The sequence below is a fragment of the Acidovorax sp. K2F genome, from assembly GCF_025246485.1.
GTDB lineage: Bacteria > Pseudomonadota > Gammaproteobacteria > Burkholderiales > Burkholderiaceae_C > Acidovorax > Acidovorax delafieldii.
The window spans coordinates 1-55148 of sequence record NZ_JAOBSQ010000045.1 but is presented as its reverse complement, the minus strand read 5'-3'; the positions used below and the strand labels follow the sequence as shown (position 1 = coordinate 55148).

The window sequence follows — 55148 nt, the reverse complement described above, 5'->3', positions numbered from 1 at the left end:
GTGGGCCGAGATCGCACCGTCCTTGCGGTAGCGGTTGGCGCGAGAGCCCAGCAGGATCACCGCCGGCAACGCAATCCAGCCGCCCATGGCGTGCACCACCACCGAGCCCGCAAAGTCGTGGAACTCTTCGCCCGTCAGCGCCTTGATCCAGCCCTGCACGCCAAAATGCTGGTTCCAGGCAATACCCTCAAAAAACGGGTACACAAAGCCCACGATGACTGCTGTTGCCAGCAGTTGCGGCCAAAACTTGGCGCGCTCCGCGATGCCGCCCGACACAATGGCTGGAATGGCTGCCGCAAACGTGAGCAAGAAGAAGAACTTGACCAGCGCATAGCCGCTTTGCTGCGCCAGCGATTCGGCACCGATGAAGAAATGCGTGCCGTAGGCCACTGTGTAGCCGACCACAAAATAGACCACCGTGGACACCGAAAAGTCCACCAGGATCTTGACCAGCGCATTCACCTGATTCTTTTTGCGGACTGTGCCCAGCTCCAGAAACGCAAACCCGGCGTGCATGGCCAACACCATGATCGCCCCGAGCAAGATGAACAAGGCATCTGTGCCCTGTTTGAGTGCTTCCATAACGTCCTCGCGATAGTGATTGATCGACTCTGGTGCGTTTTCATCCGACGCCACAGATTTGCACCAAGTTGAAGCAAGAAGTGCGCCAGGAGTTGGTGCAAGGCTTTGCACCGAATTGGGGCTTTGCCAGAGGGTGGGTTTGTAGGTGGCGGACAAATACTGTATAAATAAACAGTTTTATCGTGCATGCTGCTCCACCACTCGATCGCCATGAGTTCACTTGACCCTCCCGACGACGACCTGCCTGCACGGCCGCAGGACATCCGCATTCCGCTGCAGGCCATCCGCGGGCGCGGTGCCGCCACGGCCATGGCCCACCGCTTTGCCAAAGACCAGCGCGAACGTGCGGATGATGGGTGGAACCATCCGCGCGCCCTTGGCAGGGCCGAGGGCGTGGAGCAGGGTGGCACGGGTACGGCTGAGGGTGGCAGCCCGAACGGCAGGGGGGCTGAAGAGGGTGATGCATGGGGCGGGGGCGACGAGGGAGCCTGCGCCAGCCCCTCACCCGCCACCCGCGTGCATTTCGAGACGGCACGCAGCGCCATCTGCGCCAACGACTCGCCAGACATCTTTTTTGAACTCTCGGTCAACCCCTACCGGGGCTGCGAGCACGGCTGCATCTACTGCTACGCCCGTCCCACACACAGCTACCTCAATTTTTCGCCCGGGCTCGACTTTGAGACGCAGATCGTGGCCAAGCACAACGTGGCGCAGGTGTTGTGTCAAGAGCTTGCACAGCCGCGTTACGTGCCGCGTTTGCTCAACATCGGCTCCGCCACCGACTGCTACCAGCCCGTGGAGCGTGACCTGAAGCTCACGCGCAGCGTGATCGAAGTGATGCGCGAGGCGCGCCACCCGTTTTCGCTGATCACCAAATCCAGCGGCGTGGAGCGCGACCTGGACCTGCTCGCCCCGCTGGCAGCGCAGCGCTTGGCGGCGGTGTACATCACCATCACCACACTCGACGCTGCGCTGGCTCGCCGCATGGAACCCCGCGCCGCCGCGCCCCACCGGCGCCTGCGCACCATCCGTGCGCTGGCCGAGGCGGGTGTGCCGGTGGGCGTGAGCGTGGCGCCCCAGATCCCGTTCATCACCGAAGACATGGAGCAGGTACTGGAGGCCGCACGCGAGGCCGGTGCGCGCACCGCGTTCTACACTGTGCTGCGGCTACCGTGGGAGCTGGATGCATTGTTTCGAGAGTGGCTCGCCGTGCACTACCCGCAGCGTGCAGCGCGCGTCATGGCCCGGGTGCAAGACCTGCACCCCCTGACCGGGGCCCAGCGCGCAGCCGGCAAGACCTATGACAGCGACTTTGCCACCCGCATGAAAGGCAGCGGGCTCTGGGCCGACCTGCTGCGCCAGCGGTTTGCCAACATCTGCCGCCGCCTGGGGCTCAACCGGGAGCGCGAGGGGCTGGACCTGGGGCAGTTCAGGCCAGGGCTGCTGAAAGGGCAGGGGAGCCTCTTCTAGATCCCGTGCCCTTCTCCTTGCACTTTGCACTGCGCGCCGCAGGCCGCAATGCGTTGCCTCGTCAGCCCCCCCACACCCGCTGTACCACCTGCGTGTACAGCGGAATACCCACCAGGATGTTCAGCGGAAACGTCACCCCCAGCGAGAGGCTCACATACAGCGACGGGTCGGCTTCGGGGATGGCATAGCGCACCACGGCAGGCACCGCGATGTAGGACGCGCTGGCGGCCAGCACCATGAGCAGCACGGCATCCCCCGTGGGCACCTGCAGCAGCCAGGCCAGCGCCAGGGCCAGACTGGCGTGCGTCAGCGGCCCCAGCACCGCGTAAGCCAGCAGCCATGGCGACTGCTTGCGCACCGCAGGCAGGTTGCGAGCCGTGGACAGGCCCATGTCCAGCAAGAACAGGCACAGCATGCCCTTGAACAGATCGCCCGAGAACGGCTGCATGGCCGCCTTGCCAGCATCGCCAGTCACCATGCCGATCACCATGGCGCCCAGCAGCAGCAACTGGGTGCCGTCGGTGAATGATTCGTGCAGGATCTTGCCCACCGACAGGTGAGGCCCCGGCTTGCCAGGTGCGCCCCCTGCGCTTGCGCCACCCAGCGCGGGGCCCCCTGCCGACGCCATGGCGACCACCGGTGGCACGCGCAGGAGGGGGCTTGTGGGGGTGATTGCCAACGACTGAGCCACCGACTGCCGCTGCCGCATCGCATTGGCCAGCATCACCGCCAGGATGATGGCGGGCGACTCCATCAGCGCCATGGCTGCCGCCATGTAGCCGCCGTAGGCAATGTGCTGTGACTCCAGGTACTGCGTGGCCGTCACAAAGGTCACGGCGCTGACCGATCCGTAGGTGGCTGCGACCGCCGCCGCGTTGAAGCCCGACAGCACCCGCCGCAGCAGCGCATAGCCCACCAGCGGCACCACCACGGCCAGCAGCACCGCCAGCCCCAGACTGCTGGCCACACTGGGTGTCAGGCCTGAAGCCGCCAAGGCAAACCCGCCCTTGAGGCCCAGCGCCATCAGCAGGTAGATGGACAAGAACTTCGAGATCGCCGCCGGCATCTCCAGGTTGGATCGGACCAGGCCCGCAAACACTCCCAGGGCAAAAAACAAAATCGCGGGGTCCAGCAAGCTTTGCATCATTCAACTCCTTGTTGGGGGTCGATGCTAGGGATGTGTGGCTGCAAAGTAAAATCGATTCGAACGCGTTTATCTATAGATAAAAATCTATGAACATCACCTTTCGCCAGCTGCGGCTGTTCCTGGCGCTGGCCGAGACGGGCAGCGTCAGCGCCGCTGCCAAGGTCATGCATGTCACGCAGCCCACGGCCTCCATGCAGTTGCGTGAGGTGACCCAGGCCGTGGGCCTGCCGCTGTACGAGGTGGTCTCACGCCGTGTACACCTGACCGAGGCGGGACAGGCCCTGGCCCGCACTGCGCGTGCCATTGCGGGCGAGTGGGATGCGTTCGAGCAGCGTGTGTCGGGCGCCAAGGGCCTCACCAGCGGGCGCCTCAAGGTCGCCGTGGTCAGCACCGCCAAGTACTTTGTGCCCCGCCTGCTGGGCAGCTTCTGCAAGCTGCACCCGCAGATCGATATCTCGCTGGAGGTACTCAACCGCGACCACGTCATCACCCGCCTGCGCAGCAATCTGGACGACCTCTACGTCATGTCCATGCCGCCTGCGGATTTGCCGCTGGAGGACCAGATCCTCATGCCGAACCCGCTGGTTGTCATCGCCCCTGCAGGCCACCCCCTGGCCGCCAAAAAGCGCATCAAGCTCGCGCAATTGCAGACGGAGCGTTTCATCCTGCGCGAAAAAGGCTCCGGCACCCGCATGGCCACCGACGCCCACCTGCGCCAACTGGGTTTTGCGCCCAGCGCATTGCTGGAGCTGGGCAGCAACGAAGCCATCAAGGAGTCGGTGGAGGGCCAGCTGGGCGTTTCCATCGTCTCTCACCACGCCCTGGGTCCGCACCACGAGGGGCTTGCCGTGCTCAACGTGCAAGGCTTTCCCATCCAGTCGCAGTGGCACCTGGTCTGGCCCAAGGGCAAGCAGCTGTCACCGATTGCCGAGGTGTTCCGGGCGCATTTGGTGGGAGAGGTGGAGGGCTGGATGGCACTGCGCTAATTGCGCACCCTGCGGGCTCGCCAACGGCGCGTCCCTTGGTGATGACTGGGGGGCGCTTAACGCTGAATGCCGTGCTGCCTGCAAAGGGACGGCCCCGCCACAAGCGGGTGTTCGGTCTCAATGGACATGCCGATGGTGGATGTCCGGGTAGTGCGGATGCGTGTGCTTCAGTGGCAGGTGCGTGTGTCGGTGGCTGTGTTTGCCGCTGCCGCAATGCTCTACGCCATGCGCGTGCTGGTGGTGCTCGTCATGTTCGTGTTCGTGCTCGTGTTCCAGCGCTTCGTGTTGGTGCTCATGGCTGTGGTGTTCCGTGAGGTGCAACCACACCCCCAGGCCCATCAGCGCAGCGGCCATCCAAAACACCCACGAGGTTGGCTCCGAGAACACCAACAAGGACACAACCACCCCCATGAAGGGCGCGGTGGAGAAGTACGCTCCCGTGCGGGCTGTGCCGAGCCCGCGCAATGCCAGCACAAACAGCACAAGGCTCAGTCCGTATCCCAAAAGGCCGACAGCCATCGTTGCAGACAGTGTGGCCCACGAAGGCCAGGCGGCGCCCATGCTGATGGCCAGCGTGGTGTTGACCGACCCCGCGATCAGGCCCTTGATGCTGGCAACGAAGAGCGCGTCGGAGGCAGAAACCTTGCGTGTGAGGTTGTTGTCGATGGCCCAGCACAAGCAGGCCAGGCCCACCAGCCAGGAGCCCGTGCCGCCGGGTTGCCACGGAGAGCCGGTCTGCCAGCCCAGGGCAATGCCTCCCACCACGATGGCAAGCATGCCCCCCACGATGCGCCGGTCGGCGTTTTCTTTGAACACCCACCAGGCAATGACTGCGGTCAGCACCGCTTCCAGATTCAACAACAGCGAAGCCGTGGCGCCGCTCGTGGAGCGCAGTCCAAGCATCAGCGCCACCGGCCCCACCACGCCTCCAAACAGCACGGCGCCCAGGAGCCAGGGCCATTCATTCAAGGGAATGCCAGAGGGCTTGAGCCCGCCATCGCGGACCACACGCACCAGGGCCAGTCCCAGGCCGCTGCCCAGATACAGAAGGCCTGCCAGCAGCACCGGTGGCAGGTCGCCCGTCAGCAGCTTGGCAAATGGGGTGCTGGCGCCAAAGAGCACCGCTGCGCCCAGGGCGTAAATGACGCTTTGATCCATGGCTGAATTTTCTACCTGAAGGCCCCTGGCGTCTTCAGCGGCTGTGGGCTCACAGGACTAGAGTCACTCCACCATCGATGCGCGCGGGTTGCGCCGCCCATCCACGGGCAAGGGCGTTCTTTGCCATGACCCGCAGTGACCAGCAATGGACCGCCTCGGGCGGGCACCACTGTCAGCGGGCCTGTTTACACCAGCACGTCCCGCAAAGACACGTCCTTGTCGAACTGCGCCTTGGCGAACGGGCACAGCGGGACCACCTTGGTGCCTGTGGCCCTGGCCCATTGAACCAGTGCGTCGAGCAGCGCGCGCCCCACACCCTGGCCGCCGAGCGATGGGTCCACCTCGGTGTGGTCCACGATGATCATCGTGGCGTTGGTGCGGCTGTAGGTCATCTCGGCCAGGCGCTGGCCGTTGCGCTCGATGTAGAACGCACCTTTGGCGTCCTGTTCCTGGTGGTGAATGGTGTGTGGCATGTTGGGGCGCAAGGGGTATGGGTCTGCGTCAGAGTATGGTGCATCCTGTGCTGCAGTGGGGGCCCGGCCCGGCGGGGCGGGCTCCATCGGCTTGCGGCGCCTACTGGACTTGGAATGCCTCGGACAGAAACTCTGCGGTGGCGCGCACCCGGGCCGTGCGTTGCAGGTCGGGGTGCATGACTTGCCAGACCTCGTAGTCGGTCGCCCGGCGGCGCTCGGGCCAGATGCGCACCAGGCCTTCGCGCGCCCCCATCCACACCGGCATTTCACCCAGGCCAATGCCCGCCGCCACGCCCTTGCGCACCAACAGGCTGGAGCGCACGGCCAGCGCAATCCGGGCCTGGCGCGCAGGCACGCCCGCCATGGTCAGAAACGGGCTTTGCTCCAGGTAAGGCGCGTAGGCCACCAGGTGGTGGCCGCGCAGTTCGTCCTCTGGCACCGGCATGCCAAAACGCTCGACATAGCCCGCACTGGCGAACAGGCCCACAGGCCACGACACCACGCGGCGCACCACGAGGTCGGGCGTCTCGGGCCGGACGTTGCGGAAAGCGATGTCCACCTGGCGGCGGCTGAGGCTGAGCAACTGGGTGGACACCTCCAGGTCCACGCGAATGTGGGGCCAGTGCTGTTGCAGGCGCTCAATGGCGGGCATGAGCAGGTCGATGGCGATCGAGTCAGTGCTGGTCACGCGCACCAGGCCGCCGGGGCTGGTGTCCTGGCCCTCGATGCGGGTGCGCAGGTCTAGGGCCGCGCTTTCCATGCGGCGGGCGGCGGCAAGCGCTGTCTCGCCTGCAGCGGTGAGCAGGTAGCCGTCCTTGGCACGCAGAAACAGCTTGGCGCCCAGTTCGGCCTCCAGCGCGTTCAGCCTCCGCCCGACGGTGGCCTGGTCCACGCCCAGGCTGCGCGCGGCGGCGCGCAAGGAGGGCGCGCGGGTCAGGGCAAGAAAGATGCGGGTGTCGTCCCAGTTCATGGCCGTATGGAGGTTGCGGATGATGGGTGAGTGTGATGCAAATTTGCATCGCTGTAGAGCGAAATTGCTGCGTTTAAATCACTGCGTGGCGCCCTATCCTTCAAGGCACTGAAACCATTGCTTGAGGAGTAACACCCATGTCCACACCAGCGGCCGAACAACCTGCAAACCCACAACCCACCATGCAAGCCATCGTGTTCGATGACTTCGGCGGCCCGGAAGTGCTGGTGGCGCGCGAGATCCCTGTCCCCGAGGTGCGCCCGCACGACCTGCTGGTGCGCAACGCCGCCATCGGCGTCAACCGGGCCGACCTGCTGCACCGCAAAGGGGCCTATGGCCGCGCCTACTTTGGCGATGCCGACACCATGGGGCTGGAGATTGCGGGCACGGTGGTCGCCATGGGGCCCGAGGTGCAAGGCTTTGCCGGGGGCGACCGCGTGATGGGCATCGTGGGCGGCGGTGCCTACGCCGAGCTGTCGCGCATCGACCACCGCATGGCCATGCCGGTGCCGGATGGCATCGACCTGGTGGCCGCAGGCGCCGTGGCCGAGGTGTTCGTGACCGCGCACGAGGCGCTGTTCCACCTGGCGCGCTTGCACGCGGGCGAGTCGGTGCTGATCCATGCGGCGGCGGGCGGCGTGGGATCAGCCGCCGTGCAGCTGGCCCATGCGGCGGGTGCGCGCGTGTTTGCCACGGCGGGGGGCGACAAGCGCGGCGCCGTGCTGGGTTGCGGGGCCGATGTGTTCATCGACTACCGCAGCGAAGACTTTCAGGCGGTGGTGGACCAGGCCACGCAGGGCCGGGGCGTGGATGTGGTGATCGACTTCATCGGGGCTCCGTACCTGCAGCGCAACGTGCGGTCTCTGGCCGACGGCGGACGCCTGGTGTCGGTGGGGCTGCTGGGCGGTGCGCAGGGTGCGGAGCTGCCCATGGATGTGCTGCTGTACCGACACCTGCAGATTTTTGGCACCGTGATGAAGTCCCGCCCGCCCGAGGTCAAGCAGGCCATGGTGCAGCGGTTTGCCCAGCAGTGGCTGCCAGCCTTGGCCGCTGGAGTGATCCGGCCGGTGATCGACAGCACGTTTGCACTGGCCGATGCTGCACAGGCCCATCGGCGCATGGAGTCTGGCGCCAGCATCGGCAAGATTCTGTTGTTGCCCCAAGGGAGCTGAGCTGGCTGCGCCCTGCGCCACACCTTTGTGGCACAGGGCTGCCGGGGCCGTCCGCCTGGCCCCGCCTCGGTCCGTCTCAGCCCGCCGCGGCGGGCTTGCGGCACGCGGCAAACATGTCCAGCTCGGTGTTGTACGCCTCGGTCTTCACATCCATCAGGCCCAGTACCGAGTGGAAGTAGTGGTCGTGCGTGATGCGTCGCTCGCCCAGGTCTTGCTGCAGGCAGCCCGTGGCGAGGTGGGTGCGCGCCTGCATGGTGGGTGACAGCCAGGTGATCCAGGGCACGTGTTTTTGCACGTCGGGGGCAATGGAGTAGGGCAGACCGTGCAGGTAAATGTTGTTCTCGCCCAGCGACTCGCCATGGTCTGCTACGTAAATCATAGCTGTCTGGGCATATTGTTCCTGCGCTCCCAGCCACTGGAGCACTGAATCGAGGAAATGGTCGGTCTCGACGATGCTGTTGTCGTAGGCGTTGACCACCTGCTCGCGCTGGCATTCCTGCAAGGCAGTGGAGGTGCATTCGGGGCCAAACTTCTTGTTCTCGGGCGCGGAACGCTTGTAGTACGCGGGGCCGTGGCTGCCCATCTGGTGCATCACCACCACGGTGCCACGCTGGCGCTGCTCGGCAGGCAGGGCGGCGATCTGGGCGTCCAGGTCCTTGAGCATCACGCGGTCCAGGCACTCGCCGCCAGCGCACAGGGCGGGGTCTTTCTGGGTGCTGGTAATGGTCTCGCCCACGCGGTCGCACACGCCCTTGCAGCCCGACTGGTTGTCCACCCACAGCACCGCAAGGCCGGCGTGGTGCAGCACGTCGATCAGGCTTTCGTAGTTGGCCGAGCGGCCTTCGTAGCCTGTGCGGCCCAGGTGCGAATACATGCAGGGCACCGACGCGGCGGTGCTGGTGCCGCAGGACCAGGCATTGCGCGCACTCACCAGGTCTTTGCGGGCTGACAGGCGTGGAGTGGTGTCGCGCTCATAGCCGTTCAGGCCAAAGTTGCCGCTGCGGCCCGTCTCGCCCAGCACCAGCACCAGCAGCGGGGGCTTGGCCTGGCTGGCGTAGCTGGCGCCCAGCTGGGCGTCACGGCCCAGGGGCAGGATCTTGCTGGTGTCCATGCGCAGGGGCTTGGTGGCAATGTTGCCCAGCGCGTACACGCTGTTGAGCGGGTTGATCAGGTAGCGCAGCTTGGTGTGGTTGCGCATGGTCGATGCAAAGTCCTGGAACACCAGCAGCAGGCACACCACGATGACGGCGATGGAGCCCGCCAGCAGCAGGCCGTTGTGCGCCACATGGCGCAGCGCGGTCAGGCGCTGCACGGGACGGCGGTACAGCCACAACAGGGGCGGCACGGCCAGGATGAGCACGGTGCCCAGCATGCGCAGGTTGAGCAGGTCGCCTGCTTCCTTCACGTCGGTCTGCATCACGTTGACCAGCATGCTGGCGTCGATGGCGATGCCGTAGGCCAGCATGAAGTACGCGCCAAACGCGGCCATCAGCACCAGCACCAGCACGGCGGGCTTGAGCGTCCAGCGCCAGGCCAGCAGGCTCAGCAGCGCGGCGTTGCCCGCCGCGACGATGAGCGCAAACGCCAGTGCAAAGCCCCAGCCACGCAGGCTGCCCTGGCCGGGCAGCTGGGCCACCTCTTGCCACAGCGGGACGTTGCAGGCCGTGGCCAGCCAGGTGCTGACCAGCACCACCACCCATGCGGGGTGCAGGGGGCGGGGTGCAGGGGAGGCGGAGGGAGGCTCCGAGCGTGAAGCCGAGGCAAAGGGCAGCAGGCGCCGCAGGGACAAAAGCATAGCCCGCTAGTGTGCTGCCAGTTGCTTAAGTGCGCATTAATGTCCGGCGCCAAGACCCCGCGCATGGTGGGCCAAATGGTCGCCCACAAAGCTCTGCACAAAGTAGTAGCCGTGGTCGTAACCCGCATGCCGGCGCAGCGTGAGCGGCTGGCCGATGGCCTGGCACGCGGCCTCGAACAGGTGGGGGTGCAGCTGGTCGGCCAGGAATTTGTCGTCCAGCCCCTGGTCGATGAGGATGCCCGCCGGGTAGGGCGCGATGGGCTGGTGCTGCATCAGCACCGTGGCATCGTGCTCCAGCCAGGTGGTGCGGTCGGGGCCCAGGTAGCCGGTGAAGGCCTTTTCGCCCCAGGGGCACTGGGTGGGCGCGCAGATGGGCGCAAAGGCCGACACCGTCTTGAACCGGCCGGGGTGGCGCAGGGCGAGTGTGAGCGCGCCGTGCCCGCCCATGCTGTGGCCGAAGATGCCCAGGCGCTGCCCGTCGATGGGCAGGTGCTCGCCCACCAGGGGCAGCAGCTCTTGCAGCAGGTAGCTCTCCATGCGCCAGTGCGTGTTCCAGGGGCTCTGCGTGGCGTCGAGGTAGAAGCCCGCGCCCACGCCAAAGTCCCAGCTGGCCGTGGCGCCGGGCAGGGCCAACACGGCCTCGCCGCGCGGGCTGGTGTCGGGCGCGATCAGGGCCAGGCCCAGTTCGGCGGCCACGCGCTGGGCTCCGGCCTTGATGGCAAAGGTCTCCTCGATGCAAGTCAGCCCCGCCAGGTACAACACGGCGGGCACAGGGCCCTGTTGTGCCTGGGGTGGCAGGTACACCGAGAACTTCATCGGCAGGCCGATGGTGGTGGAGGTGTGCTGGTAAAAGCGCTGCTCGCCGCCAAAACAGGCGTGTCTGCTGAGCAGATCCAGTGGAGTGGTCATGGTGATTGCTGCTGAATTGATAGCTGCTCAGGCAATATCTCGTAGCGCTTGAGGCAGTTTTCGCTTGGAGGGACCCTAAAAGACGGCTCCAAGCCGTTTTTCATGGCCCGTCGGGGCCAGCACCCAGAGTGCCCGGTTGTCTCTGGGGCTGTGGGCGCTGGCGAGTAGCCGAGTTACGCGGCGTATTTGACGACCGAGCGGATCGACTTGCCTTCGTGCATCAAGTCAAAGGCTTCGTTGATGTCCTTCAGGCCCATGGTGTGGGTCACAAAGGGCGCGAGCTGGATCTTGCCGGCCATCGCGTCTTCGACCATGCCGGGCAGCTCGCTGCGGCCCTTGACGCCGCCAAACGCCGTGCCCAGCCACTTGCGGCCGGTGACGAGCTGGAAGGGGCGGGTGCTGATCTCTTGCCCCGCGCCTGCCACGCCGATGATGACCGACTGGCCCCAGCCCCGGTGCGCGCACTCCAGCGCAGCACGCATCACGTTGACGTTGCCGATGCACTCAAAGCTGTGGTCCACGCCCCAGGTCGTCATCTCCACGATGACCTGCTGGATCGGCTTGTCGAAGTCCTTGGGGTTCACGCAGTCGGTCGCGCCAAAGGTGCGGGCCAGGTCGAACTTGGAGGGATTGGTATCGATGGCGATGATGCGCCCGGCCTTGGCCAGCTTGGCGCCCTGAATCACGGCCAGGCCAATGCCGCCCAGGCCAAACACGGCCACGGTGTCGCCCTCTTGCACCTTGGCGGTGTTCTTGACGGCGCCCAGGCCCGTGGTCACGCCGCAGCCCAGCAGGCAGACCTGCTCGGGGTTGGCGTTGGGGTTGACCTTGGCGAGCGACACCTCGGCCACCACGGTGTATTCGCTGAAGGTGCTGCAGCCCATGTAGTGGTAAATGGGCTGGCCGTTGTAGCTGAAGCGCGTGGTGCCGTCGGGCATCACGCCCTTGCCCTGTGTGGCGCGCACGCTCACGCACAGGTTGGTCTTGCCGCTCTTGCAGAACAGGCACTCGCCGCATTCGGCGGTGTACAGCGGGATGACGTGGTCGCCGGGCTTCACGCTGGTCACGCCTTCGCCCACTTCAACCACGATGCCCGCGCCTTCATGGCCCAGCACCACGGGGAACAGGCCTTCGGGATCGTCACCGCTCAGGGTAAAGGCGTCGGTGTGGCACACGCCGGTGTCGGTGATCTTGATGAGCACTTCGCCCTTTTTGGGCGGGGCGACGTCGATCTCGACGATCTGCAGGGGTTCTCCAGCTTTGAAGGCGACGGCGGCACGGGATTTCATGGGGTGGTCCTTTCGGTCAATCGGGTAGCGAATGCGGGTGGGTGGTCTATTTGAGGTAGGAGCGAAGCAGCGCCAGCGTTTCGTCAATGGCCTGCTGGGACGGGGCCGGTTTTTCCGCCAGCGTCTCGCGCACGTGGCTGTCGAGCAGGTCGGCCATCAGTCCGTGCACGGCGCCTCGCATGGCCGCCAGCTGCTGCAGGATGGGGGCGCAGTCACTGCCCGCCTCCACCGCGCGCTCCAGCGCCTCGGCCTGGCCCTTGATGCGGCGCAGCCGGGTGATGGCGCGTTGTTTGTCTTCGGCAGTGTGGGGCATGGTCAGGCGGCTGGCTGGTCGTTCACTGGGGTGTACTGGGTGGCAGTATAAAAGACAAGCACATATGCTGATTGCGCTACAGGCATTAAAAGGGCTATTACTCAGGGGGAGTATTCAGGAATTGGCAGTGAACCCCTCTCGATGAGCCATGAAAAAAGCCCGCAGGCACTGCCTGCGGGCTTTGTAGGGTGTGGGAGCGGCGCAGTGCGCCGCTCCGATCAGCGGCTGGCCAGGGGAGGCACGTCGCGGCGCACGGAGCCGGTGAACAGCTGGCGGGGGCGGCCGATCTTGTACTCGGGGTCGCCGATCATTTCGTTCAACTGGGCAATCCAGCCCACGGTGCGGGCCAGGCTGAAGATGCCGGTGAACAGGTTCACTGGGATGCCGATGGCGCGCTGCACGATGCCGGAGTAGAAGTCCACGTTCGGGTAGAGCTTGCGCTGCACGAAGTAGTCGTCTTCCAGGGCGATCTTTTCCAGTTCCTTGGCCAGCTTGAACAGCGGGTCGTTTTCCAGGCCCAGCTCGGCCAGCACTTCATTGCAAGTCTCTTGCATGAGCTTGGCGCGGGGGTCGTAGTTCTTGTACACGCGGTGGCCAAAGCCCATCAGCTTGACGCCGGAGTTCTTGTCCTTGACCTGCTTGATGAAGTCGCCGATCTTTTCCACGCCGCCTTGGGCCTGGATGTCGTACAGCATGTTCAGTGCAGCTTCGTTGGCGCCGCCGTGGGCAGGGCCCCAGAGGCAGGCCACGCCCGCAGCGATGGCGGCGAACGGGTTGGTGCCCGACGAGCCGCACAGGCGCACGGTGGAGGTCGAAGCGTTCTGCTCGTGGTCAGCGTGCAGGATGAAGATGCGGTCCAGCGCTCGTTCGAGTACGGGGTTGACCTTGTACTCTTCGCAGGGCGTACCGAACATCATGCGCAGGAAGTTGCCTGCGTAGCTCAGGTGGTTCTGCGGGTACATGTAGGGCTGGCCCATGCCGTACTTGTAGGCCATGGCGACCAGCGTGGGCATCTTGGCGATCAGTCGAATCGCGGCGATCTCGCGGTGCTGCGGATTGTTGATGTCCGTGCTGTCGTGGTAGAAGGCCGACAGGGCACCCACCAGACCGGTCAGCACAGCCATAGGGTGCGCGTCGCGGCGGAAGCCACGCAGGAAGAACTGCATCTGCTCGTTGACCATGGTGTGGTTGGTCACGCGGCTGGTGAAGTCGGTCTTTTGTGCTGCGTTGGGCAGATCGCCGTACAGCAGCAGGTGGCAGGTTTCCAGGAAGTCGCAGTTCTCAGCCAACTGCTCAATGGGGTAGCCGCGGTACAGCAACTCGCCCTTGTCGCCATCGATGTAGGTGATGGCCGACTGGGTGGCTGCTGTGGACAGGAAGCCCGGGTCGTAGGTGAACATGCCCGTCTGCGCATACAGCTTGCGGATGTCGATGACGTCCGGGCCGATGCTGCCCTGATAGACCGGCAGGTCCACGCTGGGGCTGCCGTTACTGAACGACAGGGTGGCTTTGTTGTCAGCTAGCTTCATTGTTACTTTCCTTGGGTAGGTTGCCGATACGAATCCGGTCTTGGTGCGAGGGCTGGGTGTCAGGCATGCACTGCCGTGGCGCCACCGCTTTGTCTCAGCATGCCGAGCACTTCACGCGCTTCTTGTGTGTCTTGTTCGCCCGAGGGCTCTCGCCGCCGCAGCAGCAGGTCCAGCAGGTCGTTGTCCGCCAGATCCATCAACGCGTTGAGGCCCTGGGCATTGCGCCTCGTCAGCGTCGATTCGAAGCGGTGGAAGAACTTCTCGATGAACAAGTCGTTCTCCAGCAAGCCGCGCCGGCAGCGCCAGTGCAGTTTGCTCAGCTCGCGTTCGTCCAGCAGCGGCGAGGCCGCCTCTGGCGCGATGGATGGGGTGGATAGCGTTTGCATGGACCGGTGTGTAGGACGATGAACGGGCCGCGCTCAGATGGCGCGGCGCACCATCAATTCCTTGATCTTGCCGATGGCCCGGGTGGGGTTCAGACCCTTGGGGCACACGTCCACGCAGTTCATGATGGTGTGGCAGCGGAACAGGCGGTACGGGTCTTCCAGGTTGTCCAGGCGCTCCGTGGTGGCTTCGTCGCGGCTGTCGGCGATGAAGCGGTAAGCCTGCAGCAGGCCAGCGGGGCCCACGAACTTGTCGGGGTTCCACCAGAAGCTGGGGCAGCTGGTGGAGCAGCTGGCGCACAGAATGCACTCGTACAGGCCGTTCAGCTCTTCACGCTCCTCGGGCGACTGCAGGCGCTCGGTTTCGGGCGGCACGTTGTCGTTGACGAGGTAGGGCTTGATGGAGTTGTACTGCTTGAAGAACTGCGTCATGTCCACGATCAGGTCGCGGATGACGGGCAGGCCGGGCAGGGGCTTCAGGACCACGGTGCCGGGCAGCGTGTTCATGTTCGTCAGGCAGGCCAGGCCATTCTTGCCGTTGATGTTCATGGCGTCCGAGCCACAAACACCTTCGCGGCAGGAGCGACGGAACGACAAGGTGGGGTCTTGCGCCTTGAGCTTCATCAGGGCGTCCAGCAGCATGCGTTCGCTGCCGTCGAGTTCGACTTCGACGGTCTGCATGTAGGGCTTGGCGTCCTTGTCAGGATCGTAGCGGTAGATTTGGAAGGTGCGTTTTGCCATGGTGGGTGCTCCTGTATCCGTTTAGAACGTGCGAACCTTGGGCGGAACTGAGTCCACGGTCAGGGGTTTGAGTTTGACGGGCTTGTAGGTCAGGCTGTTGCTCTCGCTGTGCCACAGGGTGTGCTTCATCCAGTTGGCATCGTCGCGGCCCAGTGGTGCCACCGGGTCATCGGCGGGGCGTTCGTAGTCGCTCACGGTGTGGGCACCACGGCATTCCTTGCGTGCAGCGGCAGACACCATCGTGGCTTGCGCAGCTTCGATCAGGTTCTCGACTTCCAGCGCTTCGATGCGCGCGGTGTTGAACACCTTGGAGTGGTCCTTCAGGCCCACGCTATTCACACGGTTGCGCAGCTCGGCGATCTTCTTGACGCCTTCGTCCATGCTCGCTTGCGTGCGGAACACACCGGCGTGCAGTTGCATGCTGGCGCGGATGTCGTTGGCCACGTCCTGGGCATATTCGCCGCTGCTGGCGCCTTGCAGGCGGTTGAGGCGCTCCAAGGTGCGGTCGGCCGCATCCTTGGGCAGGGGCTTGTGGTTCTTGTTCTTGTCGTTGAACTCAACGATGTGGTTGCCGGCTGCGCGGCCGAACACCAGCAGGTCCAGCAGCGAGTTGGTGCCCAAGCGGTTGGCGCCGTGCACCGATACGCAAGAGCATTCGCCCACCGCGTACAGGCCGTTGACCACGAGGTTGTCATTGCCGCCTTGTTGCACCACCACCTGACCATTGATGTTGGTGGGGATGCCGCCCATCTGGTAGTGGATGGTGGGCACCACAGGGATCGGCTCCTTGGTGATGTCCACGTTGGCGAAGTTGACGCCGATTTCGTACACCGAGGGCAGGCGCTTGTGGATGGTTTCTGCGCCCAGGTGGTCCAGCTTGAGCAGCACGTAGTCCTTGTTGGGACCACAGCCACGGCCTTCCTTGATTTCCTGGTCCATCGAGCGGGACACGAAGTCGCGCGGTGCCAGGTCCTTCAGTGTGGGCGCATAGCGCTCCATGAAGCGCTCACCGTTGCTGTTGAGCAGGATGGCGCCTTCACCGCGGCAGCCTTCGGTCAGCAGCACGCCCGCGCCGGCCACGCCGGTGGGGTGGAACTGCCAGAACTCCATGTCTTCCAGCGGAATGCCGGCGCGTGCTGCCATGCCCAGGCCGTCACCGGTGTTGATGAAGGCGTTGGTCGAGGCAGCAAAAATGCGGCCTGCGCCACCGGTGGCCAGCAGCGTGGTCTTGGCTTCAAGAATGTGCAGATCGCCGGTTTCCATCTCCAGCGCGGTCACGCCCACCACGTCGCCGTCGGCGTCGCGGATCAGGTCCAGGGCCATCCACTCCACAAAGAAGTTGGTGCGGGCCTTAACGTTTTGCTGATACAGCGTGTGCAGCATGGCGTGACCGGTGCGGTCGGCTGCAGCGCAAGCGCGTTGCACGGGCTTTTCACCGTAGTTGGCGGTGTGGCCGCCGAAGGGGCGCTGGTAGATCGTGCCGTCGGTGTTGCGGTCAAAGGGCATGCCCATGTGTTCCAGGTCGTACACGACCTTGGGGGCTTCGCGGCACATGAACTCGATCGCATCCTGGTCGCCGAGCCAGTCGGAGCCCTTGATGGTGTCGTAGAAGTGGTAATGCCAGTTGTCTTCGGACATGTTGCCCAGCGAAGCGCCGATGCCGCCTTGGGCAGCGACGGTGTGCGAACGGGTGGGGAATACCTTGGAGAGAACCGCAACGTTCAGGCCCGCGCGGGCCAGTTGCAGGGATGCCCGCATGCCGGAGCCGCCGGCTCCGATGATGATGACGTCGAACTTGCGCTTGGTGATGTTGGCTTGTGTGTAGCTCATTGTGTACCTTCAATCGCGGGAATCAGAGACGCCACAGAACCTGGATGCCCCAGCCGGCGCAGCTGACCAGCCAGACAATGCTGAACACTTGCAGTGCCAGACGCAGGCCCACGGGCTTGATGTAGTCCATCAGGACTTCGCGCAGGCCGACCCACGCATGCCAGGCAATCGCGACAATCACGGAGAAGGTCAGCACCTTCATCCATTGGGCCGAGAAAATGCCCGCCCATTTGTCGTAGCCGATGGGGCCTTTGGAGAAGATGACCTGGGCCAGCAGGGCCAGGGTGAACAGTGCCATCAGGACTGCCGTGACACGCTGGCTGAGCCAGTCGCGCAGGCCATAGTGGGCGCCGACGACGACGCGCTTGGAACCGTAATTGACGGACATGGAAATTTCCTCTCGTTCTTCAGCAGGCGCTGGCTGGCAGCGACCGCCGTTTTTGTGGGTTGATCAGTACAGACCGAAAAGCTTGGCGCCCAGCACCAGGGCCAGCCCAATGCTGATGACCAGAACGGTCAGGGCAGAGCTCTTGCCAAATTGCTTGTTCACGGCGCTGTGGCTCACGTCCATCCACAGGTGGCGCAGGCCGGCAGTGAAGTGGTGCAGATAGGCCCAGATCAGGGCCAGAGCGACCAGCTTGATGAACCAGCCGGGTACAAAACCGATGCCGATGTTGAAGGCCGCCGAGAATTTGGCGAACGAGATTTCGGAAGACACCGAGGTGTCGAACATCCAGATGATGAAAGGCAGCAGCAGGAACATGATCAGTCCGCTGGCGCGGTGCAAGATCGAAACCCACGCGGCAGGCGTCATGCGGTAGGTCGTCAAGTCCTTGAAGGCATTGATGTTGCGGAATTCAGGCCGTTTTTTGGCTAGTTCTGTCATTTCTGGTGCTTTCGTGGATGTAACTGCTTTGTAATTTGAAGATGCAAAGAACGCAAAATTCTATTGCAACGCAACACAAGGGTTTAGCCGGGCTTGAAATTTTCGACGTTAATGCTCGGGTGCCAGCCTGCTGTCAGCTCAATTCATTACGGTAGTGGTGGGTATCGGTGCGATACAGCCCGCGGCGTAACTCCATGGGAACATCGTTGTAGGTGTAGGCAATGCGCTCGACGCTCAGCAGTGGTGTCACGGGTGTGATTTGCAGCAGTTGGGCTTGTTCCTCGTCGGGCAGCACGGCGCGGATTTTTTCTTCGGCCCGCACCATGCGCACGCCAAAGTCGAGTTCGAACATGGCGTAGGTCGGTCCCTGGTAGTTGGCGAGCTGCTCGGCCGTCAGGCCTTTGAAGGCTTGTCCGGGCAGCCAGATGTCTTCTAAAATGGTGGGCACTCCTGCAAACGACAGGATGCGCCGGGCCTGCATGACGGCATCGCCGCTGCGCAGCGCCAGTGCGCGGGCCACATCGGCGTTGGCCCGCACGCGGCGGCAATCGATCACGCGGCGCTGCGCAGGGCCTTCCACGCGGGCGTCTCCGGTGTCGGGCAAAAGCTTCAGAAATCGGTATTGCACATGCTGCTCGGCGTGGGTGGCGACAAAAGTGCCTTTGCCCTGCCGGCGCATCACCAGGTTCTCTGCGGCCAGTTCGTCAATCGCCTTGCGTACGGTGCCCTGGCTGACGCGAAAACGTGCAGCCAGCTCCATTTCGCTCGGAATGGCCTCGCCAGGCTTCCATTCGCCCTGCTGCAGGCTTTGCAGGATCAGCCCCTTGATCTGTTGGTACAGCGGGCTGAACGCTGGCGTGGCGGCTCCCGCTGCGCTCTGCGGGGGCGCGGGGCTGTCTGCTGCGAACGGAAGCGATGACATGGTGTGGGATCTGTAAGTTGTGCGTGTGTTGTGGTGCGGCAGTGCGGTTGCCACATGACAATCGAACGACAAACGGGGTGCAATCATATCTTATATAAGACATAAGACAAATTGACCGGGGTGTCCAATCAGGGGTAAACTCCAATGCTGTTTTGCGGGGCACGGGCTACTGGTGACAGGCGCTGGTGCTTGCGTTGCACTCACACCTGTTTTCCTCACTTCCTGGAGTTTTCACCATGAGCAAGAAGCCCGTTCGCGTTGCTGTCACCGGCGCCGCCGGTCAAATCGGTTACGCACTGCTGTTCCGTATCGCCTCCGGCGAAATGCTGGGCAAGGACCAGCCGGTCATTCTGCAATTGCTCGAAGTCCCTGTCGAAGGCCCTCAAAAGGCGCTCAAGGGCGTGATGATGGAGCTGGACGACTGTGCCTTCCCCCTGCTCGTCGAAATGACCGCCCACAGCGATCCCATGACGGCCTTCAAGGATGCCGACTATGCACTGCTGGTCGGCTCGCGCCCACGTGGCCCTGGCATGGAGCGTGCCGAGCTGCTGGCCGTCAATGGCGCCATCTTCACGGCACAAGGCAAGGCCCTGAATGCCGTGGCTTCGCGTGACGTGAAGGTGCTGGTGGTGGGCAACCCTGCCAACACCAATGCCTACATCGCCATGAAGTCGGCCCCTGACCTGCCACGCAAGAACTTCACGGCCATGCTGCGCCTGGACCACAACCGCGCTGCCAGCCAGATCGCCGCCAAGACCGGCAAGGCTGTGGCCGACATCGAAAAGCTGACCGTGTGGGGCAACCACTCGCCCACGATGTACGCCGACTACCGTTTTGCCACCATCAAGGGCGAAAGCGTGGCCAAGATGATCAACGATCAGGAGTGGAACGCCAACACATTCCTGCCCACCGTTGGCAAGCGCGGCGCCGCCATCATTGAAGCCCGTGGCCTGTCGTCGGCAGCGTCTGCAGCCAATGCCGCCATCGACCACATGCGCGACTGGGCCCTGGGCACCAACGGCAAGTGGGTCACCATGGGTGTTCCATCCAACGGCGAATACGGCATTCCCAAGGACACGATGTTTGGTTTCCCCGTGACCTGCGAAAACGGCGAGTACAAGATTGTTGAAGGTCTGGACATCGACGCGTTCTCGCAAGAGCGTATCAACATCACGCTGGCCGAACTGCAAGGCGAGCAAGACGGCGTCAAGCACCTGCTGTAATCAAGCTGGTAAACGACGCGATGCAGCCGACGCCTTTGGCATCGGGCCTTCGGGCCGTCCAAGCCTCTGTACCGGGGCCGGGCGCTGCGTCCGTCCATCCGCGCGATGTGTTGCTCGGCGTCCAGGCGCAGACTGGTTTTTTGCCAGTCTGCGACCACTACAGCGGCGTGGAAGTGCGCATGCGCAAAAGCCTGCAATTGCAGGCAGAGATGACGCAGGAATTTGGCACCTGCGTCTTTGATGTCACTCTCGATTGTGAAGATGGCGCGCCTGTCGGGCTGGAGTCCAAGCATGCGTCGCTGGTGGCACGCCTGGCAGCCGCTGCGGCCCCAGAGGCTCGGGTAGCGGCTCGTGTTCATGCGGTGGATCACCCAGCTTTTGCCAATGATGTCGCCACCATTGTGGGCGAGGCAGGACACAGGCTGTGTCATCTCATGGTGCCCAAGGTCGAGTCGGTGGACGATGTGCTGTTGGCTGAACGTGCGTTGGAGCGCGCGTCGGCGGCTCATGTGCCTCTGCATGTGTTGATCGAGTCCCCCGCTGCCGTGCAGCGCGCTTTTGAAATCGCTTCCCACCCCCGCGTCCAGAGCCTGAGTTTTGGTCTCATGGATTTTGTGTCCGCCCATGGAGGCGCCATTCCCGCGCAGGCCATGACCTCTGCCGGGCAGTTCACGCACCCGCTGGTGGTGCGTGCCAAGCTCGAAATCGCCTCGGCGTGCCACGCGCATGGCAAGGTGCCTTCCCATTGCGTGGTGACTGAGTTTTCGGACATGGCAGCCCTGCAAGGTGCTGCCGGCCGCGCATCGCGCGAGCTGGGCTACACACGGATGTGGAGCATCCATCCGGCGCAGATCCGCACCATCCTGCAGGCCTTTGCGCCCCTGCAGGACGATATCGACACCGCAGCCCGGATCATTTCGGCGGCAGCCTTGGAGGACTGGGCACCCATCAGTGTGGATGGGGTATTGCATGACCGTGCCAGCTACCGCTTTTATTGGCAGATTCTGGAGCGCGCCCAAAGCACTGGGCGCGCACTACCCTTGGCGGTGCGTCACTGGTTTGACGCATCGACTCTCGTTCCATCGTGAACACCCCTGGACATTTCCACGCAGGACTTCCCATGAAATTCGTCATTGCCTCCGCTCTCATGTTGCTGGCTCCGGCCTTTGCCTTGGCACAAACAACAGCCCAGCCAGCGGCCAAGTCCGACACCAAGGCTGCAGCCAAACCCGCTGCCAAGCCAACCGCCAAGACGGCCGCCAAGCCAGCAGAGGGCAAGACCGCAGCTAAGGCTCCCGCCAAGAGCCATGCCACTGCCAAGGCCGAACCCACCAGCAGCCGTACCCAGCTCAAGAGCGCCACCAACCAGGTGGCGGCCGGCATCATCGCCGCTGAAGCAGCCCTGTCGCCCGCCGAACTGGCGATTGCAGAGCGCGTGCACGTTGGGCGCATGCCCTGTGAGCTCGGTGCTTTTGTCACTGTGACAGCCGATCCCGCCACCCCAGGCCACTTCCATGTGGAAGGCAAGGGTTTCAAGTACTACATGTCGCCGGTCGCGACGACCACGGGCACGGTGCGCCTGGAGGACGCCAAGGGTGGTGCCGTGTGGCTGCAGATCGCCAACAAATCCATGCTGATGAACCAGCGCGCTGGTCAGCGTCTGGCTGACGAGTGCATGAGCCCTGAGCAGGTGGTGGTGGCAGAAGCCATCAAGAAGAACCCGCCTGTGAGCGTGCTGGACCCGCTGCCCGCCACCAAATAAAAAACCGCGCGCACCCATCAACGACTGGTGTGTGCCGAGCCGAACGCTACACGCTACGCCCCACTTTAGAACGCAACTGGAGAAAACAATGTTGAAAGCCTACCGAGACCATGCTGCCGAACGCGCCGCACTGGGTATCCCCCCTCTGCCCCTGGACGCCAAGCAGGTGGCTGAGCTGATCGAATTGATCAAGAACCCACCCGCTGGTGAAGAGGCCTTTTTGCTTGACCTGCTCACCCATCGCGTGCCGCCTGGCGTGGACGACGCTGCCAAGGTCAAGGCCAGCTTCCTGGCTGCCGTGGCGCACGGCGACATCACCGTGGGTCTGATCTCCAAGGCCAAGGCCACGGAACTGCTGGGCACCATGGTGGGTGGCTACAACGTGCACCCGCTGATTGAATTGCTGGACGATGCCGAAGTGGCAGGTGTGGCCGCAGAGGGTCTGAAGAAGACGCTGCTGATGTTCGACTTCTTCAATGACGTCGCTGTGAAAGCCAAGGCAGGCAACGCCAAGGCGCAGGAAGTCATCAAGAGCTGGGCCGATGCCGAGTGGTTCACCACCCGTCCTGAGGTCGAGAAGAAGATTACCGTCACGGTGTTCAAGGTGCCCGGTGAGACCAACACTGACGACCTGTCGCCCGCACCGGATGCCTGGAGCCGCCCAGACATCCCGCTGCACTACCTGGCCATGCTGAAGAACACCCGCCCTGATGCGGCGTTCAAGCCCGAAGAAGACGGCAAGCGTGGTCCGATGCAGTTCATCGAAGACCTCAAGAAGAAGGGTAACCTCGTGGCCTACGTGGGCGACGTGGTGGGCACCGGCTCCAGCCGCAAGTCGGCCACCAACAGCGTGATCTGGGCCACCGGCCAGGACATCCCGTTCGTGCCGAACAAGCGTTTTGGCGGCGTGACCCTGGGCGGCAAGATCGCTCCCATCTTCTTCAACACGCAGGAGGACTCGGGCTCGCTGCCGATCGAAGTCGATGTGTCCAAGCTCGAAATGGGCGACGTGGTCGACATCCTGCCCTACGACGGCAAGATCGTGAAGAACGGCGCCACCGTGGCCGAGTTCAAGCTCAAGAGCGATGTGCTGTTTGACGAAGTGCGTGCGGGCGGCCGTATCAACCTCATCATTGGCCGTTCGCTGACGGCCAAGGCGCGCGAGTTCCTGGGCCTGCCAGCCTCCACGCTGTTCCGCCTGCCCCAAGCACCTGCCGCATCGAAGGCCGGCTTCACCCTCGCTCAGAAGATGGTTGGCCGCGCCGTGGGTCTGCCAGAAGGCCAGGGCGTGCGCCCCGGTACCTACTGCGAACCCAAGATGACGACCGTAGGCTCGCAAGACACCACCGGTCCGATGACCCGCGACGAGCTGAAAGACCTGGCTTGCCTGGGCTTCTCTGCCGACCTGGTCATGCAGTCGTTCTGCCACACGGCGGCCTACCCCAAGCCCGTGGACGTGAAGACCCACCGCGAACTGCCTGCGTTCATCAGCAACCGTGGTGGCGTGGCCCTGCGTCCTGGCGACGGCGTGATCCACAGCTGGCTCAACCGCCTGCTGCTGCCTGACACCGTGGGTACGGGCGGCGATTCACACACGCGTTTCCCCATCGGTATTTCGTTCCCCGCAGGCTCTGGCCTGGTGGCTTTCGGCGCTGCTACGGGCGTGATGCCTCTGGACATGCCCGAGTCGGTGCTGGTGCGCTTCAAGGGCGAAATGCAGCCGGGCGTGACGCTGCGCGACCTGGTGCACGCGATTCCGCTGTACGCGATCAAGGCTGGTCTGCTGACGGTGGCCAAGGCGGGTAAGAAGAACATCTTCTCGGGCCGCATTCTGGAAATCGAAGGCCTGCCCAACCTGAAGGTCGAGCAAGCGTTTGAGCTGTCGGACGCTTCGGCAGAGCGTTCCGCCGCCGGTTGCACCATCAAGCTCAACCCTGAGCCGGTCAAGGAATACCTCACCAGCAACGTGGTGCTGATGAAGAACATGATCGCTGACGGCTATGCCGATGCCCGCACGCTGCAGCGCCGCATAGAGAAGGTCGAAGCCTGGCTGGCCAACCCCAACCTGCTCGAAGCCGACAAGGATGCCGAATACGCAGCCGTCATCGAGATCGATCTGGCCGACATCAAGGAACCCATCCTGTGCTGCCCCAACGATCCGGACGACGCCAAAACCCTGTCGGAAGTGGCCGGCACCAAGATCGATGAAGCCTTCATCGGCTCTTGCATGACCAACATCGGCCACTTCCGCGCGGCCGCCAAGCTGCTCGGCGGTAGCCGTGACATCCCCGTCAAGCTGTGGGTGGCACCGCCCACCAAGATGGACGAGAGCGAACTGATCAAGGAAGGCCATTACGCCAACTTTGGTGCTGCCGGCGCCCGTACCGAAATGCCCGGCTGCTCGCTGTGCATGGGCAACCAGGCGCAGGTGCGCGAAGGCGCTACGGTGGTGTCCACCTCCACCCGCAACTTCCCCAACCGCCTGGGCAAGAACACCAACGTGTTCCTAGCCTCCGCCGAGCTGGCCGCCATCGCGTCCAAGCTGGGCAAGATCCCCTCGGTGGCTGAATACCACGAAGCCATGGGTATCGTGAACAAGGACGGCGCTTCGATCTACAAGTACCTGAACTTCGACCAGATCGAAGAGTACGCAGAAACCGCCAAGGGCGTCACCGCCTGATCCTCGCGTTTTTTGCGCAACAGAAGCGGCCCTCAGGGGCCGCTTTTTTTTGGCCCACCTTGGGTGTCACACAAACGTCATCCATTCGTCACTATGCTGGAGCCCATAACAAGACATCCACAACAACAACAAAAGGAGGGAGCCATGGGCAACACCATGGGACGAGGGGTTTTGCTGGTTTTCTGCGCCATCTTTGCGGTGGTGTTCGGTGCTGGTGGGTATTGGGCAGGTTTGCGGCCCTTGGCTGAAACGGCGCTGGCAGTCTGGACCGTACGCTCATGGCAGCCTGTGCCGGCCCAGGTGCTGGATGTGCAACTGAAGCAGCACGCGGGCAGCGAGGGTGGCACCACCTACCAGGTGCTGGCCCGGTACCGCTACACCGTGGCGGGCCAAACGTACGAAGCGCAGCGCGTGGGGCTGGACCCGAACTCCAGTGCCGACAACGTCGGCGACTGGCAGGCGCAATGGCACCGCGCCCTGCGCCAAGCGCAGGAGCGGGGCGAATCCATCACCGCCTGGGTCAACCCCAAGGCCCCGGCCCAAGCCCTGCTGGACCGCAGCATCCGCTGGCGGCTGCAAATTTTTCGGCTGCCGTTTGCCCTGGTGTTCACCGGCGTCGGGGGGGCTGCTGCATGGATGTTTCTGCGCATCTTGAGGCGCCCCCAGGACGATGTGCCAGACCTGGAGCCAACGCATTCCCTGGCCAAGGGGCAGGGGGCGCTGTGGTTCTTCGCGGTATTCTGGTGTGGCATCGCTTTCCCTATGGCCGCCTTGTTCTGGTCGGACGGCAAAGGGCCCTGGTGGGCCAAGGGCTTCATGGGCGTCTTTGTGGTGATCGGCGTGGGCCTGGTCGCTGCCGCCTGGCAGAACAGCCGCAAGGCCTGGCGCTACCAGGGGGTTGGTATGACGGCCCTGCCATCGCGGCCCACGGCGGGGCGATCGGTCGAAATCACGCTGGTGTTGCCTGCGCGGGCTGTGCAGCAAGCGGGGTCCGAAAACCTGCGCATGCAGCTGGCGCAATACCGTGTGGACGAATCCAGCTCCGGTTCGCCCGAGCGCCAGGTGGAGGTACTGAACGCCACGGCGCGGCACCAGTCGACGGGCGATGGCGGCATGCGACTGGTAGCGCGTTTTGAACTGCCTGATGACTCCCCCACCCATGGTTCGCGGCGCGGTGGCGAGCGGGTGGACTGGCGACTGGAACTGGTGCGCGCCGATGGTGCGCTGGAGCTGGCGTATGACCTGGCGGTCCAGGCCGCCACCCCGTCCTGGGCTGAGGCCGCTTCGGTGCCGGACCGCTTTGACCGGCGGGCGCAGTGGACGCAGGAAGTCCCCATCGAGCAGGTCGTCTTGGGCCGCGATGCCGCCTCTCAGCCGTTGGATCTACCGGGCATGGGGAAGTCTGCTGAATCCCCAGGCTTTCTTCCCCCTGGCGTGCGTTTGACCGAGACGCCAGATGCCTGCTCCCTCGCGTTCACGCAGACCGCTTGGCGCTGGTCCGCGGCGGTGGCCCTGGCTTTGCTGGCGCTGGAGTGGTGGGTGAACGACCGCATCCAGCCCCGCGCCCTGGTGCTGCCGAGCGGCTTTTGGGGTTGGTTGGCTGTGTTGGTGCTGCCTGCCTGGGCCTTGCATGCCGCCACCCGGCGGTGGACGCTGCGGGTGCAGGACGATGGCCTGGTCGTGCGTCGCGGCTCTTGGGTTTGGTCTCGCGTGGCGACGTTGCCAGGCGAGTCCAGCCAGTCGCTGGTGCACAAGCTGCAGTTCACGGCGGGGACCCAGGCCTACCACGCGGTGCTGGGCAAGGATGCATCAGGGCATTCGCAAACGCTGACACCAGGGCTGAGCGGCACGGCTGCCGCGCAGGCCGTGGGCCAGGCCGTGGCACGTGCGTGGCTGGATCGTCGGGGGCGCTTCACGCCAGGGGCGCAGCGGCCCCAGGTGGCTGCCCATTCACGCACAGCCTGGGGTGGTTGGGCATGGCTCTTGGCCTTTGGCTTGCTCGTGTGGTGGGCCCATGGCGGGCGTGCGGTGTGGGGGGCAGGTCGCAGCGCTGTACTGCAAGCCCCTGCGGCAGTGGCTTCATCGCGCATTTGGGCGCCTGCAGATGCCCGCCTGATGGACGCTCAGAACGCGGGCGATGCCAGCGCACTGGCGCAGGCCCTGCGCGATGGCGCCAACCCCAACCTGCTGGCAGACACCGGCTCCTCCGTGCTGATGCTGGCCGCCCACCGGGGGCAGTTGGCGCATGTGGAGGCGCTGCTGCAAGCCGGGGCCGAGCCCGATCTGCGGCAGACGGCCAAGGACAGCGAGCGCGGCGATACGGCCCTGCTGCGGGCCTTTTATGGCGGCCATCTGGCGGTGGCGCAACGCCTGGTGCAGGCGGGTGCCAGCCTGCAAGCCCGCAACCGCTGGGACTGGGGCCCCGTGCACATGGCCGCGCAAAGCGGCTGCGTGCCTTGCCTGGATTGGCTCAAAGAGCAAGGGCAATCGCTGACCGAACCCGCGCCCGCCAGCCGAGGCGAGACCCCCGCCATGCTGGCCGCAGCCAAAGGGCGGGTGGCCGTGCTGCGTTGGCTGGATGAGCAGGGAGTGGATCTTTCGCAGAAAGACCCGCACGGAAAGAGCGCGTTGGATTGGTCGCGCTGGGGTGGGCAGCAGGCGGCTCAGGAATGGCTGGAGCAAAGGGCCCGGCCGCGCTAGCCAGAGGCTGGCGCCGAGTCTGCGCGCGGTGCGAAGGCTGGTTGGCCGGTGTCTGCCCCGGCGGCAGGCGATCAGTGGCATTGTTTACTGCGGAACGATCATTGCGTGTGGCACTCAGAATTCGCAGAACCATTCCAACACGGCACTACGATGTTCAAGTCCTTCTTTTTCGCCCGCCGCTGGTGGGCCTGGTCCATCTTGGGTTCTCTCGTCATTCTTCTGGCCACGGCTTACCGTGTGCAGCTGGACGTGCAGGTCAACGACTGGTTCGGCAGCTTTTACGATCTCATACAGGAGGCTCTGGGTAAGCCTGGCAGCATCACCGCAGAGCAGTTCTGGGGACAGCTTTCAACCTTCGCGCGCATTGCCATGATCTATGTGACGACGGCGGTGCTGGCGGATTTTTTCAGCAAACACTACATCTTTCGTTGGCGGCAGGCGATGAATGAGCACTACATGGCGGCCTGGCCACGCCTGCGGCACATCGAGGGTGCGGCACAGCGTGTGCAGGAGGACACCATGCGTTTCGCCCGCACGATGGAAGATCTGGGCCTGAGTTTCATGCGCAGCCTCATGACGCTCGGGGCCTTTCTGCCGGTGCTCTGGACGCTGTCCGACAAAGTCACTGCGCTGCCCTTGATCGGCGCCGTTCCGCATTCCCTGGTCTGGGTCGCACTGGCCTGGTCACTGGGGGGCACGCTGCTGCTGGCCTGCGTGGGTGTGAAGCTACCGGGGCTGGAGTTTCACAACCAGCGGGTGGAGGCGGCGTACCGCAAGGAGCTGGTGCTGGGCGAGGACGACCCGAACCGGGCTTCTCCGCCCACGGCGGCTGAGCTGTTCGCGGGTGTGCGCCGCAATTACTTCCGGCTGTTTTTCCACTACCTGTACTTCGATGTGGTGAAGTGGTCTTACCTGCAGGTGAGTGTGCTGGTGCCCCTGGTGGCTTTGGGCCCCACGCTGATCGCGGGGGTGATCACCCTGGGGGTGATGCAGCAGATTGCCCGGGCCTTTGACAAGGTGCTGGAGTCGTTCCAGTTTCTGGTGCTGAACTGGAGCACGGTGGTGGAACAGATATCGATCTACAAGCGTTTGCGCGCTTTCGAGCAGCAGATGCTGAAGGCGGTGCCTGAGGCTGCCTGAGTGCTGTTTGGGAGCCGCAGGAGCGCGTGACCGGCCGTGCAGATTGCGCCCCGCGAGATGGATCGGCACCGAAACAGGGGAGGGCGGGTCCAAAGCCGTTGCGGCTAACGCACCTGTTTCTTTTCGAGCTTGCGTGTGAGGGTGCGGCGGTGCATACCCAGGCGCCGCGCGGCCTCTGACAGGTTGAAGCCTGTTTCAGCCAGCACCTCGTTGATGCGTTCCCATTCCAGCGTCTTGATGGAACTGGAACGGTTGGTCAGTTCCACCTCGGCATTGCCTTCTTTGAGCCCAAACGCAGCTTCAATGTCGTCGGTGTTGGAGGGCTTGGCGAGATAGTGGCACGCGCCCAGTTTCACGGCTTCCACGGCGGTGGCAATGCTTGCAAAACCCGTGAGCACCACGATCAGCATCTCGTCGTCAGCGGCGTGCAGTGTCTGCACGCAGGCCAGGCCTGAGGCCTCTCCCTTGAGCTTGAGGTCCACCACCGCATACCCGGGCTGGTGCTGCTCCAGCAACACCTCTACGTCGGCCAGGCTCGCTGCCTGCAACACGCTATAGCCGCGCCGTTCAAACGAGCGGGCCAGCGTGCGCGCAAAGGCTTCGTCGTCCTCGACGATCAGCAGCTGTCGTTGCGCTTCTTCAGTGTCCACGGTGGGTTCTTTCGTTCATTCATACCTTCGGGGGGAGCGCAATCGAGGCCAGGGGCAATTCGATGGTCACCTGTGCGCCCCCTTCGGGACGGTTACGCGCCTCCACGCTGCCACCCAGGGTTCGGGCCACGTTCAGCACCAGATACAGCCCCAACCCTCCGCCAGGGCGGTTTTTGGAGGACTGGTAGGGCGTACCCAGTTTGGACAGCATGTCGGGCGCAAAGCCGGGGCCGGCATCGGTCACAGTCATGCACAGGGCGTCGGCATTGCGCGTGACCGCCAGCCGCACCCAGCCTGGCGAGGCGTCGCGTGCATTGTCCAGCACATTGAAAACCATTTGCTTGAGCGTGGTGTCCGACACCATGGACGTGTCGGTGCCGAAGTCGTTGTCGTAGTCAAACTGGGGGATCGTGCGGGTGCTGCGCCACTCCTGTGCCAGCGCATCGACAAACTTGCGCACAGTGGTCTGCACCGACGCCTCGCCGCGCGTTTCACCCGCCGAGAGCAGGATGCCGCTCACGATGCTCTTGCACCGTTGCACCTGGGTCTGCATCTCGGCAATGTCTTCCTTGAGCGCGGCGTTGCTGGCCAGTCGCTTGTCGTGTTGCCAGTCGCCCAGGATCACCGCAAGGGTGGACAGCGGGGTGCCCAGTTCGTGCGCAGCGCCGGACGCCAACAGGCCCATGCGCACGATGTGTTCTTCTTCCACGCGGCGCCGGCGTGCGGCCGCCAGGCGGGCATCGCGCTCGCGCAGGTTGCGGTTGATGCGGGTGATGAACACCATCACCAGCGTGGCGTTGAGCACAAAACACACCAGCAGCCCAAGCACATACAGGCTCGACAGGCCCTGGTGCAGATCCTGGGGCAGGGCCAGTGGCAGGTGGTGATCTGCCAGCGCCGCAAAGCACAGGACGGTGATGATCACGATGGACCAGATGTAGGCACCGCGCAGCAGCACGGCGCCAAGCGTGATCTGCAACAGGTACAAAAACACGAAGGGGTTGCTGGTGCCACCGCTCAGGTACAGCTGCACCGTGAGCACCGCCACGTCGATCAGCAGCGCTAGAAACAGCTCCACATTGCGCACCGCTCGGCCCGTGCGCAGGCGCAGCAGGCTCACCACGTTGAAGACCGCCAGGCAGCCGACCACGAGCAGCATCTCCTGCAGCGGCAGCTTCAAGCCCAGGCTGTAGTGCGCCATCTCGATGGTGAACACCTGGCCCACCACCGCAATCCAGCGCAGCTCGATCAGTTGCTGGAGGTTCTTGATCCCGGCGGCGGCGTCGGCGGAACGTGCATTGCGCGGCGCAGTGGCCAGCGCAGGGTCAGGGCGTTGTGGGAGGGTGTTCATCGTCGGTCGGGAGGCGGCTGGTGGCGCGTGCGCCCAGGCGGCGCTCATAGCGTGCCACATACCAGCCGGCAACGACAACCATGAGCGCAAGACCATACCAGGTCAGGGCGTACACCAGGTGGCTGTTGTGGAACCGGATGACGGTCAGGCCAGCGCGGGGCCAGCCGGAGGCGGTTGAAGACGCCGCTGCGGTACCCGGAAGTCCGGCGTCCACAAAAAATGGAGCCGCCCGGGTCAGACCCAGCGCGCTGCTGATGGCCGCCACGTCGCGCGAGTACCAGCGCTGTTGCGCCGGGTCGTTGGTGCGCAGAAAGCCGCCGCCCGGCTCTGGCATGCGCAACAGCCCCTGGACGGTGGCCGTGCCATCGGCGGGTGGCTGGGCCTCCAGCCATTGGGCGCGTTGCTCCTGGGGCACAAAGCCCCGGTTCACCAGCACCTGGGTGCCGTCATCCTGTTGCAGGGCCGTCATTACCCAGAACCCCGCGCCCAGCTCGGTGACCGCCTGCGTCAGCACCGTTTTGCCGGGCAGCCAGCGACCCTGAAACACCACCGGCAGGTACTCATGCTGTGCGGCACGGATGTCAGACCATTGCTCCACAGGGGGCAGTGCGGCTGGTGCGGCGTGCACCCGTTGGTCTACTCTTTCGATGAGGTCCAGCTTCCAGGCACGGCGCTGGACCTGCCAGGTGCCCAGCGACACAAAGCCCAGGAACAGGGCCATGCCCAGCACCAGCAGGACTGCGCGGCGCAACCCCCGGCGCGGCAGTGCCATGGTGGTGGGGGCTGCAGGCATCAGGGCGTGGAGTGTCCAGGCGCCTCGTGCGTGGGCGGCGTGGGCGTGGGGTGCTCGGGCATCATGTTGGCGTTCATGTGGAACATCACCCACAAGGTCCCCGCGATGGCGATGGCCACGAACACCACCGTGAAGATGGTAGACAGCAGGGTCCAGCCGCCTTCGATCTTGCCGTTCATGTGCAGGAAGAACACCATGTGCACCAGGATCTGGATCACGGCGAAGCCGCCCAGCACCAGCACAGCCGTGTTGCGGTCCGCAATCACCTTGGCCATCACCAGCCAGAAGGGAATGGCAGTGAGGATGACGGACAGCACAAACCCTGTCACATAGCCCGAAAAGGTGCTGTGGGGGCCTGCGTCGTGGTGGTGATCGTCATGCCCATGCGCATCGTGCGCGTGTGTTGCGTGTTGTGCGCTCATTTACAGCACCCCCATCAGGTACACAAAGGTGAAAACGCCGATCCAGACCACGTCCAAGAAGTGCCAGAACATGGACAGGCACATCAGGCGGCGGTTGTTCTCGGGGATCAGGCCATGCTTGCCAATCTGGACCATCAGCACCACCAGCCAGATCAGGCCGAAGGTGACGTGCAGGCCGTGGGTGCCCACCAGCGTGAAGAACGCCGACAGGAAGGCACTGCGCTGCGGGCCTGCGCCCTCGTGCAGCAGGTGTGAGAACTCATACAGCTCCAGGCCCAGGAAGCACAGGCCAAACACGCCCGTGACCGCCAGCCACAGCAGCGTGCCCTTCACGTCGCCCAGCTGCTTGCGCAGCATGGCAAAACCGAAGGTGATGGACGACAGCAGCAGGAAGGCGGTGTTGATGGCCACCAGGGTCAGGTCGAACAGCTGCGCGCCGGTGGGGCCTGCGGCATAGCTGCGGCCCAGCACGCCGTAAGTGGCGAACAGTGCTGCAAAGATGAGACAGTCGCTCATCAGGTACAGCCAGAAACCCAGGGCCGTGCCGTTTTCAGGATGGGGCTCGTGCGCGAGGTGGTACTCACGCGGGGCCAGGGCGCCTGCTGCGGCGCCAGCGTGGATGCGGATATCAGACATGGCGGGCCAGTTGGAGTGTGCGGGCTTCTTCGGTGGAGATCACTTCGGATGCCGGGATGTAGAAGTCACGCTTGTAATTGAACGTGTGGATGATGGCGGCCAGAACGACGGCCGCAAACGAGACGCCCGCCAGCAGCCACATGTGCCAGATCAGTGCAAAGCCGAACACCAGCGACAGCCCTGAGATCACCACGCCGGCGCCAGTGTTGGCAGGCATGTGGATGGGCTGGAAGCCCGCCAGAGGGCGCTTGTATCCATGCTTCTTCATGTCCCACCACGCGTCGATCTCGTGCACCACGGGGGTGAAGGCGAAGTTGTAGTTGGGTGGAGGCGAAGAGGTGGCCCATTCCAGCGTGCGGCCGTCCCAGGGGTCGCCTGTCCAGTCGCGCAGTTGTTCGCGCTTGAAGAAGCTGACCACCAGCTGGATCAGGAAGCAGCCAATGCCGGCGGCAATCATGGCCGCGCCGATGGCAGCGATGACGAACCAGATCTGCAGCGACTGGTCTTCGAAGTGGTTGGCACGGCGGGTGACGCCCATCAGGCCCAGCACATACAGCGGCGTGAACGCCACCCAGAAGCCCACCAGCCACAGCCAGAAGGAGCGCACGCCCCAGGTGCGGTCCAGCTTGTAGCCAAACGCCTTGGGGTACCAGTAGTTGATTCCGGCAAACATGGCAAACACCACGCCGCCGATGATCACGTTGTGGAAGTGGGCGATCAGGAACAGGCTGTTGTGCAGCACGAAGTCGGCCGGGGGCACGGCCAGCAGCACGCCGGTCATGCCGCCGATGGCGAACGTGACCATGAACGCCACGGTCCACATCATGGGCAGCTCAAAGCGGATGCGGCCCTTGTACATGGTGAACAGCCAGTTGAAGATCTTCGCGCCCGTGGGGATCGAGATGATCATCGTCGTGATACCGAAGAAGGTGTTCACGCTGGCACCCGAACCCATGGTGAAGAAGTGGTGCAGCCACACCAGGTACGACAGGATGGTGATACACACCGTGGCATACACCATGGACGTGTAGCCGAACAGGCGCTTTTTGCTGAACGTAGCGACCACTTCGGAGAACACACCGAACGCGGGCAGCACCAGGATGTACACCTCAGGGTGGCCCCAGATCCAGATCAGGTTCACGTAGAGCATGGGGTTGCCACCCAGCTCGTTGGTGAAGAAGTTGGTGCCCACGTAGCGGTCCAGCGACATCAGCACCAGCGCGGCCGTGAGCACGGGGAACGACGCCACGATCAGTGCGTTGGTGCACAGGGCGGTCCAGGTGAACACGGGCATCTTCATCAGGCTCATGCCCGGCGCGCGCATCTTGATGATGGTCACGATCAGGTTGATGCCCGAGAGCGTCGTGCCCACCCCCGCTATCTGTAGCGCCCAGATGTAGTAGTCCAGGCCGGTGCTGGGGCTCTGCGCCCCCAGGTTGGACAGTGCCAGCCAGCCGGAGGTGGAGAACTCGCCCAGGAACAGCGACACCATCACCAGCACGGCGCCGGCCGTGGTCATCCAGAAGCTGAAGTTGTTCAGGAACGGGAACGACACGTCGCGCGCGCCGATCTGCAGCGGCACCAGGTAGTTCATCAGGCCGGTGACCAGCGGCATCGCCACGAAGAAGATCATGATCACGCCGTGGGCGGTGAAGATCTGGTCGTAGTGGTGCGGAGGCAGGTAACCCATGTTGTCGCCAAAGGCCATGGCCTGCTGCAGGCGCATCATCACGGCGTCGGCAAAGCCGCGCAGCAGCATCACCAGGCCCAGGATCATGTACATGATGCCGATGCGTTTGTGGTCAATGCTGCAGATCCAGTCGCGCCACAGGGGGGCCCACAGGCGGAACTTGGTGATACCGGCCAGAACGACCAGGCCGCCCAACACCACGGCAATGAAGGTGGCCAGCACGATGGGCTCATGCGCCATCGGTACGGCGTCCCAGCTCAGGCGGCCCAGCGCCCAGTGGGATGGAGAAAGGGTTTCGGAGGACATAGGAGTGCTCATTGACGGATGCTGGCGCCAGTCGTTGGTGCCGGTGCGTTGCGGGTTTCGAGTGCGGCCACCACCTGGGCGGCGTTTTGCACGGTGCAGACGTCCTGGGGTAGGTTCAGCCCTGCAGCGCGCATGTAAGCGTCGCCACCCAGGGCATCGATGGCCATCATGTGGTGCATGCACATCTTTCCGTCTTCGACGCAGCGGTTGAGCACCTTGTCGTACAGGCCTTCTTCCACCGAGGCAAAGCGCTGCACCGGATCACGTTCGCTGGGCTTGACCAGGTTCAGGTAGGTGCCCTTGTCCAGGGGCTTGCCTTCGGTCTTGGCCTTTTGCACCCACTGGGCAAAGTCCTCGTTGCTCAGGCCATGGAACTTGAACGTCATGCCCGAGAAACCCGCGCCGCTGTAGTGCGACGACATGCCCTTGAACACGCCAGGCTTGTTGATCACCGCGTTCAGCTCGGTCTGCATGCCGGGCATGGCGTAAATCATGCCGGCAAGGTCTGGCACGTAGAACGCGTTCATGGTGGATGTGGCCGTCAGCTTGAACAGGATCGGGCGGTCCACCGGTGCCGCCACTTCATTCACGGTGGCGATGCCTTGCTCGGGGTAGAAGAACAGCCACTTCCAGTCCATGGCCACTACCTGCACTTCAAGCGGCTTCACATCGGCGGGCACGGCGCGCTGCGCGTCGATGCGGTCCAGGGGACGGTAGGGGTCGAGCTTGTGGGTGCCGATCCAGGTGATGGCGCCCAGCGCAATGATGATCAGCAGCGGCACGGTCCAGATCACCAGCTCCAGAGTGGTGGAGTGGTGCCATTCCGGGTCGTACTCGGCCTCGGTGTTGCCCTGACGGTATTTCCAGGCAAACAGCAGGGTGAGCGCGATCACGGGCACGATGATGATCAGCATCAGCAGCGTGGCGGTGATGACCATCTGGCCTTGCTGGGCAGCGACGTCACCGGCAGGGTTGAGCACGACAGCCTTGCTGCAGCCTGCCAGGCTACCCAGCGCTGTCAGGGCGAGCAGCCAGGTGGGCCCACGAAGTTGGGGAAGTTTGAGCATGTGTAGAGCGCGATCAATGCGTTTCAGGGTAAACGCGGACAACGGGATGTGTGCGAATGTACTAGCGCTAGCTTTTTTGTCGATTGGACATTTTGTCCAAGGTCAAAAGCGCAGGCTGTTTTTGCACCAATGTGGTGCATTCAAGGGCTTTGAAGGACATTTCCTGCAGTCGGCATAGTGAAACCGCACTTGTGGCCCACAGAAGTTGCGTGTAGAACGGAGCGGTCTGAGTTAGCTACACAACGTCAAGGAGCCATGTTCATGAGCAGCCCCGCCACTGCCACTTACCCTGCGGCCGGTTTTCACGAAAGCGCCGCCTCTCTCTCGCGGGCTGATACGCATGAAGACGTCACCCCCAGCGAAATCGCTGTGGGCGTGATCATCGGACGCTCGTCCGAGTATTTCGACTTCTTCGTTTTCGGGATCGCCTGCGTTCTTGTCTTCCCGTCCTTCCTGTTTCCCTTCCTGTCGCGCCTGGACGGCACGCTGATGGCCTTTGCGCTGCTGGCCGTTGCCTTCGTGGTCCGCCCGGTGGGTACCGCCATCTCCATGGCCATCCAGCGGCGCTGGGGGCGGGGCACCAAGCTGACCATTGCGCTGTTCGTGCTGGGCGTCTGCACGGTGGGCATGGCCTTTTTGCCGGGCTACAAGGATGTGGGCACTTCAGCCATCGTGGCGTTGCTGATCCTGCGTGTGGGCCAGGGCTTGGCGCTGGGTGGTTCGTGGGACGGCTTGCCGTCGCTGTTGGCCATGTCGGCCCCCAAAGAGCGCAGGGGCTGGTACGCCATGATCGGCCAGCTGGGCGCGCCTCTGGGCTTTGTGCTGGCTGCGGGCCTGTTTGCCTACCTGTACAGCAGCCTCACGGTGCAAGAGTTTCTGGCCTGGGGCTGGCGTTATCCGTTTTTTGTGGCCTTTGCCGTGAACGTGGTGGCCCTGTTTGCCCGCCTGCGTCTGGTGGTGGGGCAGTCGTACTCCGAACTGCTCAAGGACCGCGAGTTGCAGCCCGTGCCGGTGAGCCGCGTCATGCGTGATGAAGGCAGCAACGTGTTGCTGGGCGCCTTTGCGGCGCTGGCCAGCTTTGCACTGTTCCACCTGGTCACGGTTTTCCCGCTGTCGTGGATCACGCTGTACTCCGACCAGCCAGTCACCCAGATCCTGGGCGTGCAGATCGTCGGCGCGTTCCTCGCGGCGGGCGCCATCATGGTGTCGGGCTGGCTGTCGGACCACCTGGGCCGCCGCAAGCTGCTGGGCGGCATGGCCGTGCTGATTGGCGTGTTCAGCTTCATGGCGCCGGTGTTGCTCAACACTGGCGAAGTGGGCAGCACCATGTTCCTGCTGCTGGGCTTTGTGTTGCTGGGCCTGTCGTACGGCCAGGCATCGGGCACGGTCACGGCCAACTTCTCGCCGCAGTATCGCTACACCGGCGCGGCCCTGTCGGCCGACCTGGCCTGGATCATTGGTGCAGCCTTCGCACCGCTGGTGGCCCTGTATCTGTCGTCGCAGTTCGGTCTGCTGGCAGTGACGGTGTACCTGCTGTCGGGTGTGGCCTGCACGCTGGGCGCGCTGAACCTGAACCGCCGCATGGAGCGGCGCGACCGCTGATGCATGCTGACGAACTGCTATTGAATGTATAGCTTGCAGCGCATGTTCCACTAGCGCTACCAGCATAAAAGGCTCAAAAAGCGCCCGGTTGTGCCGGGCGCTTTGCTTTGGGGGGCTTGCAAAGCACGGCTCAGTCCATCGTAACGGGGCACACTGCCACAAGGGCTCAGACGCAGGCGGTCAGCGCTCCTGCGGCGTGGGTTCCAGCAGCGCATCGGCAACGAGGCGAAGTCCCACGGCAGAAGTGCAAGCCCCGCGAGACGGGGGGCTCGGGTCACGCTCAGTCCTGGGGTTTGAAGCCGATGATTATCGGCACAGAAGGCACGCGCCCGTCCACATCGCGCGGCAGCGTCTCGGTCTTGTCCAGGGCACGCAGCACCGCGTCGTCCCAGGCCTTGTTACCGCTGGACTGCACCAGGCGCTTGCCCACGATGGTGCCGTCGGGCGACAGCCGTACCTCGACCTCGGCACGCGGGTTGCCCGAGATAGCGTCCGGGTACACGATGTTAGGCTTGACCTTGGCCGCCACCTTGCCGCCATAGCTGCCCGAGGGGCCCGCACTGCGCTGGGCCGTGCCGGTGGCGTTTTCGCCTCCAGTGGCACCTATCATGCCCTGGATGCGGCGCATGTTGTCTTCGCGCATCTTGGCCAGCTGCTTTTCTTCCGCCTCCGCCTTGCGCTTGGCGGCCTCGTCGGCCTTGCGTTTGTCTTCCGCCAGCTTCTTCTGCTTGTCCTGCTCGGCCTTTTTCTGTTCGGCCAGCTGCTTTTCGCGCTGTTCCTTTTCTTTGTCGCGTTCTTTTTGCAGGCGCTCTTTTTTCTCCTGCTCCAGGCGGTCGCGGCGTTCTTCTTCCTTGCGCTCACGCTCGCGCTTTTCGCGCAGCTGCTGTTGCTCGCGGGCTTTCTTTTCCTGCTCCAGGCGCTTCTTCTCGCGCTCGATGGCGATGTCCGCCTCCCGTGTGTCGGGCGGCTCGGCCGCACGCACGGGGGGGGCAGGGGGCGGGGGAGGGGTGACCTGCTGCACAGGCGGTGGTGGCGGGGGCGGTGGGGGCTCCACAGCGCGCGGCGCAGCCTGGGTGGGCACGGCGGCCCACAACTCAGCTTCTACGGCGGGCTGGTCGGCCGTGTTCTTCCAGTTCACACCCCAGGTCAACGCGCCGATCAGCACTGCATGCACCAGCACCGCCAGCGTGATGGCGCGCAGGCGCGCCGGTGGACGGGGCGGGGCAAACTGGTCGCGGTCGGTGTGGGCGTGCATGGGCGTCTGAGCGGTGCCGGGCGGGTTCGGTTCAACCGCCTTGCTTGACCGACAGGCCTACGCGTTGGACGCCTGCCTTTTGCAGGGCGTCCATCGCCTTCACCACGGTTTCGTACTGCACGCCCTTGTCGGCGCTGATGACCACGGCGCTCTCGGGCCCCTGGCCCTTTTGCCAGCGGCTGGCTGCATCGCCAATCTCCCGCTGGTTCAGGCTGCGCGTGGCTTCGGGGGTCTTGAACTGCAGCGTGCCGTCCTTGTTGACGATGACCTGGGCCACCACCTTGGGCATGTTCTTGCTCTTGCCCACGCTGGGCACATCGACCACGCCGGGTGTGAGCATGGGCGCCGTCACCATGAAGATGATGAGCAGCACCAGCATGACGTCAATGAACGGGACCATGTTGATCTCGTTGATGGTGCGGCGGCCTCGGCCGCGGGATGCCATGGCGGGCATGGGGTGCCTCCCGGATCAGTGGCCCGAGGCCGTGTGGCCTGTGGACGCGGGCTGGGCGCCCAGGTTGCGCTGCAGGATGTTGGAGAACTCTTCGATGAAGGTCTCCTGGTGCGTGGCCACGCGGTCGATGTCGCGCGCAAAGCGGTTGTAGGCGATCACGGCCGGGATGGCCGAGAACAGGCCGATAGCGGTGGCGACCAGCGCCTCGGCGATGCCAGGGGCCACGGTAGCGAGCGTGACCTGTTCCATGCCTGCAAAGCCGGTGAAGGCGTGCATGATGCCCCACACGGTGCCGAACAGGCCCACATACGGCGATACGGAGCCGACCGATGCCAGGAAGGAAAGGCTCGACTCGACCACATCCATCTCACGCTGGAAGCTTGCACGCATGGCGCGGCGCGCGCCGTCCAGCAAGGTGCCCGGGTCGGTGATGCGGCGCTCGCGCAGTTTCTGGTACTCACGCATGCCGCTGGCAAAAATGCGTTCCATGGGGCCTGCCTGCTTGGCGTTCTGGGCGGCCGCTGCGTACAGGTCGTTCAGGCTGGTGCCCGACCAGAACTCGCGCTCGAAATCCTCGTTCAGTGTCTTCACGCGCTTCAAGGCAAACAGCTTGCGGAAGATGGCGGCCCAACTGGCCACCGACACGCCCAGCAGCAGCAGCATCACGAGTTGCACCACCCAGCTGGCGTGCAGCACCAGGGAGATGATGGACATGTTTTGGGAATTCATGGTGTGAGTTGTTCCAGGAGGGTGCTTGGAATTCTGGCGGGGCGCAGGGTGGCGGCATCCACCCATCCGATGCGGATGGTGCCTTCGGTCAGCAAGGTCGGGGGCTGGTCGGTCATCTGCTCTGGTTTCAGGAGCGCCTGCTGCACTATTGTCAACGATGCGCGGCCACTGCTTTGCAGGGCGGCAGTAACAATCAGTTCATCGTCCAGCCGCGCGGGGCGGTGGTAGCGCAGCTGCGCGTCGGTTACGACAAACATGCCGCCGGTTTGTTCCCGCAACTGCTGTTGGCCCACACCCAACGAGCGCAGCCACTCGGTGCGCGCGCGCTCAAAGAACTTGAGGTAGTTGGCGTAGAACACGATGCCACCGGCATCGGTGTCTTCCCAGTAAATCCGGATCGGAAATTCAAACGCCATCGTGGGGTCGCTCGCCTTGGTCATCCAAGCAGCTTGCGCAGCCGCTCCACGGACTCCTGCAATTGCGCCATGGAGTTGGCGGTCGAGAAGCGGATGAAGCGCTCGGGCTCGGCCGTGCCAAAGTCGCGCCCCGGTGTCACGGCGATGTGCGCGCGGCGCATCAGCTCAAACGCAAAGTCCCAGCTGCCGCTCACGCCCAGGCGCTGCGCGGCCTGCGTGCAGTCGGCCCAGGCATAGAAGGCGCCATCAGGCATCACGGGCACATTCAGACCCAGCGACTGCAGCGCGGGGATGAAGAAGTCGCGCCGCGCCTTGAACTCGGCACGGCGGCGTTCGTATTCGGCAATGCTCTCGGCCTCGAAGCAGGCCAGCGCTGCATGCTGCGACACGGTGCTGGCGCAGATGAACAGGTTCTGCGCCAGGCGCTCGACCACCGGCACCATGGCCTCGGGCACCACCATCCAGCCCAGGCGCCAGCCGGTCATGTTGAAGTATTTGCTGAAGCTGTTGATGCTGATGATGTTGTCGTCGATGGTGAGCGCGGTGTGGCCAAACTCTTCCTCGTACGACAGGCCCAGGTAGATCTCGTCGATCATCGTGATGCCGTCGTGCGACCGCACCACGTCATGGATGCGGCGCAGCTCGTCGGGCGCTATCGAGGTGCCCGTGGGGTTGGACGGCGAGGCCAGCAGCACGCCGCGCGTTTTTTCATTCCATGCCGCACGCACCTTGTCGGCGCTCAGCTGGTAGCGCTCGGCCGCCGTGGTGGGCAGCAGCACGGCCTTGCCTTCTGCGGCGCTCACAAAGTGGCGGTTGCAGGGGTAGCTCGGGTCGGGCATCAAAATTTCGTCGCCCGACTCGATGAGCGCCAGGCACGCCAACTGCAGCGCGGCCGATGCGCCTGCGGTGACCACGATGCGGCGCGCAGGCACGTTGACGCCAAAGCGGCTCTGGTACCAGCCGCTGATGCGCTCGCGCAGCGCATCCAGGCCCAGCGCATTGGTGTACTGCGTGGCGCCGTTGTGCACGGCGCGGGCTGCGGCTTCCTGCACCAGGGGCGGGGCGGTGAAGTCGGGCTCGCCGATGTTCAGGAAGATCATCGGTTCGCGCGTGCCCGCCACCTCGCGGGCCAGGGCCTGCGCGGCCTTGGCGACCTCCATCACATAGAACGGTTCAATGCGCTCGGCGCGCGTGGAAAACTTCATGGAATGGCATCCTGCCCCGACCGGGCCCCTTGTGGACGTGGTGGCGTGAGGGCGTAGAAAGAAAAGAAACCAAGCCGCCCCGGTTCAACGGGCAGGGCGGCAGCGGGGCGGTGGTAAGTCAGGCAGCGCCCGCGCCTGCGGCCTTGTCGGCCGCCACTTCCACGGCGCGCAGTTGGGGGGCCAGGCCGTTGAGCACGGCGTTCACGTACTTGTGGCCGTCCGTGCCGCCAAATTCCTTGGCGAGTTCGATGCATTCGTTGAGCACCACGCGCCAGGGCACATCCAGGCAGTTCTGGAACTCGTATACGCCGATCCACATGGTGGCGTGTTCGATGGGAGAGATCTCGGCCATCTTGCGGTCCAGCAACGGGGTGATCAATGCGTCCATGCTGGCGGCATGCTCGATGCAGCCATGCAGCAGCGCGTCGTAGTGCGCCGAGTCAGCCTTGTGGAAGCCCGCCAGGTCGCGCGTGAACGCATCGATGGCAGTAGCGTCGTTGCCGCCCACCAGGTGCTGATACAGCGCCTGCAGCGCAAATTCGCGCGCACGGCTGCGGTTGGACTTGGAGGCGGCCTTGCGGGTGCCCGTGCTTTTGAGGCCGGTGCGGGTTTGCTTGGGCGGACGTGCCGACGATGGCGTAGGGGTGTTTTCGCTCATGACAGTTCGTCCAGCAGGTTGGCCATTTCCACCGCCACGCGGGCTGCGTCCATGCCCTTTTCGGTCTGACGGGCGATGGCCTGTTCCATGTTCTCGGTGGTGATGATGGCGTTGGCAATCGGGATCTGGTAGTCCAGCGACAGGCGCGTAACGCCCGCGCCGGATTCGTTGGCTACCAGCTCGAAGTGGTAGGTCTCGCCGCGGATGATGCAGCCCAGCGCGATCAGCGCGTCGTACTCGTCGCTCTCGGCCATGGCCTGCAGGGCCACGGGCACTTCGAGCGCGCCGGGCACCAGCACATGCTTGATGTGCTTTTCCTGCACGCCCAGGGCCAGCAGCTCTGCGCGGCAGGCAGCAGCCAGCGTGTTGGTGATGCTCTCGTTGAAACGGGCCTGCACGATGCCGATGTGCAGCTTCTTGCCGTCCAGTTTGTCTGCGGTGCCTTTGTCTGCGCCAAACATAGTGATCCTGTTCCTGTCTTTATTCTTTGGGGATGAAGCCGGTGATTTCGAGGCCGTAGCCTGTCATGCTGGGCATGCGGCGTGGCTGGCCCATCAGGGCCATCTTGTGCACGCCGCATTCGCGCAGGATCTGCGCGCCCACGCCATAGGTACGCAGGTCCATGCGGCCGCGCTCGGGCGCCTGGGCGGAGCGGGCGGTGCCTTCAAACTGCGCCAGCAGTTGGGAGGCGCTTTCGCCACAATTGAGCAGCACGGCCACGCCCTTGCCTTGTTTGGCCAGGTATTGCAGGCTGGTGTCCAGGCCCCAGGAATGCATGGAGCGGTTGACTTCGAGCGCATCGAACACCGACAGCGGCTCGTGCACACGCACGGGCACCACGTCGTCGGCGCTCCATTGGCCCTTGACCAGTGCCAGGTGCACGGCCTGGCTGGGCTTGTCGCGGAAGGCATGGGCGGTGAACTCGCCATACGCCGTCTGCAATGTGCGCGTGCCAACCTTTTCGACCAGCGACTCGTTGCGGCTGCGGTATTCGATGAGGTCGGCGATGGTGCCGATCTTCAGGCCGTGCTCGGCCGCGAACAGCTGCAGATCGGGCAGGCGGGCCATGGTGCCGTCGTCCTTCATGATCTCGCAGATCACCGATGCGGGGCTACAGCCCGCCATGGCGGCCAGGTCGCAACCGGCTTCGGTATGGCCGGCGCGCATGAGCACGCCACCGTCCACGGCCTGCAGCGGGAAGATGTGGCCGGGCTGCACCAGGTCGCTGGGCTGGCTGTTGCGGTCCACCGCCACCTGCACGGTGCGGGCACGGTCAGCGGCCGAGATGCCGGTGGTTACGCCCTCGGCGGCTTCGATGGAGACGGTGAACGCCGTGCTGTACACGGTGCCGTTGCGTGCGGCCATGGGCGGCAGCTTGAGGAACTCGCAGCGCTCGCGGGTGAGCGTCAGGCAGATCAGGCCCCGGCCAAAGCGGGCCATGAAGTTGATGGCCTCGGGCGTCACATGGTCGGCGGCCAGGACGAGGTCGCCTTCGTTTTCGCGGTCTTCTTCATCCACCAGGATGACGATGCGCCCGGCGCGCATCTCGGCCACGATGTCCTCGACGGGCGAGATCGGCACGGGGGTGAGGGGGGTGTTCATGGAAGGTCGGGGCTTTCTGTGGAGCCTCTGGCGGTTGCCAGCTGGCGGTGTGCTGCAGCACAGGTCCCCGTGGCCGAAGGCAACTGTGGTGCCTCCAAGAAACCGCCCCAAAGAACATGCGATGCGGCGCTGCCGCACGTCAAAGGGGCATCGTGCCCCCAAAGCCCTGGATTTTAGTGCACCGGGGCCTGCTTGGTGTTTGAAAGGCTCGGTGCCTGACGCAGATCAGATGGCGCTGCCCTGCAGCACCACGTCCGACGTGGGGTAGGCCACGCAGGGCAACACGCAACCTTCTTCCTTTTCTTCGGCCGTGAGGCCTGGCCATTCGATGGCGTAGCGCACCGTGCCTTCGACCAGCTGGCCCAGGCAGGTGCGGCAGGTGCCGTTGCGGCAGGAGCTGGGCCAATCGATGCCGCCTTGCTCCATGGACAGCAGCAGCGGCTGCTCGGGCCAGGCGTCGCACTGGGTGCCATCGGGCTCGACCTTGGCGATGAAGAAGGGAGCGGCGGTGGGTGTCGTCATGGACGTGTCTCTTCAGGGTTGGTGGGCGGCGTGGGTCCACACCAGCAGCAGGTTGTTGGCGGGCATCGCGTGCCGCGCTGCCAGTTGCAGGTCGGCCTGGGCGGCCACCGCCATCACGTCTTCGATGCGGCGGATGCCCCAGGCGGTGTCCTGCGCGCGCAGGCTGGCGTCAAAGGCCAGGTTGCCGGGGGCAGTGGGCACGCCGTCTTCCAGGTAGGGGCCGTAGGTGACCAGGTGGCCGTCTGGCGCCAGGTGCCGGGCGGCGCCCTGCATCAGCCCGGTGCAGCAGGCCCAGGGGGCGATGTGCAGCATGTTGGCGCAATAGACCAGGTCGAACGACGCGGCGCCGAATGCGTGGCCGTCGCTGGGCCAGTGGTCGTGCAGCACGTCCAGCCGCCGTGGCGCCTGCACGTTGCGGGCACCGGCCTGCGCGGCCCAGCCGGTGATGGAGGCGAAATGGGTGTCCTGCAGGTCGGTGGGCTGCCAGGTCCAGCCGGGCAGGGCGGCTGCAAAGTGCGCGGCGTGCTGGCCGGTGCCACTGGCTATCTCCAGCGCGGCGCCGGTGTTGGGCAGCAACGCCAGCAGCTGCGCCAGGATGGGCCCCTGGTTGCGCTCTGCGGCGGGACTGTGCTGAAGGTACGTGGTGGACACTGGTGGATGGAGTGTTTTTGGCCGCTAGCGCTAGCGGATCATGCGCTGGCAGCTATGAAATAAAGAGCGGCCAACCGAGGGCCGCCGTGCACTGTACCGCAGACGATTTACCCACCCGTGCTGCCTGTTTTTTCAGCGGCACAAGAAGTTTCCTTGTAAATCAATGACTTAAGACTGTCATACAAGGCTTGTTCATAGTTATCCACAAGATTGTCCAGTGCGGGCAGGGATAACCGGGGGGGGGATGCCTGTGAAGGGGTATCGGCCGCACGTGGCAAAGGAGGTTCTGCAATTGCCTGTTTTTTGAGCGATGCAAGGATATTCCTTGCAAATCAACCACTTAAGCGTGCCATACAAGGCTTATCCAAGGTTATCCACACCATTGTCCAATGTGCGCCGGGATAACCCATGCCATGATTTACCGGGTTGCCTAAAAATAAGGCAATGCAGTGCATTTCCTTGCAAATCAAGCACTTGGCGTTGTCATACAGGACTTGCCAAAACTTATCCACACGATTGTCCAGCGCGCGCAGGGATAACCTGCTGAGCGTGCTGGCAGGCCGTTTCAGGCCGTGACCTTCACGCCCTTCCAGAACGCGACGCGGCCCTTGATCTCGGCGGCCTCGGGCTTGGGGTCGGCGTAGAACCAGGCGGCGTCAGTGTTCATCTCGCCGTTGACCAGCAGCGACAGGTAGCTGGCCTGGCCCTTCCAGGCGCACGTGGTCTTGTGGTTGCTGAACGTGAAGTACTCGCGGTGCAGCGCGCTTTCAGGGAAGTAGTGGTTGCCTTCCACCACCACCGTGTCATCGCTTTCGGCAAGCACTACGCCGTTCCAGATGGCTTTCATGGGAGATCCTTGGGTCAAAGTGGCCGGTAGCGCCAGTACTGTATGCGCTAGCAGCTATCAAAAAATGAGTGAAGGAGGGATGCGCCAGCCACTCTTGGGGACCTGCGCAGCTGCCCATTATTCCCAATGTGCCGCGTTACCGCGCGCCATGTTCTGGCTCTGGAAGGGGTTGGTGCGGTACCCAGTCGCCTGCGCAACGCGCACGGGCCCCGCAGTGGCTTACAGTGCAGCGCGCGGCATCCACACCTGCGGTGGGGTGCCAGGGGTTTTTGCGTTCCACACATTCATCGACCAAGACAACAGGAGAACCTTCACCATGGGTATTGATTTCCAAGGCCGCGTGGCCATCGTGACGGGCGCAGGCGGTGGCCTGGGCCGCCAGCATGCATTGGCGCTGGCCCAGCGCGGCGCCAAGGTGCTGGTCAATGACCTGGGCGGCGCGGTGGACGGCAGCGGCGGCACGGTGACGGCCGCGCAGGCCGTGGTCGACGAGATCCGCGCCGCAGGCGGCGAGGCGCTGGCCAATGGCGCGTCGGTCACCGACTTTGCGGCCGTCGAGGCCATGGTGCAGCAGGCCATCGACGCCTGGGGCCGGGTGGACATTCTGGTCAACAACGCAGGCATCCTGCGCGACAAGTCGTTCGCCAAGATGGACATGGCCGACTTCCGCCTGGTGGTGGACGTGCACCTGATGGGCGCCGCCAACTGCTGCAAGGCCGTGTGGCCGCACATGGTGGCCCAGCAGTACGGCCGCATCGTCATGACGACATCCTCCACCGGCCTGTACGGCAACTTCGGCCAGGCCAACTACGGCGCGGCCAAACTGGCCCAGGTGGGGCTGATGCAGACCCTGGCCATCGAAGGCGCCAAGTACAACATCCACGTGAACGCCCTGGCCCCCACGGCCGCCACGCGCATGACCGAGGGCCTGATGCCCCAGGAGGTGTTGGACGCCCTGAAGCCCGAGGCCGTGGTGCCCGCCATGCTGGTGCTGGCGCACGAAAGCGCGCCGTCGCGCACCATTTTGTGCGCCGGTGCGGGCACGTTTGAAGCGGCCCATATCACGCTCACGCAGGGCATCCACCTGGGGATTGGCGCCGATGTGCCCGAGCAACTGGCAGCTCGCCTGGCCGAGGTGACCGAGCGTGCGGGCGATCAAGTACCACAAAGTGGCGCAGCGCAGGGAACCAACGAGGTTGGACGCGCTTTGGCCGCAAGGGCTTGACACCCCTGTGGGCGGGCCAGCGCTCAACGTGCTAAGTTCCGGGCCGACAGAAGTTGGATCGGTATAAACATATGAGCAAACTGCACGAGAGACTGGCCGCCTACCCGGCGGACGCCCTGGGGGGGATTCGCCGCGGCATTGAAAAGGAAGGGCTGCGCGTGCTGCCCACCGGCGGCCTGGCCCTCACGCCCCACCCGCTGGCGCTGGGCTCGGCCCTCACACACCCCCTGATCACCACGGACTACAGCGAGTCGCAGCTGGAGCTGATCACCGGCGCCCACAAGGGCGTGCAGCAGTGCCTGGACGAGCTGACCGAGGTGCACCAGTTCGTGCACCACACCCTGAAGGACAGCGGCGGCGAGCTGCTCTGGGCCTCCAGCATGCCCTGCGGCCTGCCCACAGACGAGACGATTCCGATTGGCCGCTACGGCAGCTCCAACGTGGGCCGCGCCAAGAGCGTGTATCGCATGGGCCTGGGCCACCGTTATGGCCGCCGCATGCAGACCATCTCGGGCATTCACTACAACTGGTCACTGCCGGGTGTGGACAGCGAGCAGTATTTCGCGCTCATCCGCAACTTCCGCCGCCACGCGTTTGTGCTGCTGTACCTGTTTGGCGCATCGCCCGCGCTGTGCCCCTGTTTTGTGGAAGGGCGCGAACACCGCCTGCAGCCCATGGAGGGCGGCAGCGCGCTGTACCTGCCCCACGCTACTTCGCTGCGCATGGGCCGCCTGGGCTACCAGAGCGACGCACAGGCCACGCTGGCCGTGAGCTATAACGGCCTGACGGGCTATGCCAACTCGCTGCACGAGGCGCTGACCAAGCCGTACCCGGCCTATGAAGCCGTGGGCATCCGCAACCCGGGCGGCGACTACAACCAGCTGGGCACCAGCCTGCTGCAGATCGAGAACGAGTTCTACGGCACCATCCGCCCCAAGCGCACGGTGCGCACGGGCGAGCGCCCGCTGCACGCGCTGCGCGAACGCGGGGTCGAATACGTCGAAGTCCGCCTGATGGACCTGGACCCGTTCGTGCCTGTGGGCATCACCGCGCCCACCATACGCCTGCTGGATGTGTTCTTGCTGCACTGCCTGCTGTCCGACAGCCCGCCCGATACGCCCGCCGAGATTGCCGAACTCAAGCAGAACCAGCACCTCACCGCCGAGCGGGGCCGCGAGCCCGGCCTGCGCCTGTCGCGCAACGGCCAGAGCGTGCCGCTGACTGAGTGGGGCACTCAAGTGCTGGCCGCTTGCGAGCCCTTGGCCGCAGCGCTGGATGCCACCCATGGCACCAACGACTACAGCGCTGCACTGCGCGATGCCCGCGCACTGATGGCTGCGCCCGAGCGCACACCATCGGCCCGCGTGCTGGACAGCATGGCGCGCGAGCACCAGCACCACTTTGAAGCCTTTGCACGGCAGCAGTCCATCGCCGCCCGCGACGCACTGCTGGCCCTGCCCTGGACGGCCGAGCAGCAGGCGCGTTACCTGGCGATGGCCGATGAGTCGATTGCCGCGCAAAAGGCCATCGAAGCCGCAGACACGCTCCCGTTTGAAGAATGGCGCGAGCAGTACATGGCGGTGGAGCAGCTGGGCTGAGGGTGCGACCGCGCCGAGTGGCGGGGGTGTGCTATTAATTTGGTAGCTGCTTGGGCATATCGCACTAGCGCTACCAGCCCAAACGGCTTCAAAATCAGTCTTGCAGCTGCAGCAGAGCCTCTTGCCGCCAGTATTCGGCGGCGTCCAGGAATCCTTCCCAGACGCAGCCATTGCAGCCGCGCCCACAGCAGGTGGTGGGCTCGGGCGGCGGGTTGCGCAGCGTGATGCCCGCAGTGGCCGCGCGTTGCTGCAGCGCCGCGAACATGGCTTGCGCCGTGGCGCCGTCCGCAGCCGGTGCCGGGGCCGTCCACTCCGGCAAGGTCACGGCTGGCGGCGCCCCGCCTTGGCGCGGCGCAGGCCGTACTGCACGCCGAATGCTATGCCCAGCACCAGCGCAAACCAGCCCACCAGCGCCGCCTGGGTCATGAGGTCGCGCACGCTGCTGGAGCGGGCGACATAGGGCGCCAGCAAGATGACCAGGCCGATAAGGGCCAGGGTCACGCCCTTGAACAGCAGCTCCTTGTCGGCCTTGGTGGCATTGGCTTTGCGCGAGTTGTCGAGAGGGGCTGGCATGGAGGTCAATTAGCGCGGTGGCGTGGTGCAAGTGGGACCGCGATTATCCTTGCCACCCTCAGAACCTGTTGAATCAAGAAGAAAGTACCCCCGCATGGCCATCCAGTGGTTCCCCGGTCACATGCACCTGACCCGCAAAGCCATCACCGAACGCATCAAGGACATTGACGTGGTGATCGAGGTGCTGGACGCGCGCCTGCCCGGCTCCAGCGCCAACCCGCTGCTGGCCGAGATCACGGGCCACAAGCCCACGCTCAAGGTGCTCAACAAGCAGGACGTGGCCGACCCCGAGCGCACTGCGCTGTGGGTGGACTGGTACAACGCCCAGAGCGACACGCGCGCCGTGCCGCTGGATGCGTCCGACCCCGCCCCTGCGCGCAAGCTCATCGACGCCTGCCATCTGCTGTCGCCCAACCGGGGAGGCATGGCCAAGCCCATGCGCGTGCTCATCTGCGGCGTGCCCAACGTGGGCAAGTCCACGCTGATCAACACCTTGACCAACAAGCGTCATGCCAAGACGGGCGACGAGGCGGGCATCACCAAGCTGGAGCAGCGCATCACCCTGGCCGACGACTTCTACCTGTGGGACACGCCGGGCATGCTGTGGCCGCGCATTGTGGTGCCCGAAAGTGGCTACAACCTGGCCGCCAGCGGCGCCGTGGGCCGCAATGCCTACGACGAGGAACTGGTGGCGCTGGAGCTGCTGCGCCGCCTGCAAAAACACTACGCCCCCTTGCTGGAGTCCCGCTACAAGCTGGGCCTGCCTGCGGGGGCCGTGGCCACGATGCACGACGAGGAACTGCTCGCAGCCATCGGCAAGAAGCGCGGCGCCATGCTGGGTGGCGGCAAGGTCAACCTGCAAAAGACGGCCGAGATTGTGATGACGGACTTTCGCACCGCCATCCTGGGCCGCATCACGCTGGAAACGCCTGCCGAGTTTGAAGCCTGGCGTGCTGCAGGCCTGGCCGAAGACGCCAAGCGCCAAGCCAAGAAAGACGCGCGTGCCAAGGCCAAGGGCAAGGGCTCTGGCGTGCGCGAGCCTGCGCCGGACAGCGACGCGGACTGATTGATCAGGCCTGCGCCTGCGGGCCTGTAGGCTGCGGCGGCCATTTTGGGCCGAAGCTGGCGACGGTTCTTGGTGACACCGATGCAGATGCCGATGGATGGGCGCCGCAGCCACGCCAGCGGCGTTTTGTTCATAGGCGTTTTCTATGCCTGCGGTTACGATGGTTTCCTCCCCCGTAATTCCCGTCGCCATGGCCGAAGCCCCCGTTGTTCCGCTGCCAGACCACGAAGACGCTACAACGCGCCACCTGGTGCGCGTAGCGGGTTGGTCCGTGATGTTGCTGGGTTTTGTCATCGGCTTGCTGCTGCTGTGGGACCAGCCCGTGCAGCCGGTGCGCGTGGCGCTCAACTTTGTCGCTGGCTGCATTGGCGGCACGGCGCTTCTGCTGGCCCGCTGGCGGCGGTGGACGCTGGCCACCTATCTGCTGGTGTGGGGCGTGTGGGTATCGGTGTCGCTGGTGGCGGCTCGCAATGGCGGCGTGAACGGCCCCAACCTGCTGAACTACCCCGTGATCATTGTGCTGGCCGGATGGCTGCTGGGAGCGCGTGCCACGCTAACGCTTGTAGGGCTCACGGCCCTGCTGTTCCTGGGTTTCATCTGGGCGGACGTTCAGGGGTTGCTCAAGCCCGTTCAGGTGGCCAACCGCGTGGCGGGTGCTGTGTACCTTGCAGGCATTCTGGTGCTGACCGCTGCAGCCACGCTGCTGTCGCGCCGCAACTACATGAGCCGGGTGCGTGAGGCCCAGCAGACTGCGGCCAACCTCGCGGCCAGCGAGGCGTCGCTGCGCAAGCTGTTGCGGGCAGTGGAGCAAAGTCCAGAGGCCATCGTCATCACCGATCTGCGCGAGGACATCGAGTACGTCAACGAGGCCTTTGTGCGCCGCACGGGCTACGCGCGCGACGAGGTGGTGGGCCGCGCCTCGGCAGACTATTCCAGCAACGGCCTGGCGCCCGCGCAGCGCGAGGGCCTGCGCACCACACTGGCGCGCGGTGACAGCTGGGCAGGCGAACAGGTCAACTACCGCAAGGACGGGCAGGAATTGATCGAGTCTGTAGTGGTGGCCCCCATCCGCCAGACCGACGGCCGCGTGAGCCACTATGTGGAGCTCAAGCAGGACATCACCGAACGCAAGCGCGCTGCCGATGAAATTCACCGCCTCGCGCATTTCGACGGCCTCACCAGCCTGCCCAACCGGTCCACCCTGATGGAGCGGCTGCACGTGTTGCGCGGGCGTGCAGGTCGCCCGCCTTCCACCCAGCATGCCTTGCTGCTGCTGGACCTGGACCGGTTCACCACTTTCAACGATGCGCGCGGCAGCGAGATGGGGGACCGACTGCTCTGTGCCGTGGCGCTGCGGCTGTCCGAGATCCTGCCGCCCCAAGACCTGCTGGTGCGCGTGGCGGGCGATGAGTTTGCCGTGGTGCTGCATGGCCTGGGGGTGGATGCCTCGCTGGCGGGCCGGCATGCGCTGGCCTTTGCCGAAAAACTGCAGGCCGCCTTGCTGCGCCCCTTGCGTCTGGAGGGCGATGCGCAGGACGCCCAACTGGGCGCCAGCGTGGGTATCACCCTGTACCCCCAAACGTCGGACGACGGTGCACACGATGCGCTGCGGCGCGCGGGCACCGCCCTGCACCGCGCCAAGCAGGCCGGGGGCGGACGGGCTGCGTTTTTTGAGCAGGGCATGGGCGAGGCCGCCGAGCAGCGCTTTCGGGTGGAGCGCGAACTGCGCCATGCCATTGGCGCAGGCGAGCTGCGGCTGCACCTGCAGTCGCAGGTGGATGTGTCGGGCCAGGTCACGGGTGCCGAGGTGCTGGTGCGCTGGCAGCATCCGCGTGACGGCCTGGTGGCGCCGGGCGTGTTCATTCCGGTGGCCGAGGAGTCCGACCTCATCGTCAGCCTGGGCGAGTGGGTGCTGGCCCATGCCTGTGCGCTGCTGGCGCAGCCGGTGTTCCGCGAGCGGCGGTTGCGGCTCTCGGTCAACCTCAGCGCGCGGCAGTTCCGGCAGGCGGGTTTTGTGGGGCAACTGCGGGCAGTGCTGGCTGCCACGGGGGCCGACCCCCGGCTGCTGACGCTGGAGGTGACCGAAGGCCTGGTGATCGACGACTTTGATGATGCGGTGGCCAAGATGCGCTCCCTGGCCGCGCTGGGCGTGGACATGTCGCTGGACGACTTTGGCACCGGCTACTCATCGCTGGCCTACCTCAAGCGCCTGCCCATCCAGGAGATCAAGATCGACCGGTCGTTCGTGCACGAAGCCCCCACCAATGCCGACGATGGCGTGCTGGTCGAAGGCATCTTGTCGGTGGCCCGGCACTTCGGCCTGCGCGTGGTGGCCGAGGGGGTGGAGACCCAGGCCCAGGCCGACTTTCTGCGCCAGCGCGCCCCGGACATCGTGTACCAGGGCTACCTGTTTGGCCGGCCAGAGCCCGATGCACAGTGGCTGGCGCGGTGGGCCCAGCCTGCCTGAGCCCTGCGGCGGCGAGCGCCGAATGAAGGGCTGCCTGATGCGGAATTTCAAACAAAAATAGCTGCAGGCGCTTATGCAATATGCGCCTGCAGCTATTGTTTTGGTAGCGCATTCGCCGGGACAGGCGGAGTGCTGGTGTGACCTATTTGTTTTTGTCTTTGCCCTTGGGCATGACGGTGGTCATCGGCGGCATGGGCCGGTCCGATGCGCTGTGTTCCTTGGGCGGCGAGGTGTCCTTTTTGGGTTTCTTCGCCATCTTGTTGCTGCGCTGTTCGCCTTTGGCCATGGGGCCTCCTTGAAAGGTCTCGGGATGGGACCGTGCGAGGATGGTACGTCACAAATTACGCCGCTGGCAGCTGCCGGGGGCTACGCACCTGCGCCTTCTGTAGCCTGCCGCACACCATCACCCAGCGCCCGCACAGCCAGCCGCTGGTCGTAAGCCAGTGCCAGCGCGTTCAGCACGGCAATGCCAATGCCCAGCGCGCAGGTGGCGCCCCATCCGCCCCACAGCCAGGCCACCGACCCCATCGCCGAGCCCGTGGCCGCACCCACAAAGTAGCTGGTCATGTACACCGCGTTCAGCCGCGCGCGGGCGGTGGGGTCCAGCCGGTAGATCACGTTCTGGTTGCTGATGTGCACGCCCTGCAGCGCCAGGTCGGCCACCAGCATGCCCACCACAAACCACACCAGGCTGCTGGCGCCCAGCCACAGCGCGCCCCAGCCCAGCAGCAGCAAACCTACCGATGCGGCGGTGGCCACCTGCGCCTGCCCACGGTCAGCCATGCGGCCCGCCACATTGGCCATGAGTGCACCGGCCACGCCCGCCAGCCCCACCAGCCCAATGCCGGCGTCGCCCAGTCGGTGTGCAGGCCCCGCCAGCAGCAGCGCCATGGTGGAGAACAACACACTGACGGAGGCAAACGACAACCCTCCCAGCAAGGCCCGGCTGCGCAACCGGGGGTGGTGCAAGGCCAGCGTGCCCAGCGACCGCAAGACCCGTCCATACCCCTGTGTCGGTGCTGAGGTCGTATTGCGTGACATGGGCATCACCCACCACAGCGCCAACGCCACGGCCACCATGGCGACGCCCGCCACCCGGTACACCAGCGTCCAGCCGCCCACCTCCGACAGCAGCCCTGCCACACTGCGCGCCGCCAGAATCCCGGTCAGCAGCCCGCTCATCACCAGCCCCACGGCCCGGCCGCTGCGGCCCGGCGCAGCCAGGGTGGCTGCCAGCGGCACCAACACCTGCGCCGCCACCGAAAACAGGCCGGTGAGCAGCGTGCCCAGCGCCAGCATGGCGTAGTTGTGCGCAAACCCGCTGGTAAACAGTCCCAGAGCGGCCAGCAGCATCAGTGTGGTGATAAGCCGCCGCCGCTCCAGCAGGTCGCCCAGCGGCACCAACAGCAGCAGCCCTGCCGCGTACGCCACCTGCGCCAGCGTCACGATGAGCGCCGCCGACGCGTCCCGCACTTGCAGCTGCGTGGCAATGGAGTGCAGCAGCGGCTGGTTGAAGTAGTTGCTGCCCGCACACAGGCCGCAGGCCACGGCCATGAGCAAGAGCACCGGCGTGCTGAGGTCAGGGGCGCTGGGTGGTGGCGCATCTGGAGGAGCGGGTGCACGGGAGCGGGCTGGGCGGTGGGATGAAGTCATGGAGGGTGCAGGTGCGTGCAGGGGGCGCATGCAACGCTCATGCCATGAGCCGGTGCATAGGTCTCAATTTCCTGTGGGATCCGGTTCGGCGTTTGGCAAGTGACATGAAGCTGGCGGGAGGTCTCCAACACAAAGCCGGTGTGAAACCGTGATGCATTTCGCGAAAGCGGCGCGCTGCGCCATGGCGTCGCATGAAGGCTGGGTGGCCTGCGGCCAGGTGCTCGCCTATGATGGATGCGAGCCCGCCGCCTGTCGCAACGCCGGGTGCAGCTGAGTCAGCGATGCGTGTTTTCAACCGGAGATTGCCCATGAGCATGAAGCTGTTTCGTCAGTGGGGCGCATCGCTGTGCCTCGGGTTCCTGGCCACGGTCAGCGTGTTGCCAACGTTTGCACAGGACCTTGCCGGCGCCAAGGATCACCCCGCCGTGAAACGTTTTGGTGGTAGCACCATCGTGGGCTACGAGGTGCGCAACTTCGACGCCGTGGAGTTCCAGACCTCCACGTTCAAGGAGTTCGACCTGCAGACCTACAAGCGGCGCTACGTGCAGCCCCCACTTGCTCTGGAAGGCAAGCTCACCCGCCTGTGGTACGAGGCCCCCGGTGCCACGCGGTCACTGGAGCTGTTTCGCAACTATGCCAACGACCTTACGGCCAGCGGTTTCACGGCGCTGTATGACTCCACCCGTGACAGTGCGGCGGGCAGTTACACCAACTTTCTGGCCAACTTCAGCAGTGGCCAGCGCGACTTCATCAAGAACAACCGCAGCGAATACGTGATGTATGGCGCCGATGCGAGCACCGTGCGCACGGGGACCTTCCAGAAGGGCAACACTACCGTGCGCCTGATCTCCATCGACTGGCCTAAGGAAGACGCTACGTACAAATCCAGGCAGGGCGCCTACATCGCAGTGGACATCCTGGAAACCAAAGCCATGGAGCAGAACATGGTGGTGGTCAGCGCATCGGACATCAGCAAGTCCATCACGGCCAATGGTAAGGTCGCCATCTACGGCATCCTGTTCGACACTGGCAAGGCCGACGTGAAGCCCGAGTCCAAACCCTCGCTGGAGCAGATCGCCGCCTTCCTGAAGGCCGAGCCCACTGTCAAACTGCATGTAGTGGGCCATACCGATAGCGTGGGCAGTTTCGATAGCAACCTGGCGCTGTCCAAGCGCCGCGCTGACGCAGTGGCCGCCGTGCTGGCCAAGGACTACGGCATTGCGGCCAATCGCCTGGTGGGCAATGGCGTCGCGTCGCTCGCACCTGTAGCCAGCAACAACAGCGATGAGGGCAAGGCCAAGAACCGGCGCGTGGAGCTGGTGCCGCAGTGAGATTTTTGTCGCTGATGCATGCAGCTGGGTTAGGCGCCTTCAACCTAACCTGGGCACTGCACTTGTCGGTGCCCACTCATCCAACGTCACGCCTTCGCTGCGTGGGCAGAACATCTGCATGAGACTTCTTGGGACCGGATGGGGCTTGGGCATTGCGGTGGCATCGACAGGCTGCCAACCGCGAGTTGTGGAGTCTTATGATTTCGGCGTACAGATCGCCAGGCCCGCTTTTGCGACAGAAGAGGACGTCAAGAATCTGGCCAACGCAGCATGTGGACGCGGGCGGGAAGCCGTGTTCCAGCGCTTTCACGGACCTGGT

Annotated in this window: 53 protein-coding genes (1 of these 53 running past the window's edge); 15 read left to right on the top strand and 38 right to left on the bottom strand. The window is 64.5% G+C overall.

All coding sequences use genetic code 11. The features are described 5' to 3' along the window. Positions 1-582 carry the beginning of an ammonium transporter gene (locus tag N4G42_RS17260; protein WP_260668034.1) on the bottom strand. 621 nt of this gene lie to the left of the window's left edge, so only the first 582 of its 1203 coding nucleotides appear in the window; the start codon lies at positions 580-582; the stop codon falls past the left edge of the window. 210 nt (positions 583-792) lie between these two features. On the opposite strand from N4G42_RS17260, the gene N4G42_RS17255 reads away from it, so the two are divergent. Next, positions 793-2052, top strand: coding sequence for a PA0069 family radical SAM protein (locus N4G42_RS17255; protein ID WP_260668033.1), 1260 nt, complete (start codon positions 793-795; stop codon positions 2050-2052). Positions 2053-2113: 61 nt separating this feature from the next. Here the strand turns inward: N4G42_RS17255 and N4G42_RS17250 are convergent, their stop codons facing one another. Then, the gene (locus tag N4G42_RS17250) at positions 2114-3196 is read right to left on the bottom strand and encodes a sodium-dependent bicarbonate transport family permease (protein WP_260668032.1); all 1083 of its coding nucleotides are present in this window, start codon (positions 3194-3196) and stop codon (positions 2114-2116) included. Between the two features lie 89 nt (positions 3197-3285). Here N4G42_RS17250 and N4G42_RS17245 point away from each other — a divergent pair, with 89 nt between their 5' ends. Continuing rightward, entirely contained in the window at positions 3286-4185 is a 900-nt protein-coding gene (locus N4G42_RS17245; RefSeq protein WP_260668031.1) for a LysR family transcriptional regulator, read from the top strand. 117 nt (positions 4186-4302) lie between these two features. On the opposite strand, the gene N4G42_RS17240 is transcribed toward N4G42_RS17245, so the two are convergent. The 3 genes from N4G42_RS17240 to N4G42_RS17230 form a co-directional block, all read right to left on the bottom strand. Continuing rightward, positions 4303-5343 carry a DMT family transporter gene (locus N4G42_RS17240; protein WP_260668030.1) on the bottom strand — a complete coding sequence of 347 codons (1041 nt, stop codon included), beginning with the start codon at positions 5341-5343 and terminating at the stop codon, positions 4303-4305. Between the two features lie 185 nt (positions 5344-5528). Beyond that, positions 5529-5816: a GNAT family N-acetyltransferase gene (locus tag N4G42_RS17235; RefSeq protein ID WP_056747009.1), complete on the bottom strand. Its 288-nt coding sequence runs from the start codon at positions 5814-5816 to the stop codon at positions 5529-5531. A gap of 100 nt (positions 5817-5916) precedes the next feature. Next, positions 5917-6786, bottom strand: coding sequence for a LysR family transcriptional regulator (locus tag N4G42_RS17230; protein ID WP_056064917.1), 870 nt, complete (start codon positions 6784-6786; stop codon positions 5917-5919). Between the two features lie 137 nt (positions 6787-6923). Between N4G42_RS17230 and N4G42_RS17225 the strand changes: the two genes are divergently transcribed. After that, positions 6924-7958, top strand: a complete 1035-nt coding sequence (locus N4G42_RS17225; protein WP_260668029.1) for an NAD(P)H-quinone oxidoreductase — start codon at positions 6924-6926, stop codon at positions 7956-7958. A gap of 76 nt (positions 7959-8034) precedes the next feature. Here the strand turns inward: N4G42_RS17225 and N4G42_RS17220 are convergent, their stop codons facing one another. The 11 genes from N4G42_RS17220 to N4G42_RS17170 all read right to left on the bottom strand — a co-directional run bounded on the left by N4G42_RS17220 (position 8035) and on the right by N4G42_RS17170 (position 18555). Next, on the bottom strand, positions 8035-9753 hold the full coding sequence (locus N4G42_RS17220) for a phosphoethanolamine transferase (protein WP_260668028.1): 1719 nt from the start codon (positions 9751-9753) through the stop codon (positions 8035-8037). 36 nt (positions 9754-9789) lie between these two features. Continuing rightward, positions 9790-10662 carry an S-formylglutathione hydrolase gene (fghA, locus tag N4G42_RS17215; protein WP_260668027.1) on the bottom strand — a complete coding sequence of 291 codons (873 nt, stop codon included), beginning with the start codon at positions 10660-10662 and terminating at the stop codon, positions 9790-9792. A 173-nt stretch (positions 10663-10835) separates the two neighbouring features. After that, on the bottom strand, positions 10836-11951 hold the full coding sequence (locus tag N4G42_RS17210) for an S-(hydroxymethyl)glutathione dehydrogenase/class III alcohol dehydrogenase (RefSeq protein ID WP_015015063.1): 1116 nt from the start codon (positions 11949-11951) through the stop codon (positions 10836-10838). Positions 11952-11997: 46 nt separating this feature from the next. Then, positions 11998-12264 carry a metal/formaldehyde-sensitive transcriptional repressor gene (locus N4G42_RS17205; RefSeq protein WP_056064906.1) on the bottom strand — a complete coding sequence of 89 codons (267 nt, stop codon included), beginning with the start codon at positions 12262-12264 and terminating at the stop codon, positions 11998-12000. Positions 12265-12482: 218 nt separating this feature from the next. Then, positions 12483-13793 carry a citrate synthase gene (locus N4G42_RS17200; protein WP_056064903.1) on the bottom strand — a complete coding sequence of 437 codons (1311 nt, stop codon included), beginning with the start codon at positions 13791-13793 and terminating at the stop codon, positions 12483-12485. A gap of 59 nt (positions 13794-13852) precedes the next feature. Next, the gene (locus N4G42_RS17195) at positions 13853-14179 is read right to left on the bottom strand and encodes a succinate dehydrogenase assembly factor 2 (RefSeq protein ID WP_260668026.1); all 327 of its coding nucleotides are present in this window, start codon (positions 14177-14179) and stop codon (positions 13853-13855) included. 33 nt (positions 14180-14212) lie between these two features. Further along, positions 14213-14917: a succinate dehydrogenase iron-sulfur subunit gene (locus N4G42_RS17190; protein ID WP_015015057.1), complete on the bottom strand. Its 705-nt coding sequence runs from the start codon at positions 14915-14917 to the stop codon at positions 14213-14215. Positions 14918-14938: 21 nt separating this feature from the next. Continuing rightward, entirely contained in the window at positions 14939-16747 is a 1809-nt protein-coding gene (sdhA, locus tag N4G42_RS17185; protein ID WP_008906046.1) for a succinate dehydrogenase flavoprotein subunit, read from the bottom strand. A gap of 22 nt (positions 16748-16769) precedes the next feature. Continuing rightward, complete coding sequence (sdhD, locus tag N4G42_RS17180) at positions 16770-17135, bottom strand: succinate dehydrogenase, hydrophobic membrane anchor protein (protein ID WP_015015055.1); 366 nt, start codon at positions 17133-17135, stop codon at positions 16770-16772. A 63-nt stretch (positions 17136-17198) separates the two neighbouring features. Continuing rightward, the gene (gene sdhC / locus N4G42_RS17175; RefSeq protein WP_056064896.1) at positions 17199-17633 is read right to left on the bottom strand and encodes a succinate dehydrogenase, cytochrome b556 subunit; all 435 of its coding nucleotides are present in this window, start codon (positions 17631-17633) and stop codon (positions 17199-17201) included. A gap of 133 nt (positions 17634-17766) precedes the next feature. Beyond that, on the bottom strand, positions 17767-18555 hold the full coding sequence (locus tag N4G42_RS17170) for a GntR family transcriptional regulator (protein WP_056064891.1): 789 nt from the start codon (positions 18553-18555) through the stop codon (positions 17767-17769). 236 nt (positions 18556-18791) lie between these two features. On the opposite strand from N4G42_RS17170, the gene N4G42_RS17165 reads away from it, so the two are divergent. The 6 genes from N4G42_RS17165 (at position 18792) to sbmA (ending at position 28060) form a co-directional block, all read left to right on the top strand. Then, positions 18792-19778 carry a malate dehydrogenase gene (locus N4G42_RS17165; protein ID WP_056064888.1) on the top strand — a complete coding sequence of 329 codons (987 nt, stop codon included), beginning with the start codon at positions 18792-18794 and terminating at the stop codon, positions 19776-19778. Between the two features lie 20 nt (positions 19779-19798). After that, a complete protein-coding gene (locus tag N4G42_RS17160) occupies positions 19799-20866 on the top strand; it encodes an HpcH/HpaI aldolase/citrate lyase family protein (protein ID WP_260668025.1) in 1068 nt (355 codons plus the stop codon). Between the two features lie 32 nt (positions 20867-20898). Continuing rightward, a complete protein-coding gene (locus N4G42_RS17155; RefSeq protein WP_056064883.1) occupies positions 20899-21540 on the top strand; it encodes a hypothetical protein in 642 nt (213 codons plus the stop codon). 88 nt (positions 21541-21628) lie between these two features. Beyond that, the gene (gene acnB / locus N4G42_RS17150; RefSeq protein WP_099730771.1) at positions 21629-24220 is read left to right on the top strand and encodes a bifunctional aconitate hydratase 2/2-methylisocitrate dehydratase; all 2592 of its coding nucleotides are present in this window, start codon (positions 21629-21631) and stop codon (positions 24218-24220) included. 144 nt (positions 24221-24364) lie between these two features. Continuing rightward, entirely contained in the window at positions 24365-26920 is a 2556-nt protein-coding gene (locus tag N4G42_RS17145) for an ankyrin repeat domain-containing protein (RefSeq protein WP_260668024.1), read from the top strand. A 150-nt stretch (positions 26921-27070) separates the two neighbouring features. Further along, positions 27071-28060, top strand: a complete 990-nt coding sequence (gene sbmA, locus N4G42_RS17140) for a peptide antibiotic transporter SbmA (protein ID WP_260668023.1) — start codon at positions 27071-27073, stop codon at positions 28058-28060. 104 nt (positions 28061-28164) lie between these two features. Here sbmA and N4G42_RS17135 read toward each other — a convergent pair whose 3' ends face one another. Genes N4G42_RS17135 through cyoA form a run of 7 tightly spaced genes read right to left on the bottom strand, consistent with a single transcriptional unit; the run spans position 28165 to position 34975 of the window. Further along, complete coding sequence (locus N4G42_RS17135; protein WP_056064872.1) at positions 28165-28710, bottom strand: response regulator transcription factor; 546 nt, start codon at positions 28708-28710, stop codon at positions 28165-28167. A gap of 19 nt (positions 28711-28729) precedes the next feature. Next, the gene (locus tag N4G42_RS17130; RefSeq protein ID WP_260668022.1) at positions 28730-30061 is read right to left on the bottom strand and encodes an ATP-binding protein; all 1332 of its coding nucleotides are present in this window, start codon (positions 30059-30061) and stop codon (positions 28730-28732) included. Continuing rightward, complete coding sequence (locus N4G42_RS17125) at positions 30036-30854, bottom strand: SURF1 family protein (RefSeq protein ID WP_260668021.1); 819 nt, start codon at positions 30852-30854, stop codon at positions 30036-30038. Before N4G42_RS17125 ends, N4G42_RS17130 begins: the two co-directional genes overlap by 26 nt. Continuing rightward, positions 30854-31276 carry a cytochrome o ubiquinol oxidase subunit IV gene (gene cyoD / locus N4G42_RS17120; RefSeq protein ID WP_116747561.1) on the bottom strand — a complete coding sequence of 141 codons (423 nt, stop codon included), beginning with the start codon at positions 31274-31276 and terminating at the stop codon, positions 30854-30856. The genes N4G42_RS17125 and cyoD overlap by 1 nt, the downstream gene beginning before the upstream one ends. Continuing rightward, the gene (gene cyoC / locus N4G42_RS17115; protein WP_015015041.1) at positions 31277-31912 is read right to left on the bottom strand and encodes a cytochrome o ubiquinol oxidase subunit III; all 636 of its coding nucleotides are present in this window, start codon (positions 31910-31912) and stop codon (positions 31277-31279) included. Continuing rightward, a complete protein-coding gene (gene cyoB / locus N4G42_RS17110; protein WP_260668020.1) occupies positions 31905-33908 on the bottom strand; it encodes a cytochrome o ubiquinol oxidase subunit I in 2004 nt (667 codons plus the stop codon). Before cyoB ends, cyoC begins: the two co-directional genes overlap by 8 nt. Before the next feature lie 8 nt (positions 33909-33916). Continuing rightward, positions 33917-34975: a ubiquinol oxidase subunit II gene (cyoA, locus tag N4G42_RS17105; protein WP_116747559.1), complete on the bottom strand. Its 1059-nt coding sequence runs from the start codon at positions 34973-34975 to the stop codon at positions 33917-33919. Positions 34976-35236: 261 nt separating this feature from the next. On the opposite strand from cyoA, the gene N4G42_RS17100 reads away from it, so the two are divergent. Then, positions 35237-36577 carry an MFS transporter gene (locus N4G42_RS17100; RefSeq protein ID WP_260668018.1) on the top strand — a complete coding sequence of 447 codons (1341 nt, stop codon included), beginning with the start codon at positions 35237-35239 and terminating at the stop codon, positions 36575-36577. A 280-nt stretch (positions 36578-36857) separates the two neighbouring features. Here N4G42_RS17100 and tolA read toward each other — a convergent pair whose 3' ends face one another. The 11 genes from tolA to N4G42_RS17045 all read right to left on the bottom strand — a co-directional run bounded on the left by tolA (position 36858) and on the right by N4G42_RS17045 (position 44916). Further along, complete coding sequence (tolA, locus tag N4G42_RS17095; protein ID WP_260668016.1) at positions 36858-37832, bottom strand: cell envelope integrity protein TolA; 975 nt, start codon at positions 37830-37832, stop codon at positions 36858-36860. A gap of 31 nt (positions 37833-37863) precedes the next feature. Beyond that, the gene (locus N4G42_RS17090) at positions 37864-38286 is read right to left on the bottom strand and encodes an ExbD/TolR family protein (protein WP_056064849.1); all 423 of its coding nucleotides are present in this window, start codon (positions 38284-38286) and stop codon (positions 37864-37866) included. A gap of 15 nt (positions 38287-38301) precedes the next feature. After that, positions 38302-39015 carry a protein TolQ gene (tolQ, locus tag N4G42_RS17085; protein ID WP_015015035.1) on the bottom strand — a complete coding sequence of 238 codons (714 nt, stop codon included), beginning with the start codon at positions 39013-39015 and terminating at the stop codon, positions 38302-38304. Next, positions 39012-39431 (bottom strand): tol-pal system-associated acyl-CoA thioesterase, encoded by a 420-nt coding sequence (gene ybgC / locus N4G42_RS17080; protein ID WP_056065182.1) that lies wholly within the window; start codon positions 39429-39431, stop codon positions 39012-39014. The genes tolQ and ybgC overlap by 4 nt, the downstream gene beginning before the upstream one ends. A gap of 20 nt (positions 39432-39451) precedes the next feature. Further along, positions 39452-40636, bottom strand: a complete 1185-nt coding sequence (locus N4G42_RS17075; protein ID WP_260668015.1) for a pyridoxal phosphate-dependent aminotransferase — start codon at positions 40634-40636, stop codon at positions 39452-39454. Positions 40637-40754: 118 nt separating this feature from the next. Next, positions 40755-41294, bottom strand: coding sequence for a transcription antitermination factor NusB (gene nusB / locus N4G42_RS17070; RefSeq protein ID WP_056064843.1), 540 nt, complete (start codon positions 41292-41294; stop codon positions 40755-40757). Next, a complete protein-coding gene (ribH, locus tag N4G42_RS17065; RefSeq protein WP_260668014.1) occupies positions 41291-41755 on the bottom strand; it encodes a 6,7-dimethyl-8-ribityllumazine synthase in 465 nt (154 codons plus the stop codon). The genes nusB and ribH overlap by 4 nt, the downstream gene beginning before the upstream one ends. 19 nt (positions 41756-41774) lie before the next feature. Beyond that, the gene (gene ribBA, locus N4G42_RS17060; protein WP_260668013.1) at positions 41775-42896 is read right to left on the bottom strand and encodes a bifunctional 3,4-dihydroxy-2-butanone-4-phosphate synthase/GTP cyclohydrolase II; all 1122 of its coding nucleotides are present in this window, start codon (positions 42894-42896) and stop codon (positions 41775-41777) included. A gap of 225 nt (positions 42897-43121) precedes the next feature. Then, complete coding sequence (locus N4G42_RS17055) at positions 43122-43418, bottom strand: 2Fe-2S iron-sulfur cluster-binding protein (RefSeq protein WP_056064834.1); 297 nt, start codon at positions 43416-43418, stop codon at positions 43122-43124. 12 nt (positions 43419-43430) lie between these two features. After that, positions 43431-44069, bottom strand: a complete 639-nt coding sequence (locus tag N4G42_RS17050) for a class I SAM-dependent methyltransferase (RefSeq protein ID WP_260668012.1) — start codon at positions 44067-44069, stop codon at positions 43431-43433. 565 nt (positions 44070-44634) lie between these two features. Further along, a complete protein-coding gene (locus N4G42_RS17045; protein ID WP_015015027.1) occupies positions 44635-44916 on the bottom strand; it encodes a DUF427 domain-containing protein in 282 nt (93 codons plus the stop codon). Positions 44917-45232: 316 nt separating this feature from the next. On the opposite strand from N4G42_RS17045, the gene N4G42_RS17040 reads away from it, so the two are divergent. Then, a complete protein-coding gene (locus N4G42_RS17040) occupies positions 45233-46141 on the top strand; it encodes an SDR family oxidoreductase (protein ID WP_260668011.1) in 909 nt (302 codons plus the stop codon). A 71-nt stretch (positions 46142-46212) separates the two neighbouring features. Continuing rightward, a complete protein-coding gene (gene gshA / locus N4G42_RS17035; protein WP_260668010.1) occupies positions 46213-47739 on the top strand; it encodes a glutamate--cysteine ligase in 1527 nt (508 codons plus the stop codon). A 94-nt stretch (positions 47740-47833) separates the two neighbouring features. On the opposite strand, the gene N4G42_RS17030 is transcribed toward gshA, so the two are convergent. Both N4G42_RS17030 and N4G42_RS17025 read right to left on the bottom strand, forming a co-directional pair. Continuing rightward, positions 47834-48004 carry an oxidoreductase-like domain-containing protein gene (locus tag N4G42_RS17030; protein ID WP_056747202.1) on the bottom strand — a complete coding sequence of 57 codons (171 nt, stop codon included), beginning with the start codon at positions 48002-48004 and terminating at the stop codon, positions 47834-47836. A 56-nt stretch (positions 48005-48060) separates the two neighbouring features. Next, positions 48061-48312: a hypothetical protein gene (locus tag N4G42_RS17025; RefSeq protein WP_056064818.1), complete on the bottom strand. Its 252-nt coding sequence runs from the start codon at positions 48310-48312 to the stop codon at positions 48061-48063. A 94-nt stretch (positions 48313-48406) separates the two neighbouring features. Between N4G42_RS17025 and ylqF the strand changes: the two genes are divergently transcribed. Beyond that, complete coding sequence (ylqF, locus tag N4G42_RS17020) at positions 48407-49378, top strand: ribosome biogenesis GTPase YlqF (RefSeq protein ID WP_099730760.1); 972 nt, start codon at positions 48407-48409, stop codon at positions 49376-49378. A 190-nt stretch (positions 49379-49568) separates the two neighbouring features. Continuing rightward, the gene (locus N4G42_RS17015; protein WP_260668009.1) at positions 49569-51845 is read left to right on the top strand and encodes a putative bifunctional diguanylate cyclase/phosphodiesterase; all 2277 of its coding nucleotides are present in this window, start codon (positions 49569-49571) and stop codon (positions 51843-51845) included. Positions 51846-51987: 142 nt separating this feature from the next. On the opposite strand, the gene N4G42_RS17010 is transcribed toward N4G42_RS17015, so the two are convergent. Continuing rightward, on the bottom strand, positions 51988-52131 hold the full coding sequence (locus N4G42_RS17010; RefSeq protein WP_167514358.1) for a hypothetical protein: 144 nt from the start codon (positions 52129-52131) through the stop codon (positions 51988-51990). Between the two features lie 80 nt (positions 52132-52211). Continuing rightward, positions 52212-53498 carry an MFS transporter gene (locus tag N4G42_RS17005; RefSeq protein WP_409557844.1) on the bottom strand — a complete coding sequence of 429 codons (1287 nt, stop codon included), beginning with the start codon at positions 53496-53498 and terminating at the stop codon, positions 52212-52214. A gap of 308 nt (positions 53499-53806) precedes the next feature. Between N4G42_RS17005 and N4G42_RS17000 the strand changes: the two genes are divergently transcribed. Then, on the top strand, positions 53807-54829 hold the full coding sequence (locus N4G42_RS17000; protein WP_116747547.1) for an OmpA family protein: 1023 nt from the start codon (positions 53807-53809) through the stop codon (positions 54827-54829). The last annotated feature ends 319 nt before the right edge of the window (positions 54830-55148 follow it).

What these genes read in the sequence shown, in the direction of transcription:
- N4G42_RS17225 (WP_260668029.1), top strand. Translation starts at nt 6,924, where the DNA reads ATGTCCACACCAGCGGCCGAACAACCTGCAAACCCACAACCCACCATG.
- tolA (WP_260668016.1), bottom strand. Translation starts at nt 37,832, where the DNA reads ATGCACGCCCACACCGACCGCGACCAGTTTGCCCCGCCCCGTCCACCG.
- N4G42_RS17190 (WP_015015057.1), bottom strand. Translation starts at nt 14,917, where the DNA reads ATGGCAAAACGCACCTTCCAAATCTACCGCTACGATCCTGACAAGGAC.
- acnB (WP_099730771.1), top strand. Translation starts at nt 21,629, where the DNA reads ATGTTGAAAGCCTACCGAGACCATGCTGCCGAACGCGCCGCACTGGGT.
- N4G42_RS17235 (WP_056747009.1), bottom strand. Translation starts at nt 5,816, where the DNA reads ATGCCACACACCATTCACCACCAGGAACAGGACGCCAAAGGTGCGTTC.
- nusB (WP_056064843.1), bottom strand. Translation starts at nt 41,294, where the DNA reads ATGAGCGAAAACACCCCTACGCCATCGTCGGCACGTCCGCCCAAGCAA.
- N4G42_RS17130 (WP_260668022.1), bottom strand. Translation starts at nt 30,061, where the DNA reads ATGAACACCCTCCCACAACGCCCTGACCCTGCGCTGGCCACTGCGCCG.
- ylqF (WP_099730760.1), top strand. Translation starts at nt 48,407, where the DNA reads ATGGCCATCCAGTGGTTCCCCGGTCACATGCACCTGACCCGCAAAGCC.
- N4G42_RS17200 (WP_056064903.1), bottom strand. Translation starts at nt 13,793, where the DNA reads ATGAAGCTAGCTGACAACAAAGCCACCCTGTCGTTCAGTAACGGCAGC.
- cyoA (WP_116747559.1), bottom strand. Translation starts at nt 34,975, where the DNA reads ATGCTCAAACTTCCCCAACTTCGTGGGCCCACCTGGCTGCTCGCCCTG.
- cyoB (WP_260668020.1), bottom strand. Translation starts at nt 33,908, where the DNA reads ATGTCCTCCGAAACCCTTTCTCCATCCCACTGGGCGCTGGGCCGCCTG.
- N4G42_RS17205 (WP_056064906.1), bottom strand. Translation starts at nt 12,264, where the DNA reads ATGCCCCACACTGCCGAAGACAAACAACGCGCCATCACCCGGCTGCGC.
- N4G42_RS17040 (WP_260668011.1), top strand. Translation starts at nt 45,233, where the DNA reads ATGGGTATTGATTTCCAAGGCCGCGTGGCCATCGTGACGGGCGCAGGC.
- N4G42_RS17255 (WP_260668033.1), top strand. Translation starts at nt 793, where the DNA reads ATGAGTTCACTTGACCCTCCCGACGACGACCTGCCTGCACGGCCGCAG.
- N4G42_RS17030 (WP_056747202.1), bottom strand. Translation starts at nt 48,004, where the DNA reads ATGTTCGCGGCGCTGCAGCAACGCGCGGCCACTGCGGGCATCACGCTG.
- N4G42_RS17220 (WP_260668028.1), bottom strand. Translation starts at nt 9,753, where the DNA reads ATGCTTTTGTCCCTGCGGCGCCTGCTGCCCTTTGCCTCGGCTTCACGC.
- N4G42_RS17240 (WP_260668030.1), bottom strand. Translation starts at nt 5,343, where the DNA reads ATGGATCAAAGCGTCATTTACGCCCTGGGCGCAGCGGTGCTCTTTGGC.
- N4G42_RS17005 (WP_409557844.1), bottom strand. Translation starts at nt 53,498, where the DNA reads ATGACTTCATCCCACCGCCCAGCCCGCTCCCGTGCACCCGCTCCTCCA.
- cyoD (WP_116747561.1), bottom strand. Translation starts at nt 31,276, where the DNA reads ATGAGCGCACAACACGCAACACACGCGCACGATGCGCATGGGCATGAC.
- N4G42_RS17125 (WP_260668021.1), bottom strand. Translation starts at nt 30,854, where the DNA reads ATGCCTGCAGCCCCCACCACCATGGCACTGCCGCGCCGGGGGTTGCGC.
- N4G42_RS17055 (WP_056064834.1), bottom strand. Translation starts at nt 43,418, where the DNA reads ATGACGACACCCACCGCCGCTCCCTTCTTCATCGCCAAGGTCGAGCCC.
- N4G42_RS17160 (WP_260668025.1), top strand. Translation starts at nt 19,799, where the DNA reads ATGCAGCCGACGCCTTTGGCATCGGGCCTTCGGGCCGTCCAAGCCTCT.
- N4G42_RS17010 (WP_167514358.1), bottom strand. Translation starts at nt 52,131, where the DNA reads ATGGCCAAAGGCGAACAGCGCAGCAACAAGATGGCGAAGAAACCCAAA.
- cyoC (WP_015015041.1), bottom strand. Translation starts at nt 31,912, where the DNA reads ATGTCTGATATCCGCATCCACGCTGGCGCCGCAGCAGGCGCCCTGGCC.
- gshA (WP_260668010.1), top strand. Translation starts at nt 46,213, where the DNA reads ATGAGCAAACTGCACGAGAGACTGGCCGCCTACCCGGCGGACGCCCTG.
- N4G42_RS17210 (WP_015015063.1), bottom strand. Translation starts at nt 11,951, where the DNA reads ATGAAATCCCGTGCCGCCGTCGCCTTCAAAGCTGGAGAACCCCTGCAG.
- sdhD (WP_015015055.1), bottom strand. Translation starts at nt 17,135, where the DNA reads ATGTCCGTCAATTACGGTTCCAAGCGCGTCGTCGTCGGCGCCCACTAT.
- N4G42_RS17075 (WP_260668015.1), bottom strand. Translation starts at nt 40,636, where the DNA reads ATGAAGTTTTCCACGCGCGCCGAGCGCATTGAACCGTTCTATGTGATG.
- N4G42_RS17170 (WP_056064891.1), bottom strand. Translation starts at nt 18,555, where the DNA reads ATGTCATCGCTTCCGTTCGCAGCAGACAGCCCCGCGCCCCCGCAGAGC.
- N4G42_RS17245 (WP_260668031.1), top strand. Translation starts at nt 3,286, where the DNA reads ATGAACATCACCTTTCGCCAGCTGCGGCTGTTCCTGGCGCTGGCCGAG.
- N4G42_RS17250 (WP_260668032.1), bottom strand. Translation starts at nt 3,196, where the DNA reads ATGCAAAGCTTGCTGGACCCCGCGATTTTGTTTTTTGCCCTGGGAGTG.
- N4G42_RS17155 (WP_056064883.1), top strand. Translation starts at nt 20,899, where the DNA reads ATGAAATTCGTCATTGCCTCCGCTCTCATGTTGCTGGCTCCGGCCTTT.
- N4G42_RS17015 (WP_260668009.1), top strand. Translation starts at nt 49,569, where the DNA reads ATGGCCGAAGCCCCCGTTGTTCCGCTGCCAGACCACGAAGACGCTACA.
- N4G42_RS17100 (WP_260668018.1), top strand. Translation starts at nt 35,237, where the DNA reads ATGAGCAGCCCCGCCACTGCCACTTACCCTGCGGCCGGTTTTCACGAA.
- sbmA (WP_260668023.1), top strand. Translation starts at nt 27,071, where the DNA reads ATGTTCAAGTCCTTCTTTTTCGCCCGCCGCTGGTGGGCCTGGTCCATC.
- N4G42_RS17145 (WP_260668024.1), top strand. Translation starts at nt 24,365, where the DNA reads ATGGGCAACACCATGGGACGAGGGGTTTTGCTGGTTTTCTGCGCCATC.
- N4G42_RS17230 (WP_056064917.1), bottom strand. Translation starts at nt 6,786, where the DNA reads ATGAACTGGGACGACACCCGCATCTTTCTTGCCCTGACCCGCGCGCCC.
- N4G42_RS17045 (WP_015015027.1), bottom strand. Translation starts at nt 44,916, where the DNA reads ATGAAAGCCATCTGGAACGGCGTAGTGCTTGCCGAAAGCGATGACACG.
- N4G42_RS17090 (WP_056064849.1), bottom strand. Translation starts at nt 38,286, where the DNA reads ATGCCCGCCATGGCATCCCGCGGCCGAGGCCGCCGCACCATCAACGAG.
- tolQ (WP_015015035.1), bottom strand. Translation starts at nt 39,015, where the DNA reads ATGAATTCCCAAAACATGTCCATCATCTCCCTGGTGCTGCACGCCAGC.
- ybgC (WP_056065182.1), bottom strand. Translation starts at nt 39,431, where the DNA reads ATGGCGTTTGAATTTCCGATCCGGATTTACTGGGAAGACACCGATGCC.
- N4G42_RS17025 (WP_056064818.1), bottom strand. Translation starts at nt 48,312, where the DNA reads ATGCCAGCCCCTCTCGACAACTCGCGCAAAGCCAATGCCACCAAGGCC.
- N4G42_RS17195 (WP_260668026.1), bottom strand. Translation starts at nt 14,179, where the DNA reads ATGCAAACGCTATCCACCCCATCCATCGCGCCAGAGGCGGCCTCGCCG.
- ribH (WP_260668014.1), bottom strand. Translation starts at nt 41,755, where the DNA reads ATGTTTGGCGCAGACAAAGGCACCGCAGACAAACTGGACGGCAAGAAG.
- N4G42_RS17000 (WP_116747547.1), top strand. Translation starts at nt 53,807, where the DNA reads ATGAGCATGAAGCTGTTTCGTCAGTGGGGCGCATCGCTGTGCCTCGGG.
- N4G42_RS17165 (WP_056064888.1), top strand. Translation starts at nt 18,792, where the DNA reads ATGAGCAAGAAGCCCGTTCGCGTTGCTGTCACCGGCGCCGCCGGTCAA.
- fghA (WP_260668027.1), bottom strand. Translation starts at nt 10,662, where the DNA reads ATGACCACTCCACTGGATCTGCTCAGCAGACACGCCTGTTTTGGCGGC.
- sdhA (WP_008906046.1), bottom strand. Translation starts at nt 16,747, where the DNA reads ATGAGCTACACACAAGCCAACATCACCAAGCGCAAGTTCGACGTCATC.
- sdhC (WP_056064896.1), bottom strand. Translation starts at nt 17,633, where the DNA reads ATGACAGAACTAGCCAAAAAACGGCCTGAATTCCGCAACATCAATGCC.
- ribBA (WP_260668013.1), bottom strand. Translation starts at nt 42,896, where the DNA reads ATGAACACCCCCCTCACCCCCGTGCCGATCTCGCCCGTCGAGGACATC.